The organism is Pseudomonas sp. MS01C9, assembly GCF_058202755.1.
The window spans coordinates 1,916,178-1,973,848 of the sequence record NZ_CM177073.1 but is presented as its reverse complement, the minus strand read 5'-3'; the positions used below and the strand labels follow the sequence as shown (position 1 = coordinate 1,973,848).

Below are 57,671 nucleotides of genomic sequence, written 5' to 3'. Positions count from 1 at the left end.
GCAGCGATGCACAGGGTGCTCATGGCCGGCAGCAGCGGACCGCCACCCTGGGGCTTGAGGTTATCCAGTTGATCCCAGTTCAACGGTGACTTCTGCAGTTGCTCGATGGCCTGGGCGCGGTGCGCTTCGGACGGCGCCACCAGGCTGATGGCGATGCCTTTCTCACCGGCGCGACCTGTGCGACCGACGCGGTGGATGTGGATTTCCGAGTCCCGGGCCAGCTCGACGTTGATCACCATGTCCAGGGCGTCGATGTCCAGGCCACGGGCCGCCACGTCGGTGGCCACCAGCACCGAGGTGCTGCGGTTGGCGAACATCGCGAGCACCTGGTCGCGGTCGCGCTGTTCCAGGTCGCCGTGCAGGCCGACGGCCGAGATACCCTTGGCGGCGAGGTGATCGACGGTTTCCTGGACCTGCTGCTTGGTGAAACAGAACGCCACGCAGGAGGCGGGGCGGAAATGCGCCAGCACCTTGACCACCGCTTCCATGCGCTCTTCGGGAGCGATTTCGTAGAAACGTTGCTCGATCTGCGCATCGGAATGCAGCGCCTCGGCTTTCACCTGCTGCGGGTTGCGCATGAACTTGGACGACAGCTGCTTGATACCTGCCGGATAGGTGGCGGAGAACAGCAGCGTCTGGCGGCGTTCCGGGGTCTGCTGGATGATGTCTTCGATGGCATCGTAGAAACCCATGTCCAGCATGCGGTCGGCTTCGTCGAGGATCAGGGTGTTGAGGCCATCGAGTACCAGCGAGCCCTTGCGCAGGTGCTGCTGGATGCGCCCGGGCGTGCCGACGATGATGTGGGCGCCGTGTTCGAGGGAGGCGATCTGCGGGCCGAAGGACACGCCGCCACACAGGGTCAGGACCTTGATGTTGTCTTCGGCGCGGGCCAGGCGGCGGATTTCCTTGGCCACCTGGTCGGCCAGCTCGCGGGTCGGGCACATCACCAGCGCCTGGCAACCGAAGAAGCGCGGGTTGATCGGGTTCAGCAGGCCGATGCCGAAGGCGGCGGTCTTGCCACTGCCGGTCTTGGCCTGGGCGATCAGGTCCATGCCCTTGAGGATCACCGGCAAGCTTTGCGCCTGGATCGGCGTCATCTGGGCATAACCGAGTGATTCGAGGTTAGCCAGCATGGCGGCGGACAGCGGCAAAGTATCAAAAGCGGTGGCGATGGTGGTCACGGGACAGGCCTGCAAAACAAAATGTCGCGCAGTGTAGCAGTCTCGTGCCACTTTCTTCGAAAGTTCTGGACGAGCGTGGATTTCTCCGGGCGATCACAACGGTGCTGATTGTTCGTGGCAAGGGATTCATGTATGGCGAGGGGATTGATCTGTGGCGAGGGGATTCATCCCCTCGCCACAGGAAGGGGCACGGCTTCAGTGCTCGATATGCTCATCATGACGTTTCTGCCGCCGCCCGTCCTGCTTGGACAGTTGGGAAAAAATCGTCGCCGCCAGCATCGCCATGATGCCCACCGTCAGGAACGTCAGCTGGAACGCGCCCAATACCGTGTCTACCCCGTCGTTACCGATCTGGGCCGTGAAGCCGCCAAGCAGGGCGCCGGCGCAGGCCACGCCCAGGCTCAGGGAGAGTTGCGCCACCACCGACAACAGGCTGTTGCCGCTGCTGGCGCTGGCGTCGTCCAGGTCGATCAGGGTCACGGTGTTCATGGCTGTGAACTGCAGCGAGTTGATCGCTCCCAGCACCGCCAGTTGCGCCAGCAGCAACCAGTACGGGGTCTGCTCGCTGACCAGCCCCATGCTCGCCAGCATCACGCCCAGGGCCACGGTGTTGCCAGTCAGGACGATGCGGTAGCCCAGGCGCTCGATCAGTGGCCGGGCCACGGATTTGGCGACCATGGCCGCCGCCGCCAGGGGCAGCATGCTCATCCCGGCCTGGGACGGTGAGTAACCCAGGGCCACTTGCAGCAGCAACGGCACCAGGAACGGCAGGGCACCGCTGCCCAGGCGCGCGAACAGGTTGCCGAGAATACCCACGGCAAACGTCCGGGTCTTGAACAGCGATGGCGGGAACAGCGCGTTCTCCACATGCCCGGCCCGCAGCCAATAGGCCGCCAGGCAGGCCATGCCGCCGAACAGCAACAGCATCACCCGCAGGTGCGGCAGGTGCAGTTCACCCAGGCCTTCCATGGCGATGGTGATCAGCACCATCGCCGCGCCGAACAGCAGGAACCCCAGGCTGTCGAACCGGGTGCGCTCGCTGCCCCGCAGGTCCGGGATGAATTTCCATACCGCATAACAACCCATCACCCCCACCGGCAGGTTGATGATGAAGATCCAGTGCCAGGACAGGTATTCCACCATCCAGCCGCCCATGGTCGGGCCGATCAGCGGGCCAAGCAGGCCGGGAATGGTGATGAAGCCCATGATCCGCACCAGTTCCGAGCGCGGGTAGGCCCGCAACACTACCAGCCTGCCTACCGGGAGCATCAAGGCGCCGCCCAGGCCCTGGATGACCCGAGCACCGATCAGCATGTTCAACGAGTTGGACAGGGCACACAGCAATGAGCCGAAGCTGAACAGCAGGATGGCACCAAAGAAGATTTTCTTGGTGCCGAAGCGGTCGGCGATCCAGCCGGAGGCCGGAATCAACAGCGCCACGGTGAGCATGTAGGCGATGATCACGCCTTGCATGCGCAACGGGTTTTCCGCCAGGTCGCTGGCCATGGCGGGCAGGGCGGTATTGAGGATGGTCCCGTCCAGGGACTGCATGAAGAAGGCGATGGCCACCACCCATGGAAGCCAGCGGGCGGTGACGGCATCGAGCGGGGCGCGGTTGGGCATGGGACCTCTTGTATGAAGTATTGAAACGGGCGAACACAGCGCCTGTGGCGAGGGGATGAATCCCTGGCCACAGAATAATTCTCCTCACCAATGGCCTGGCGTCTGGTCGAGTGCCTATAACGTCAAGGTCAAGCGCTTGACCAGCGCCCCCGGCAGCAGCATCGAGGCCGTGGCCCGCTGGCTGTAGGTGCTGGCCGAGAGCAGCAGTTCCCGCTCCCGGGTCAGGCCTTCGAGCTGCGAGCCCAGCAGGCTGTAGACGCTGTCGTCGAATCGCATGGTGCTGACCGGCGCCACGATCTGGCCGTTCTCGACCCAGAACGTGGCGAAGCGGGTCATGCCGGTCAGACGCGCGGCCGGCTGGTCCGAGTAGTTCAGGTACCAGAGGTTGCTGATGTACAGCCCGGTGCCGAGTTGCTCGAGGATGTCGCGTTGTTCCAGCAGGCCTTCCTTCATGTCCAGCGCCGTGGGGTATTCATAGCGGCTGGCGCCGTTGGCGGTGAGGCCGTATTCGGCGGCGCTGCGGGAGTTGACCAGGCGAGCGTTCGCCATGCCCTTGGCAATCAGCGCCAGGTCATCCCGTGGATAACCTTCGTCGGAGAATGCCGGGCTCAGGGAGCCGCTGACCTGCTCCGTCAGCCATACGTCGGGGCTGAAATGCGCTTCGTTGGCGTAGAACTTCTGCAGCGGGCTTTGCTTGCTGGCGATAGCCCGTGCCGAGAAACCGCCCCAGCTGAGCATGCCCATGATTTCTTCCAGCGCGGCCGGCGCCAGGTAGGCGCGGTATTCGCCGGGGGCGAGGGTGCGCAGCGGCTGGCCAAGAAACACCAGTTGCTGGCGGGCCTGCTCGAAGCGCCGGGCAAACCCTTCGCTGCTCCATTCGTGGCCGGCGTAGCTGGCTTTGACGGCCTGGCCGTTTTCGTGGAACAGGCTGAAGTCGAAGTTGAAACTGTTGGCCTGGTGCCAGCCAAATGCCCCCGAGGAACTGGCGAAGCCTCGGCTGATGGGCCCGGCGGCGTAGATGCCCACCAGGTCGAGGCCTTCGCCGGCGCGGGCGATTTCAGCCACGGCCTGCTCGGTTTCCGGCAGCGGCAGGTCCTGGACCTTATGGCTCTGCCAGTGGTCATGGTTGAGCAGCAGATAGGGATCAGGGGGCAGTAGCGGCAAGGTCTCGCGCAGCTGTTGCAAGCCTTCGGCCAGCCGTTGCAGGTCTGTCTCGATGTGGCCGGACAAGGTGATCTGCAGGTCGGCATGCCGCCCGTCGTCGATCAGCTTGAGGCTGACATTGGCCTGCTGCACCTGCCCGGCCTGGCGAACCTTGCCATGATTGAAGCGCACGAAGGCCGAGGACTCGGCGGCATAGCCCACGGTGAACCGCTCTGATTCGCGCAATGCACCGCGCAGCCAGTCCACCAGTGTCTTGAAGGCTGCGGCCTGATTGTTGACGGTACTCATCAGGCGTCCCCTCCGAACACATCGACATGGCTGAATACACACGCCGGCGACGCATGGCCGACGCGAATGACCTGGTTCGGCTCGCCCTTGCCACAGTTCGGCGTGCCCAGCACCTGGAGGGTCGAGGCATCGCCCACGGCCCGCAGGCTTTTCCAGAATTGCGCGGAAATCCCCCGGTAGTTGGGGTTCTTCACTACACCCTTGAGCTCACCGTTCTCGATCAACTGACCCCATTCGCAACCGAACTGGAACTTGTTGCGCGCATCGTCGATGGACCATGAGCGGTTGGTGCGCATCAGTACGCCCCGCTCGATGCCCTGGACCAGTTGTTCCAGGGACTGGTTACCCGGTTCGATGTTCAGGTTCGCCATGCGGTCGATAGGAGGACGGTTCCAGCCGCAGGCGCGGCTGTTGGCGACGCCGTCCAGGCCGGCGCGGAACTGCGACAGGGCGCCGCCCAGCGGACGCAGCAACCGGCCTTCGCGAATCAGGAACTGTTTGCTGGCCGCCGTGCCGTCGTCGTCATGGCTGTAGCTGGCCAGCTCTTCGGGAATGTCGGGATCGAAGGTCACGTTCAACAGGCTGGAGCCGTATTGCAAGTGTCCAAAGTCGCTGGCCTTGACGAAACTGGTGCCGGCGTAATTGCGTTCGTCCCCCAGGATGCGATCCAGCTCCAGCGGATGACCGATGGATTCGTGGATCTGCAGCATCATCTGGTCGGGCATCAGCAGCAGGTCCCGGGGTCCTTGGGGAGTATTCGGCGCCATCAGCAACTGCAGGGCCTGATCGGCGATATGCGGGGCGGCACCGATCAGGCCGCAGCGGCCGATCACATCGAAGCCACCCTGCTGGCCGAAGTTCTCGCGGCCCAGGGTGCGGGTCTGGCTGTCGTGGCCATCGAAGGCCGTGACTTCCAGGGACGGGTAGATGAAGCGCTGGGCCTGGCGCAGTTCGGCTCCGGCGCTGTTGAGGTAGATCTGCTCGACCTGGCTCAGGCCGATGCCGACTTGCCAATTCACCAGGCGCTCGTCCCGGGGCACTGCGGCCGACTCGTCGCCCAGCAACTGGTAGCAATCGCTCAGCGAGGGAAACGCCTGGTCGAAGTGGGGCGAGAAGTAATCGGCGCGGTCGCTGGAGACCGCTTGCTCGCGCAAGTCGAGCAGGGCATGGGGCTTGAGCCGCCGGGCCTGCTGCTCGGCCCGCTCCAGGGCAGCTTGCAGGCCGGCCTGGGACAGGTCGTTGGTGGCCGCGTAGGCCTCGACGCCGTTGACCCGGGCGGTGAGCATCGCGCCTTCGTCACGGTCCAGGCTGGGTGGTTCGGCGATGTTCTTGCGCACCGACAGATGCTGGCCGGACTCGCGCACGTAACGCAGGGAAAAGAAATCAGCGCCCGTGCGCAAGGCAGCGAAGCGCTGCTTGAGCTGGGGGTGGAAATCGAACATGGAACCTCCTTGTCTGGAGCGAGGGTGCAGCCAAGTGCGGTGCTTTGACGCGGCGGCCCTAGATTAGGCCCGGGGTGGGGGTGGGATCAAGGTAGAAGGGCATACCGGGGAGTCCAGGCGGACGCTATCGCGGGCAAGCTCGCTCCCACAGGGGGATCTTCAATGGTCACAAAATGTGCGTCCGCTGCGAATCCTTGTGAGAGCGAGCTTGCTCGCGATGGCGGTCCTGGGTCTTACTGAGCCATCGGCCCCACTTCCCGCAGCGGCTTGCCGCGAACTGGCGCGTCGCCGGCCACGTAGTACGGGGCGGTGCTGCGTGGCAATGGCTTGCGGCCACGGATCTTGTCGGCGATTTTCTCGGCGATCATGATCGTCGGCGCGTTCAGGTTGCCGGTGGTGATGATCGGCATGATCGACGCATCCACCACGCGCAACCCTTGCATGCCATGCACCCGGCCTTCGCCGTCCACCACCGCCATCTCGTCGGTGCCCATCTTGCACGAGCAGGACGGGTGGAACGCGGTTTCGGCGTGTTCACGGATGAACTGGTCCAGTTGCTCGTCGGTCTGCACCTCGATGCCCGGGCTGATTTCGCGACCCCGGAACGGATCGAGCGCCGGCTGCTGCATGATCTCGCGGGTCAGGCGAATGCCGTCGCGAAACTCCTGCCAGTCCTGCTCGGTGGCCATGTAGTTGAACAGGATGCTCGGGTGCTGGCGTGGGTCCTTGGACTTGGCCTGGATCCGGCCGCGGCTTGGCGAACGCATGGAGCCCATGTGTGCCTGGAAACCGTGCTCCTTCACACCGTTGCTGCCGTTGTAATTGATCGCCACCGGCAGGAAGTGGTACTGGATGTTAGGCCACTCGAATTCCGGGCGGGTGCGGATGAAGCCGCCGGCTTCGAACTGGTTGCTGGCGCCGATGCCGGTGCCGTTGAACAGCCACTCGGCGCCGATGGCCGGCTGGTTGTACCAGAGCAGCGACGGGTACAGCGAAACCGGTTGGGTGCAGGCATATTGCAGGTACAACTCCAGGTGATCCTGGAGGTTTTCACCGACGCCCGGCAGGTCGTGGACCACCGGGATGTCGAGGCTCTCCAGCAATTTGGCCGGACCCACGCCGGAGCGTTGCAGGATCTGTGGCGAGGCGATGGCGCCGGAGCACAGTAACACTTCCTTGCGCGCCCGGGCTTCGACGCGTTCTTCCGCGGCGCCCACCAGATAACGGACACCCACGGCACGTTTGCCTTCGAACAGGATCTTGTCGGTCAGGGCGTGGGTGACGATGGTCAGGGTCGAGCGCTTCTTGGCGATGTCCAGGTAACCGCGTGCGGTACTGGCGCGGCGGCCGTTGGGCGTGACGGTGCGGTCCATCGGGCCGAAGCCTTCCTGCTGGTAGCCGTTGAGGTCTTCGGTACGGGGATAGCCGGCCTGTACGCCGGCTTCCACCATGGCGTGGAACAGCGGATTGTTGCCGGGCTTGGGCGTGGTCACGCTGACCGGACCGTCGCCACCGTGGTAGTCGTTGGGGCCGATGTCCCGGGTTTCCGCCTTGCGGAAATAGGGCAGGCAGTCAAGGTAGGTCCAGTCTTCCAGGCCGGGCAGCTTGGCCCAGTTGTCGTAGTCCAGGGCGTTGCCACGGATGTAGCACATGCCGTTGATCAGCGAAGAGCCGCCCAGGCCCTTGCCCCGACCGCACTCCATGCGGCGACCGTTCATGTGGGGCTCCGGGTCGGTCTCGTAGGCCCAGTTGTAGCGCCGGCCCTGCAGCGGGAACGCCAGGGCGGCGGGCATCTGCGTGCGAAAGTCCAGGCGATAGTCCGGGCCGCCGGCCTCGAGCAGCAGGACGGTGACGCCTTCGTCTTCGGTCAGGCGGGTGGCCAAGGTGTTGCCGGCCGAGCCCGCGCCGATGATGATGTAGTCGAATTCTTGGGACATGAAATGCACCCTCTTTTTGAATTGGGTTCAGGTCGTGGTTGCCTTGACGCCGCATAACCTGTGGCGAGGGGATTTATCCCCGTTCGGCTGCGCAGCAGTCGTAAATCAGCGACTGGGTTTGTCTGAAGAATGGGGGCCTTGGGGAGGGGCTGCTATGCAGCCCGCGGGGATAAATCCCCTCGCCACAACAGCGTTCACTCAAGGCCTCGTCCGATCAGAACACCGACGCGTAATCGCCCAGCTCGACCTGTACCGATTTGATGCGCGTGAAGTTGTTCAGCGAACTGATGCCGTTCTCGCGGCCCACGCCCGATTGCTTGTAGCCGCCCACCGGCATCTTGGCGTCGGATTCGCCCCAGGCGTTGATCCAGCAGATACCGGCTTCCAGCTGATGGATGATGCGGTGGGCGCGGTTCAGGTCGCGGGTCACGACGCCAGCGGCCAGGCCGAAGTCGGTGTCGTTGGCACGGCGGATCGCTTCTTCTTCGGTCTCGTAGGTGAGGATACTCATCACCGGGCCGAAGATTTCCTCGCGCACGATGGTCATGTCGTCGGTGCAGTCGGTGAACACCGTCGGGGCCACGAAGGCACCCTTGGCGAATTCGCCGTCGGTCAGGCGGCCACCGCCACACAGCAGGCGTGCGCCTTCGGCCTTGCCCTTCTCGATGTAGCCCAGCACGCTTTCCATGTGGGCGAAGCTCACCAGCGGGCCGAAGTTGGTGTTTTCGTCTTCGGGGTTGCCGATGCGGATGCGCGCCACGCGTTCGACGATCTTGGCCTCGAACGCTGCCTTGAGGTGGCTCGGTACGAACACCCGGGTGCCGTTGGTGCAGACCTGGCCGGAGCTGTAGAAGTTGGCCATCATCGCCGTGTCGGCGGCGCGATCCAGGTCGGCATCGTCACAGATGATCAGGGGCGATTTGCCGCCCAGTTCCATGGTCACGTCCTTGAGCGAAGAGCTCGAGGCGCTGGCCATGACCTTCTTGCCGGTGTCGGTGCCGCCGGTGAAGGAGACCTTCTCGATGCGCGGGTGCTCGGTCAGCCAGGTGCCGACTTCACGGCCGCTGCCGGTCAGGACGTTGAAGACTCCAGGCGGAACGCCGGCTTCGGTATAGATTTCAGCCAGTTTCAGGGTGGTCAGCGAGGTGACTTCGCTGGGCTTGAAGATCATCGCGTTACCCGCCGCCAGGGCCGGTGCGGATTTCCACAGGGCGATCTGGATCGGGTAGTTCCACGCACCGATGCCGGCTACGACCCCCAGAGGCTCGCGACGGGTGTAGACGAAGGAAGTGTCGCGCAGCGGGATCTGCTCGCCCTCGATGGCGGGGACCAGCCCGGCGTAGTACTCCAGCACATCGGCACCGGTGACGATGTCGACGTAGCGGGTCTCGGAATAGGCCTTGCCAGTGTCCAGGGTTTCCAGGGCGGCCAGCTCATCGTTGCGCTCGCGCAAGATATCCACGGCGCGGCGCAGAATGCGCGAGCGCTGCATGGCGGTCATCGCCGCCCAGACCTTCTGGCCTTTTTCGGCGCTGACGACGGCACGCTCGACGTCTTCTTTCGTCGCGCGCTGGACCTGGGCGAGCACTTCACCGTTGGCCGGGTTGATGGCTTCGAAGGTGGCGTCGCCGCTGGCGTCGCTGTATGCGCCATCGATGTAGAGTTTTTGCAGTTCGAAACGGGCCATAAATACCTCGCAAGTGCATGTGTGGTTGGCTTGGCCACCGGGTGTGTCGTCTATGGCTGACTACGCCGGGCGGTGACGGTTCAGGAACCGAGCGATTCTGTGTGCTCTGGTGTTCCTGCCTTGGCCAGTTGGAGATCCATGTATTCGTAAGCGATCCGGTGGGCCTGGGCGGTGTCGAACGCGTCTCCCGACAGCGCGCCGCGCAGCCACAGCCCGTCGATCAGGGCGGCCAGGCCCCGTGCCGCGCTGCGTGCCTCATCGATGGGCAGCACGCGGCGGAACTGGCTGCACAGGTTGGAATACAGACGGTGATCGTTGATCCGCTGCAACCTGTGCAAAGACGGGTGGTGCATGCTGGTGGCCCAGAAGGCCAGCCAGGTTTTCATCGCCGGGCCGTTGACCTGGCTGGCGTCGAAGTTGCCTTCGATGATCACCTGCAGGTGCGCCCGTGGACTGTTGTCCTCCAGCGCCTGGCGACGTGCGGTGATGTTCTCGCTCAGCACCTTCATCAGGTGCAGCGCCGTGGCCGCGATCAGGCCGTTCTTGTCCTGGAAGTAATGACTGATGATGCCGTTGGAGACACCGGCCAGGCGGGCAATCAGCGCGATGCTGGCGTCCCCCATGCCGACCTGATCGATTGCCTGCAACGTGGCGTCGATCAACTGCTGGCGGCGGATGGGCTGCATACCGACCTTGGGCATTTGGGTGACTTCTCCTGGGACTTGATGGTGAGGAAGAGTCTATTTTGTTTTGATTGAACGTTCAATCAACAAAAAACAGGTTCCATGACAAGTCGCCGCTTTTTGTCGGGATTACCCCGTGTGAAAACCCCGCAGTACGGCGTGCGAGGACTTTTTGGGATGTCTCCATGACACTCATCGGTTGGTGTGAAGGCCAGCCGCCGATTGATGGCTGGAATACTGTTGTGGCGAGGGGATAAATCCCCTCGCCACAGTTTGTTTGCATTCCAGGTCAAGCTTTTCAGGCAGTCAGCAGTGCACAAACGAAAACGCCTCGATGCTCTCGAGGCGTTTTTGCAGGGTTGAGGCTCAGCCCAGGTTCTTACCGAGCAGGGCGTGGTACAGCTCGCTGTCGCCAAGGATGCCGACCACTTTCTGGTTATCGTGGAGCACCAGCTTGTTGCCGGTCTGGTAGCGGATCTGCAACGCATCGCGCATGCCGATGTTGGAGTCCACCAGGGTCGGACGACGGCCCAGGCCCTCGACCGATTGCCCCGGTGCCCAGTTCTGCAGGTCCAGGACGGCTCCGTTCTGGCGAGCGCCCTTGATGGTGTTGCCTTCGGCCAGGTCGAGCCAGGAATCGCCGCCTGGGTCCAGGCACACCGAACCGTTGATGCGCTTGCAGTTGTCCAGGGTGCGCATCAGGCTGCGGCCGCACAGGACGTTGAGCGGGTTGGTATGGGCGACGAAGGTGCGCACATAGTCGTCCGCCGGGTTCAGCACGATCTCTTCCGGCTTGCTGTACTGGATGATCTTGCCGTCCTTCATGATCGCGATCCGGGTGCCCAGTTTCAGGGCTTCGTCCAGGTCATGGCTGACGAATACGATGGTCTTTTGCAGTTTGCGTTGCAGTTCCAGCAGTTCGTCCTGCAGTCCCTGGCGGATCAGCGGGTCGAGGGCGGAGAACGGTTCGTCCATCAGCAGGATGTCGGCGTCCATCGCCAGGGCGCGGGCCAGGCCGACCCGTTGTTGCATGCCGCCGGACAGCTCGTCGGGTTTCTTGTTGCGCCACTGGGTCAGGCCCACCAGCTCAAGCTTCTCATCCACCAGCTTGCGCCGTTCCTTCTCGGGACGGCCCTGCATTTCCAGGCCGAAGCTGATGTTCTCGCGCACTGTCAGCCAAGGCATCAGGGCGAATTTCTGGAACACCATGGCGATGCGCTTGGTGCGCATCATCTTCAGTTCGGCCGGGGAGCAGGAGGCGATGTCGATCTGGCGCCCTTCGTGCTCGACGAACAACTTGCCACGACTGACGGTGTTCAAGCCGTTGATGCAGCGCAGCAGGCTGGATTTGCCTGAGCCGGAAAGGCCCATCAGGACGCAGATTTCACCCTTCTCGATGGACAGGCTGGCTTTTTCCACGCCCACGATCAGGCCGGTCTGCTGCAGGATCTCCGGGCGCGAAAGCCCCTTGTCCAGCAGGTCCAGCGCGGCCTTGGGGCGGTTGGAGAAAATAACATCGACGTCTTCGAAACGAATGATGCTCATGCGTCACCCCCTACTTTGGCGTCGGGTTGTTTGCAGATTCGGTCAAGCATGATTGCCAGCAGTACGATTGCCAGGCCTGCTTCGAAGCCCAGTGCGATATCGGCGGTGTTCAGTGCGTTGACCACGGGTTTGCCCAGGCCATCGGCGCCTACCAGCGCGGCGATCACCACCATCGACAGCGACAGCATGATGCACTGGGTGACGCCGGCCGCGATGCTTGGCATCGCATGGGGCAGTTCGATGCGCGACAGGAGCTGGCGACGGGAGCAGCCGAAGGCCTTGCCAGCGTCCATCAGTTCTTCCGGAACGTCGCAGATGCCCAGGTAGGTCAGACGGATGGGCGCGGCAATCGCGAACACCACCGTGGAGATCAGACCCGGGACCACACCCAGACCGAACAGGGTCAGAGTAGGAATGAGGTAGACGAAGGTCGGTACGGTCTGCATCAGATCCAGTACCGGACGCATCATGGTGTAGAACATCGGCCTGTGCGCGGCAACAATGCCCAGCGGCACGCCGATCAGTACGCAGACCAGGGTCGCGAACATCACTTGCGCCAAGGTCTCCATGGTTTCCTGCCAGTACCCCAGGTTCAGGATCAGCAGGAAGGACGCAATGACGAATACCGTCAGGCCCCATTTGCGCTGGATGAAATGCGCCAGCAGGGCGATAAGGCCAATCAGCGCCAGGGGGTTGAACCAGGTCAGCGCAAACGTCACGCCGTGGATCATTGCTTCGAGTGACATCGCGATGGCATCGAAGGTATTGGCGCCGTGTTGCGTCAACCATTCGACAAAGCCGGCGATGTACTGGCCCAGGGGAATTTTCTGATCAATCAGCATGGTATGAACGTCCGCATGCAAGGGATAAACAGCCCGGGCGGGCGAACCCGCCCGGCATAACGATTACTGCGCCAGCTTGGCTTTCACGGCTTCCAGGCCAGGTTTACCGTCAATGGTGGTCACGCCAGCGAGCCAGGTATCGAGTACTTGAGGGTTTTTCTGCAGCCAGGCCTTGGCGGCGGCTTCCGGTTTCATCTTGTCGTCCAGCACGTTGCCCATCAGCTTGCTTTCCATGTCGACGGTGAACTCGAGGTTCTTCAACAGTTGGCCGACATTGCTGCATTCCTCGGTGTAGCCCTTGCGGGTGTTGGTCGCCACAGTGGCGGCCCCGAAGTCCGGACCGAAGAAATCATCGCCACCGGTCAGGTACTGGATCTTGAAGCGTGTGTTCATCGGGTGCGGTGCCCAGCCGAGGAAGACCACGTCGGTGCCGCGCTTGGAGGCACGATCGACCTGCGACAGCATGCCGGCTTCGCTGGATTCGACGACCTTGAAGCCGGCGTCCTTCAGGCCGAAGGCGTTCTTGTCGATCATGCTCTGGATCAGACGGTTGCCATCGTTGCCCGGCTCGATGCCGTAGATCTTGCCATCCAGCTCTTTCTTGAATTTGGCGATGTCTTTGAAATCCTTGAGCCCTCTTTCATATAAGGCTTCGGGAACCGCCAGGGTGTACTTGGCGCCTGTGAGGTTGGTCCGCACGGTTTCCACGGTGCCGGCTTCGCGGTAGGCCTTGATGTCGTTCTCCATGGTCGGCATCCAGTTGCCGAGGAATACGTCCATGTTCTTGCCGTCGGCCAGGGACTTGTAGGTCACCGGTACGGAAATCATGGTGGTCTTGGTCTTGTAGCCCAGGGCCTGGAGAATCACGCTGGTGGTGGCGGTGGTCACGGTGATGTCGGTCCAGCCGACGTCGGAGAAGTTGACGGTGCTGCACTGTGGTGGCTCAGCAGCGTTGGCCAGCAATGGAAGACTCAGCATGGCGGCCAACAACAACGGCTTGGAACCTTTCATGAGTGGACTCCTGGTGTTTTATCGGCGGTATCCGGTCGGGGACAACCGCGCTTTGTTTGGATGTTGCGGTTGGTGGCGCGTGAACACTGTCTCGACACGCGGCCTTGAAAACGAGCCGTAACCGATCATGTACCAGTGCAAATCTGTCGCCTACAGGGTGGGTCGTATCCAGTACAGGGATGGTCGCATCCAGTGTCGGTGACGTCGTTTACAGATTTTTTCCACCCTCGGCGGGTCTCTGACACGCAAAAAAACGGCGTAGAACGCTGTCGGGAACAGGGCGACGTTGGTGGGCATGATTGCGTCGGTGTCAGACGTCGAACTCCAAGGCAAAAATCGGATGATGCGACCATCCCGGCGTTGAGCGTAGCAGCTCCGTCACCGGGCGCTCCTGCGCCCGGATGTGCCCGTTCTGGAGGTTCTAGGCAATGGCAATCAGCGTATTCGACTTGTTCAAAATCGGTATCGGCCCGTCCAGTTCCCACACCGTGGGACCCATGCGCGCAGCGGCGCTCTTTGTCGAGGCGCTGCGGGCCGGGTCGCTGCTGGAACAGGTGCGTCGAATCGAGGTGCAGTTGTTTGGCTCACTGTCGGCCACCGGCATTGGCCATGGCAGCGACAACGCGGTGATCATGGGCCTGATGGGGGAGTGGCCGGATGCAATCGATCCGTCCCGGATCGGCCCGCGCATCGAACAACTGCGGGAAACCGAGACGCTGTTGCTGGACAGTCGTTTGCCCGTGCCTTTTATCTGGTCCCGGGACATGCGCCTGCTGGACGAAAACCTGCCATTCCACCCCAATGCCATGACCCTGGTGGCCGAGGGTGACAACGGTGAGCTGCACCGCGACACCTACTATTCGGTAGGCGGTGGCTTCGTCGTCGACCAGGCCCAGGCTTCCAGCGGCGTGGTGGACCTGGACACCACCGAGCTGCCTTACGATTTTTCCAGCGCCCAGGAGCTGCTGGACCTGTGCCGGCGCCACAACCTGCGGGTGGCCGAATTGATGATGGCCAACGAAAAGGTCTGGCGCTCGGAAGAAGACATTCGCAGTGGTCTGATGAAACTCTGGCGAGCCATGCAGGATTGCGTCGAGCACGGGCTCAAGCACGAAGGCATCCTGCCGGGCGGCTTGAATGTGCGCCGGCGGGCGGCCAAGTTGCACCGTAGCCTGCAGGAACTGAACAAGCCGAATGTCATCGGCTCGACCTTGAGCGCCATGGAGTGGGTCAACCTGTATGCCCTGGCGGTCAACGAGGAAAATGCCGCCGGCGGGCGCATGGTCACGGCGCCGACCAACGGCGCGGCGGGGATCATTCCGGCAGTGCTGCATTACTTCATGAGATTCAGCGAAGACGTCACCGACGCCAACGTGGTGGATTATTTCCTCGGGGCGGCGGCGGTGGGCATCCTGTGCAAGAAGAATGCGTCGATCTCCGGTGCCGAAGTCGGTTGCCAGGGCGAAGTGGGCTCCGCCTGCGCCATGGCGGCGGCGGGCCTGGCGGAGATCCTGGGGGCGACACCGGAGCAATTGTGCAACGCGGCGGAAATCGGCCTGGAGCACAACCTTGGCCTGACCTGCGACCCGGTGGGCGGCCTGGTGCAAGTGCCGTGCATCGAGCGCAACGCAATTGCCGCGGTGAAAGCCATCAATGCCGCGCAGATGGCCCTGCGCGGCGACGGCCAGCACTTCATCTCCCTCGACCGGGTGATTCGTACCATGCGCGATACCGGTGCCGACATGCATGACAAATATAAAGAGACATCGCGTGGCGGATTGGCGGTCAGTGCGGTGGAGTGCTGACCCGCAGTATTCACAATCCTGTGGTGAGGGGATTTATCCCCGCTGGGCCGCGAAGCGGCCCTCTATGTTTCTACAGATACACCAAGGTGTATGAATCGAGGGCCGCTTCGCAGCCCTACGGGGATAAATCCCTTCGCCACAAAGAACCGAAACCGCTCATAAAGTGCACACCCGCTCAGAAACACGCCACCTTTTGGCGCGTCGCAAACAGATAAGTGGCTGTTGCGCCGACCCCTGCCGTGGCGGTGCCGACCGTTCGTCATCCGCGCTTGGGGTGACACCGCTTGTGCAAACGGTGCAGCCCAGTTCCCACAAGTGCTACCGAACTGCTCACAGCCCGCAGGGAGCGGTTTCAGCGGCCCCTGATGGCACCGATAAACCATCCTTGACGCGTGCCTTGTGTAGACGGGTTGCGATGTCGTTTTCAGGATTTTATTAAACATACGTTCAGTTTTAGGCACGGCAATTGCTGTATCGCTGTAAAGCCGGTTTTCGCTATGAAAACCTCGGCAACAACCAATAAAAAGAGCCTGCGCCTGAGGCCATTACCCGCTTTGTGTGAGGAGATACCGCGATGACGTCGTCCAACTCCGGGGCCCAACCCCAGAACCGTGCGCCTCAATCCATCGGCTTTTTGCTGCTGGACAATTTCACGCTGATTTCCCTGGCGTCCGCGGTGGAACCGCTACGCATGGCCAACCAGTTATCCGGCCGCGAGCTGTATCGCTGGACCACTCTCACCGTCGACGGCGGGCAGGTCTGGGCCAGTGACGGTCTGCAGATCACCCCGGACGCCTCCATGCACAAAGCCCCGCCGCTGGACACCGTGATTGTCTGCGGCGGCATCGGGATCCAGCGCACCGTGACCCGCGAGCATGTGTCCTGGTTGCAAGGCCAGGCCCGTCAGTCCCGCCGCCTCGGCGCGGTCTGCACCGGCAGTTGGGCCTTGGCCTGCGCCGGCCTGCTGGACGGTTTCGATTGCAGCGTGCACTGGGAATGCCTGGCAGCGATGCAGGAAGCCTTTCCACGGGTGTCGATGAGCACCCGCCTGTTCACCCTCGACCGCAACCGCTTCACCAGTTCCGGCGGCACCGCGCCGCTGGACATGATGCTGCACCTGATCAGTCGCGATCATGGTCGCGAACTGTCGGCGGCGATTTCCGAGATGTTCGTCTACGAGCGCATTCGCAACGAGCAGGATCACCAACGCGTGCCGCTCAAGCACATGCTCGGCACCAACCAGCCGAAGTTGCAGGAAATCGTCGCGCTGATGGAGGCCAATCTCGAAGAGCCGATCGACCTGGACGAGCTGGCGGTCTATGTCTCCGTGTCCCGGCGTCAGCTGGAGCGGTTGTTCCAGAAATACCTGCACTGCTCGCCGTCGCGCTATTACCTCAAGCTGCGGCTGATTCGTGCACGGCAACTGCTCAAGCAGACGCCGATGTCGATCATCGAAGTGGCGTCGGTGTGCGGTTTCGTCTCCACGCCGCACTTCTCCAAGTGCTACCGCGAATATTTCGGTATTCCGCCACGGGACGAGCGCGTAGGCTCCAACACCACGCAACAGGTCGCCATGGTACCGCTGCCGCAGGCCATGGTGCTGTCGCCATTGTCCGGCCCGCTGTCGGCGCTCAGCCAGGCGCGCAATGAGTCGACGTTTGCCAGTGTAAGGCTGTAGACCGCAGCGCCTTCATCGCGAGCAGGCTCGCTCCCACAGCAGAACCCTGTGGAAGCGAGCCTGCTCGCGATTGGTTTTTTTCAGGCGCTGTGGTTCTGCTGGTATTCCATCAATGCTGGCAGAAGTTGCTTGTCGATGGCCTGGCGAACCGCCGGCAGGATGGTGGCGCTGCTGGTGTACATGTCCTTGACCATCCGGCGCAGATCATTGGCGCGAGCCCTGTCCAGGCCACGCACGGCGCACAAGCAGGCCTGTTCGGCGGTGGCTCCGCTGGGTATCTGCAGGCCCAGGGCCTTGAGATGGCCCAGCAAGTCTTCCTGGTCGATCAAATCGGCGTGCATCATGACGCTTTTCCTTGTTCCGGGATTGGGGTCTGCCTCGATTCTGGTAGCCACCCGAAGCGGCGGCAAGGGCAAATCGTCGCGATGACCCGAATGACTATGAGCGTGTCGTTTTCGGCTAACTGACGTCATCCGCGACTGGGCACACTGGCCTCAAGCTGGATCACGATGGTTTGGTCACCCTCGCGGGAAAGCTCCTCCAGTAACGCAACCTGCCCCGATCCTGTCACGGCTTGATCGGGGATTTTTTTGCCCGGTGAATCAGGCGTGGGTGTCGAGCTTGATGGACGGTTATCACCAGCAGGCTTCCCCGCACCGGGTCGCAGGCTCGTCGTGGGAGCGAGCCTGCTCGCGATGGACGAAGACACGGTCTAGCGTTGCAGCACCAGGATCCGCGACAGCAATTCATCCCGATCCACATAGCAGCCCTGGAAGTGCCGTGCCCCGGTGGCCGGGTCGAAGGCGTTGCGGGCGTGAAGGGTGCGGCGGTTGTCGAAGCACCACAACTGACCGGGCTCCAGGCGCTGCACGAGACGAAACGCGGGTTCGCGGGTCAGGGCGATGAAGCGTCGGTAGGCGCGGTAGAGCCTGGGCATCTGTTCGACCGAGGTGTCGAAGGGCCCTCGCAGGAAGTTCGCCATACGGATCTCGGCAACCTGCCCCTGGCTATCGAGCGCGATGATGGGGGCCAGGCAGCGGTAGTCGCTGTGACGGTCCTTGTTGCGAAACTCCACCGGAATCCGGCACAGGGCATCGAAGGCCTCGGGGTCTTCCTGGCGCAGGGCCTCGGCAATGGCGAAGCCGTCGACGAAGATGCTCTCGCCGCCGCTGGCGTCATTGACCAGGCAATGCAGGAACTGCAGGCCGGGCTGCAATTCCCGGGTCGGCAAGTCGCTGTGCAGCGGCAGGTTGAAAGCGGTGTAGGCGTTGCTGTCGGCATCGGCCTTGGACTGCACGTTGAACAGCACGCCGAAGTTGCTTTCGCGAATGAAGGCGATGCGCTGGGCGACCGCCTTCAGCGAACCGGGTTCGGTGGGCACGCCACGGACCTGGGTCAGGCCGACGTCACGCACTGCCAGCAACCACTGCAACAGGGCATCGGCCTCGTTCATCACCGCGTGGTAATCGAATACCGGCAGTTGCAGGTCGTGCCGCCACAGTCGGCTTTTCGGCCTGTTCGCCCGCCTTTCGCTGCGCGACTGCTCATCATAGGCGTGGGCGCGCAGCCAGCCCGGGTCGAAACGGCTCTGGTGGCCGTCCTGCCAATCCACGCACAGGCAGCCCTGGTCATCGAGGCGCAGGGTGGCGGGCTCCAGGTCTTCAGGCACATCGACGATTTCCAGTACCTGTTCACGGGTGACGGTATAGACGCACCGTGGGCAGGGACAGTTGTCCCGCAGCCATTGGTGATGGAACGGGCTGATGCGACCGTCGGCCCAGGTGACCTGCACCTGGTCGTCCAGGGCTCTCGCCGTGACCGGCGCACACACCAGAGGGTAACGACGGAAGTCGGCAACAGTGGCGGCGGTGTTCATGACGTTCTCCGGATCGGGGCTTAGCGGGCGGGTGGCAAGGCGATGACTCGGCCGATGTAGGCCGGGAGCGGCAGCTCGGACTGCTCGTCCAGCAAGGCCTTGAGCCTGGCCAGGGTCGGTTCTGTGAACGGGGCCGAATGCGGGCCGGCCAGGTCGACGTGCAGCAGCATTTGCTCATTGCCCGCCAACGCTTTGTCCCCACCGGCCAGATGCAGGCTGTGATAGAGGTGCAAACGCTTGGCGTCGTGGCCGATGATCTGCGTACGCACCTCCACGTCGACATCGACCTTCACTTCGTGCAGGTAATTGAGGTGCAGTTCGAGGGTGAACAGCGAATGGCCGCTGGTATCGCGGTTCTGGCTGTCCATGCCGAGCAGGTCCATCAGCGCGTCGGTGGCGTAGCTGAAAATCAACAGGTAATAGGCATCGCGCAGATGGCCGTTGTAATCGACCCACTCGGGACGGATATGGGTTTGGTAAGTGGTGAGGGTGGGCATGGTTCAGGTCCGACAATTGGGGTGACTGGGCTGGCGCTATGGCGAGCAGGCTCGCTCCCTCAGGGGATCTGCTGGGTGAAAGCAATCGTGTTCACGCCGCCAGACCTGTGGGAGCGAGCTTGCTCGCGATGGGGCCAGACCTAGACCTGCTGGCCCTGAAACCAGGGTTTACTCTTCGAAAGCCATGCCGTGCTTGGCCTTGGTGGTCTTCACCGCCTCCAGTACGGCCAGGAGGCAATCGTCACGATAGCGCTCCAGGGCCGGGATGCTGTGGTTGCCCAGTTGCTCGCTCGTCCCGTCCACCACGTCGTCGATCAGCTTGTCGGTGAGTTCCGGGGCCGGCAGGTAGGTCCAGGGCAGTTGCAGCGCCGGGCCGAACTGGGCCATGAAGTGGCGCATCCCGGCATCGCCGCCGGCCAGGGTATACGTCAGGAACGTACCCATGAACGACCAGCGCAAACCGGCGCCAAAGCGGATCGCGTCATCGATCTCGCCCGTGGTCGCCACGCCGTCGTTGACCAGGTGCAGCGCCTCGCGCCACAGCGCTTCGAGCAGGCGGTCGGCGATGAACCCAGGCACTTCCTTGCGGACATGCAGCGGCCGCATGCCAAGGGATTCGTACACGCGCATCGCGGCCTGGACGGCCTCGGGAGCGGTATCCTTGCCACCCACCACCTCCACCAGGGGCAACAGGTAGACCGGGTTGAACGGGTGTCCGACCACGCAGCGTTCCGGGTGGGTCGCACCTTCGTAGAACTCGCTGGGCAACAGCCCCGAAGTGCTGGAACCGATCAATGCATTCGGCTTGGCGGCGGCGCTGATCTGGCCGTGCAGTTCGAGCTTCAGTTCCAGGCGCTCGGGGGCGCTTTCCTGGATGAAATCGGCGTCGCGCACGCATTCCTCGATGGTCGCGACGAAGCGCAGCCGATCCTGCGAGGCTCCGGGTGCCAGGCCCTGTTTTTCCAGCGCTCCCCAGGCATTCGCGACGCGCTTGCGCAGGGCCGCCTCGGCGCCCGGCGCCGGATCCCAGGCCACGACGTCCAGGCCATGGGCCAGGGCGCGGCTGACCCAGCCGCTGCCGATCACGCCGCTGCCCAGGGCGGCGAAGGTCTTGATGTTGGTGATAAAGCTCATGGTGGTTTTCCTGAAGTGATTCGCCGATTCCCTGTGGGAGCGAGCTTGCTCGCGATGACGGTGTTCCAGGCGCAGCAAATGCACTGGATGCGCCGACGCTATCGCGAGCAGGCTCGCTCACACACGTGATCTTGGGTGGTCTTGATGTCTGCAGTCACTGCAGATCCACTGTGCATGTCCGGTTTAGCCGCGCTGGACCAGACCCATTTTCTTGCGGCCCTCCGCCGGCGTGAGCACCCGGGCGCCGAGGCGGCTGAGGATCTCGCTGGCGCGTTCCACCAGTTGGCCATTGGTGGCGAGCACGCCTTTGTCCAGCCACAGATTGTCTTCCAGCCCGACCCGTACGTTGCCCCCCAGCAGCACCGCCTGGGCGGCCATCGGCATCTGCATGCGACCGATGCCGAAGCCGGCCCACACCGCGTCCGCCGGCAGGTTGTCGACCATGGCTTTCATGGTGGTGGTGTCGGCCGGCGCACCCCATGGGATACCGAGGCAGAGCTGGAACAGCGGGTTGTCCAGCAGGCCTTCCTTGATCAGTTGCTTGGCGAACCACAGGTGACCGGTGTCGAAGATCTCCAGCTCGGCCTTGACCCCCAGTTCGGTGATGCGCTTGGCCCCGGCCCGCAGTTGCGCCGGGGTGGAGACGTAAATGGTGTCGCCGTCGCCGAAGTTCAGGGTGCCGCAATCCAGGGTGCAGATTTCCGGCAGCAGTTCCTCGACGTGGGCCAGGCGAGTCAACGGGCCCACCAGGTCGGTATTGGGGCCGAACTCCATCGGCCGTTCGCCGGCACCGATCTCCAGGTCACCGCCCATGCCGGCGGTGAGGTTGACGATGATGTCCACGTCCGCCTCGCGGATGCGCTCCATCACCTCGCGATACAGCGCCACGTCACGGCTGAACTTGCCGGTCTGTGGATCGCGGACGTGGCAGTGCACCACCGTGGCCCCGGCTTTGGCAGCCTCGACAGCCGCCTCGGCGATCTGTTTCGGGGTGACCGGTACGTGGGGACTCTTGGCGGTCGTGTCGCCAGCACCGGTGAGTGCGCAGGTGATGATGACGTCATGGTTCATGGTGCGGTTTCCTTCAGGCGTGTTGAGTCACTGCGCAGCCATTGGCAGCCGCGCAGATGGGAAGCGATCGGTCAGTTGCTGGTGAGTTTCAGGTTTTCGGCGGCCGGCTTTCCGTCGAAGGTGGTCACACCTTCCAGCCAGCGTTGCTTGTCCTGTGGATGGTCCTTGAGCCATTGCCGGGCCGACTCCAGCGGATCCTTGTGATCGAGCAGCGGCTGCATCATCCGGCTCTCGTCTTCGGCGCTGAACGTCAGGTTGCTCAGCAGGCGGCTGACGTTCGGACATTGCTGGGCATAGTTCGGCGCGGTCACGGTCCACACGGTGGCCATGCCTTCATTCGGGCCGAGGGCGTCCTCGCTGCCGGTGAGGTAGGTCATCTGCACGTTGACGTTCATCGGGTGCGGCGCCCAGCCGAAGAACACCACGGCCTCCTTGCGCCGCACGGCGCGGTCCACGGCGGCGAGCATACCGGCCTCGCTGGACTCCACCAGCTGGAACTTGCCCAGGCCGAACTGGTTCTTGGCGATCATCGCCTTGATCTGGGTATTGGCGCCGGAGCCGGGCTCGATGCCGTAGATCTTGCCGCCCAACTCTTTTTCGAATCTAGCGATGTCGGCGAAGGTCTTCAGGCCCTTGTCGGCCAGGTAGGTCGGCACGGCCAGGGTGGCGCGGGCGTCCTTGAGGCTGGGCTGCTCCAGCACCTTGACCTGCCTGGCCTCGACGAAGGGGGTAATGGTCTGGGTCATGAGGGGGTTCCAGTAGCCCAGGAACATGTCCAGGCGCTGGTCACGGATGCCGGCGAAGATGATCTGCTGGGAGGCGCTGGTCTGCTTGGTGTTGTAGCCGAGGCCGTCGAGCATCACCTGGGTCAGGGCGCTGGTGGCGATGACGTCGGTCCAGTTGACCACGCCCAGGCGCACGTTCTGGCACGCAGCGGGTTCGGCCGCCAGGGTCGCGGTGCTCAGGAAAGTGGTAGCGCTCAGTGCAAGGACGCAGGTGCTGATCAGTCGTTTCATGGTGGGTTCCTCGGCAGCTTATTGTTATGGGGTCCGGCATCTGCGTACCGGTGATGCCAAGGTACGTAGCCGCGCCTTCGGCAAAACGCACTGCGGCGACGCGCTCTTGCACTACAGCGACTCTTGAATGCCCCTTGCAACTGGCGTATCAAGGTTCGCACGCTACCCGCCAACCGAGTGCGCGTCATGTCCCAGGATTTCTACTTCTTGCTGATGCCGGGTTTTTCGGCCATCGGTTTCATTTCGGCCATCGAGCCGTTGCGGGTCGCCAACCGTTTTCGCGGCGAGCTGTACCGCTGGCACGTCCTGAGTGCCGACGGCGGTGCGGTGCTGGCGAGCAACGGCATGTCGGTCAACGCCGATGCGGCATTGGAGCCGCTGAAAAAGGGCGCGACCCTGTGGGTAGTGGCGGGGTTCGAGCCGCTGAAGTTTGCCACCAAGGCCCTGGAGCGCTGGCTGCACCGGCTGGACAAGGAGGGCGTGACCCTGGGCGGGATCGACACCGGCAGCGTGGTGCTGGCCGAAGCGGGGTTGCTGCAAGGGTACCGGGCAACCCTGCATTGGGAGGCGATCGAGGCATTCAAGGAGTCCTATCCGCAGTTGGACGTGACCCAGGAGCTGTTCGAAATCGACCGTCGGCGCATCACCTGTGCCGGTGGCACTGCCTCCATCGACCTCATGCTCGACCTGATCGGCCAGGCCCATGGTGCTGACCTGGCCATCCAGGTCAGCGAGCAATTCGTGCTCGGGCGCATCCGTCCGCGCAAGGATCACCAGCGCATGGAGATCGCCAGTCGCTACGGCATTCGCAACAAGAAGCTGGTGCACGTCATCGGAGAGATGGAGGCCCACAGCGAACCGCCCCTGAGCACCCTGGCGCTGGCCGAGTCCATCAACGTCACGCGCCGCCAGCTCGAGCGCCTGTTCCGCCTGCATCTGAACGATACGCCGAGCAATTTCTACCTGCGCCTGCGCCTGGAAAAGGCCCGCCAGCTATTGCGCCAGACCGACCTGAGCGTGCTGGAGGTGAGCATCGCCTGCGGGTTCGAATCGCCGTCTTATTTCACTCGCAGTTATCGAGCTCGGTTCGAGCGCTGTCCGCGGGAAGATCGGCGCAAGGTGGTCTGATGGCGCAGACATGCCCTTGCAGGAGCGAGCCGGCTTGCTCTCACAGGCGATCTGCTGCCTGAGGCATTATTGTTTCATCAACGCCGCACAGGCCGCCTTGTAGGCTTCATGCTGGTATTTGTTCAGCGTGGCAGGCAGGGCAAAGTCGTGCTTCTTGTTCTGCGCATTGATGGTCTGCGGGGACAGCAGCGTCGTTTCACAGCCTTCCAGCAACTGGAACACCCCTTCGATCTTGAATGTGGTGGGGCCGCCGGCGAATTCGCCTTTCTTGCTGCGTTTCTTAATGGCGATGCGTTCTATGCCGTTCTCGGTCACGAAGGCCCGTACCTGGGCGGCGAAAGCCTTGACGTTGGCGGCTTCGTCATCGTCGTCCAGGCTGATTTTCCGGGTCTTGAGCTCGACATGGCTCAACCCGTTCTGGTCCAGCGAGGCAACGGCGACAATCGCTTCGCTGCCTTTGATTTCTATGCCGCAGATAATCATGTAAGCCCTTGGGTCTGGAGGTCGGGGGTTCCAGTGTATCGATCCCGGGGCCGGACGCCGCTACGATTTTTGCCGGTCAGTCCATGCTTTTTCGCAGGTCCAGCATGATCTTGTCGAAGTAATCGACCCGGATAATGCCGAAGCGGGGGTATTCGAAGTCCAGGATCACATACAGCACGCACACCATGACCGCCGCATAACCCAGGCTGTGCAGCCATTTGCGATGGGCCGTACCGGCCATGCCGTAGCCGATCAGCAAGGCACTGATCAGGGCCATGGTCAGCAACATGAGATAGATGACCAGCGGCGGGTGGGTTTCGTGGGCCACGGCGCGGGTCGTGGTGATGTCGATCATTTCGTTCTGCGCTTGCAGCGCGCTGGTTCCCAGCGTCGGGGTGGGCATCTTTTGCAGGGCGGCAACGGTGCTTTTCCAGATGGCCTGTTGCAAGGCACTGGCCCGGGCATGGGCGGACTCGTCGATCTGGTCCTCGCGCAAGTCCTGGTAGTACTCGATCCGGGCGTCGACATAGTCCCGGAATGCCTGGCGCAGGCCCGGTTGCTCGCTGGCCGGCAACAGGTCCAGGCGCAGCCAGGCGGTACCCATGGCGTTGGTTTCGGCGACGATCAGCGCGCGACGCTGATCCAGGCGCGTGGCGGCGCCGGAGAAGGTGAAGGCGATCAACAATGCCAACAGGCCGAACACCGCGCCTTCGATGGCCCCGACGCCCTGTCGTGCCCCTTCGGGATCCAGGGCCAGGTGACGGTTGCCGATCCGGCGACCGGCCTCGATGCTCAATACGATGGCGATGAAAATGGCGAATCCGTAGACGGGCAAGGCAGTAAGAGAGTGCATACGAAAATCCCTTGATTATCGTGTTGGACTCGTCTGTACAGCCTGGATCGGACGGGTTGTTCAGCCAGTGTAGACGGCGTTGACGGATAGAGCCTGCGACGCAGAGGAGGTCCCAGTTCCAGCTGGTCAGGGGCCAGGCAACGGGAACAGGCGTTCCCTGGCCTTCAATCCTGCCCAATCGACTCCAGGAATTCCGATCGGTCGTCGCTCACCTGAGCCATGCAGTCGTTTTCGGCGATCTTGTAGGCTTCGCTGCCGGGTTTGGCCGGGAAGGCGGCGATGGCGCAGTCGGCATCCCGCTGTTTCTGCCACAACTGTTGGGCTGCCTTGATCTTGCCGGTGATGTCGTTGAGCTGGGCCTTGTCGCTGGCGTAGCGGGTCTGCAGGCGCTCAAGGAGGCTTTGCAGGTTGTCGTTGAGCAGTTGCTCGGCGGCGGCCTTGCCGTAGGCCGAGCAGGCCAGGGTCTGGACGTCGTTTTCGACGGCGTCGCAGGGGTTCTGTTCGGTGTCTTCGGTGGCGTGTGCCACGGTGCTGATCAATGCCAAAGCCAGGAAGAGTGATTTCATTGCGTTGCCGCTCGAGTCCAGTGGAAGCCAGTGATGCGGCGGATTCTGGCGCAAGCGCCGGGCAAAGAACAGACGGGCAGGGCAGGCCCGTCGCAGCCCTTTGTCGTGGATTGACGCTTTCGGCAATTCCCCTGTCGTTTTTGCACCGGGTCGCCACGGCCCTCAGGCATATGCTGGCCCCAAAGCGCCGGCACACGTTTCGGCGCATGAAATCCGACAAAAGGGGACTGCCTGATGAGCCCAGCCGAATTGCACGCCGACAGCATCGTTATCGACGGGCTGATCATTGCCAAATGGAACCGCGAACTGTTCGAAGACATGCGCAAGGGCGGCCTGACCGCGGCCAACTGCACCGTGTCGGTGTGGGAAGGTTTCCAGGCCACCATCAACAATATCGTCGCGAGCCAGAAGCTGATCCGCGAGAACAGCGACCTGGTGATCCCGGTGAAGACCACCGCCGATATCAAGCGTGCCAAGGAGCAGGGCAAGACCGGCATCATCTTCGGTTTCCAGAACGCCCATGCCTTCGAAGACCAGCTCGGCTACATCGAGATCTTCAAGCAACTGGGCGTCGGCGTGGTGCAGATGTGCTACAACACCCAGAACCTGGTGGGGACCGGCTGCTACGAGCGCGACGGCGGCCTGTCGGGGTTCGGTCGTGAAGTGGTTGCCGAGATGAATCGGGCCGGCATCATGTGCGACCTGTCCCACGTGGGGTCCAAGACCTCCGAAGAAGTCATCCTCGAGTCGAAGAAACCGGTCTGCTATTCCCACTGCCTGCCGTCCGGCCTGAAAGAACACCCGCGCAACAAGTCCGATGAAGAGCTGAAGTTCATCGCCGACCACGGCGGCTTCGTCGGCGTGACCATGTTCGCACCGTTCCTGGCCAAGGGCATCGATTCGACCATCGATGATTACGCCGAGGCCATCGAATACACCATGAACATCGTCGGCGAAGACGCCATCGGCATCGGCACCGATTTCACTCAGGGCCATGGCCAGGATTTCTTCGAAATGCTGACCCACGACAAGGGCTACGCCCGTCGCCTGACCAACTTCGGCAAGATCATCAACCCGCTGGGCATCCGCACCGTGGGCGAGTTCCCGAACCTTACCGAGACACTGCTCAAGCGCGGTCACTCCGAGCGAGTAGTGCGCAAGATCATGGGTGAGAACTGGGTGAACGTTTTGAAAGACGTCTGGGGCGAATAAACGCCGCTGCTGCACCGAATCCTTTACCTGCGGCCATCCGCGCCGCGGGCAACATCACGAATTTCCGGAGTCAAGTTTCAATGGCCAAGATCGCCCCTCAACTGCCTATCGAAGTCGACAGCGAAACCGGTGTCTGGACCTCCGACGCCCTGCCGATGCTCTACGTGCCGCGTCACTTCTTCGTCAACAACCACATGGGCATCGAGGAAGTGCTGGGCGCCGACGCCTACGCCGAAATCCTCTACAAGGCCGGCTACAAGTCCGCCTGGCACTGGTGCGAGAAAGAAGCCGAATGCCACGGCCTGGAAGGCGTCGCGGTGTTCGAGCACTACATGAAGCGTCTGTCGCAGCGTGGCTGGGGCCTGTTCAAGATCCAGGACATCGACCTGGATAAAGGCACCGCCAGCGTCAAGCTCGAACACTCGGCATTCGTCTATGTGTACGGCAAGGTGGGGCGCAAGGTCGACTACATGTTCACCGGCTGGTTCGCCGGTGCCATGGACCAGATCCTCGCCGCCCGCGGCAGTTCGATCCGCACCGTGGCCGAGCAGGTCTATGGCGGTTCCGAAGAAGGCCACGACGACGGCCTGTTCATCGTCAAGCCGTTGTAAGTCGAGGATTGCGCCATGGCTTTTGAAGCAATGTTCCAGCCGATCCAGATCGGCAAGCTGACCATCCGCAACCGCGTGCTCAGCACCGCCCACGCCGAGGTCTATGCCACGGACGGCGGCATGACCACCGATCGGTACGTGAAGTACTACGAAGAGAAGGCCAAGGGTGGCATCGGCCTGGCGATCTGCGGTGGATCGTCCGTGGTCGCCATCGACAGCCCGCAGGAATGGTGGAGTTCGGTGAACCTGTCCACCGACCGCATCATCCCGCATTTCCAGAACCTGGCCGACGCCATGCACAAGCATGGCGCCAAGATCATGATCCAGATTACCCACATGGGGCGTCGCTCGCGTTGGGACGGCTTCAACTGGCCGACCCTGATGTCGCCGTCCGGCGTGCGTGAGCCGGTGCACCGTGCCACCTGCAAGACCATCGAGCCGGAAGAAATCTGGCGGGTGATCGGCAACTACGCCCAGGCGGCGCGCCGTGCCAAGGCCGGCGGCCTGGATGGCGTGGAGCTGTCCGCCGTGCACCAGCACATGATCGACCAGTTCTGGAGCCCGCGGGTCAACAAGCGTACCGACGAATGGGGCGGCAGCTTCGAAGGCCGCATGAAGTTCGGCCTGGAAGTGCTCAAGGCCGTGCGCGCCGAAGTGGGCGACGATTTCTGCGTGGGCATGCGCATCTGCGGTGACGAGTTCCACCCGGACGGCCTGTCCCACGAGGACATGAAGCAGATTGCCAAGTACTACGACGACACGGGCATGCTGGACTTCATCGGCGTGGTGGGGTCGGGTTGCGATACCCACAACACCCTGGCCAACGTCATTCCGAACATGAGTTATCCACCGGAGCCGTTCCTGCACCTGGCCGCCGGTATCAAGGAAGTGGTCAAGGTCCCGGTGCTGCACGCGCAGAACATCAAGGACCCGAACCAGGCCACGCGGATCCTGGAGGGCGGTTACGTCGACATGGTCGGCATGACCCGCGCCCACATCGCCGACCCGCACCTGATCGCCAAGATCAAGATGGGCCAGGTCGACCAGATCAAGCAGTGCGTCGGCGCCAACTACTGCATCGACCGCCAGTACCAGGGCCTGGATGTGCTGTGCATCCAGAACGCCGCGACGTCCCGCGAGTACATGGGCGTGCCGCACATCATCGAGAAATCCACCGGGCCCAAGCGCAAGGTGGTGGTGGTTGGCGCCGGCCCGGCGGGTATGGAAGCGGCTCGCGTGGCAGCCGAACGCGGCCACGACGTGACCCTGTTCGAGAAGAAGGAGTTCATTGGCGGGCAGATCACCACGGCCGCCAAAGCCCCGCAACGGGACCAGATCGCCGGCATCACCCGCTGGTTCCAGCTGGAGCTGGCTCGCTTGAAAGTCGACCTGCGCCTGGGCGTGGCGGCCGACGCGGCGACCATCATGGACCTGCGTCCAGACGTGGTGGTACTGGCCGTGGGCGGGCATCCGAACCTGGAGCAGAACGAGCACTGGGGCGCCGCCGAAGGGCTGGTGGTCAGCAGTTGGGACGTGCTCGATGGCAAGGTCGCCCCGGGCAAGAATGTGCTGGTCTACGACACCATTTGTGAATTCACCGGTATGTCGGTGGCCGACTTCCTCGCCGACAAGGGCAGCCAGGTGGAGATCGTCACCGACGATATCAAGCCGGGCGTTGCCATCGGCGGGACCTCGTTCCCCACTTACTACCGCAGCATGTACCCCAAGGAAGTGATCATGACCGGGGACATGATGCTGGAGAAGGTCTACCGCGAAGGCGACAAGCTGGTGGCGGTGCTGGAGAACGAGTACACCGGCGCCAAGGAAGAACGCGTCGTGGACCAGGTGGTGGTGGAGAACGGCGTGCGGCCGGACGAAGAAATCTACTACGCGCTCAAGGAAGGTTCGCGCAACAAAGGCCAGATCGATGTCGAGGCCCTGTTCGCGATCAAGCCCCAACCGTGCCTGGAACAGAGCGGCGATGGCTACCTGCTGTTCCGCATCGGCGACTGCGTGGCGCAGCGTAACACCCACGCCGCCATCTACGACGCCCTGCGGTTGTGCAAGGATTTCTAACGGCTTGTGGATAACCCGGTGGGAGCGAGCTTGCTCGCGATAGCGGTGGATCAATCGACACTCATGTCGAATTGGAGTCCGTCATCGCGAGCAAGCTCGCTCCCACAGGGGTCGAGCAAGACATCCAGGTTTCTGTGCCTGCAAGACCTGAGGTCTTTGGGAGCTTCACCATGCTGAACACCCTTCTTCCCATCCTGCTGTTCGCTGCCCTGGGCCTTGCGGTCCTCGGCGCCTTGCGGCGGGTGAACATGTGGCGCCGGGGCCGACCGTCCAAGGTCGATCTGGTCGGCGGCCTTTTCGCCATGCCCAAGCGCTACATGGTGGACTTGCACCATGTGGTGGCGCGGGACAAGTACATCGCCAACACCCACGTCGCCACGGCCGGTGGTGCGGTAGCGTCCATCGTGCTGGCTATCCTGGTGCACGGTTTCGGCCTGCATAACCGCTTCCTCGGCTATGCCTTGCTGTTGATGTCGGCGGTGATGTTCGTCGGCGCGATCTTTGTCTACCTGCGTCGGCGCAACCCGCCAGCCCGCCTGTCGAAGGGGCCGTGGATGCGCCTGCCGAAAAGCCTGCTGGCCTTCTCGGCGTCGTTCTTCCTGGTGACCCTGCCGGTGGCGGGCATTCTTCCGGAAGGCTTCGGCGGCTGGCTGCTGGCGGCGATCCTGGGCGTTGGCGTGCTGTGGGGCGTTTCGGAGCTGTTCTTCGGCATGACCTGGGGCGGGCCGATGAAGCATGCCTTTGCCGGTGCCCTGCACCTGGCCTGGCACCGTCGCGCCGAACGCTTTGGCGGTGGTCGCTCCACCGGCCTGAAACCGTTGGACCTCAATGACCCGGCGGCGCCCCTGGGCGTGGAAAAACCCAAGGATTTCACCTGGAACCAGTTGCTCGGCTTCGACGCTTGCGTCCAGTGCGGCAAATGCGAAGCCGCGTGCCCGGCCTTTGCCGCCGGCCAGCCGCTGAACCCGAAAAAGCTCATCCAGGACATGGTGGTCGGCCTCGCCGGTGGTACCGACGCGAAGTTCGCCGGCAGCCCTTACCCGGGCAAGCCGGTGGGCGAACATGGCGGCAATCCGCATCAGCCGATCGTCAATGGCCTGGTGGACGCCGAAACGCTGTGGTCCTGCACCACCTGCCGGGCCTGTGTCGAGGAGTGCCCGATGATGATCGAGCACGTCGATGCCATCGTCGACATGCGCCGTCACCTGACCCTGGAAAAAGGCGCCACCCCGAACAAGGGCGCCGAGGTGCTGGAAAACCTCATCGCCACCGACAACCCTGGCGGCTTCGCCCCGGGCGGACGGATGAACTGGGCTGCGGACCTGAACCTCAATCTGCTCAGCGAGAAAAAATCCACCGACGTGCTGTTCTGGGTCGGCGACGGAGCCTTCGACATGCGCAACCAGCGCACCCTGCGGGCCTTCGTCAAGGTGCTCAAGGCGGCGAAGATCGACTTCGCCGTGCTTGGCCTCGAAGAACGCGACAGCGGCGATGTGGCCCGGCGCCTGGGGGATGAAGCGACGTTCCAGTTGCTGGCCAAGCGCAACATCCAGACCCTGGCCAAGTATCGCTTCAATCGCATCGTCACCTGCGACCCCCATAGCTTCCATGTGCTGAAAAACGAATACGGCGCCTTCGATGGCAACTACCTGGTGCAGCACCACAGCACCTACCTGGCGGAAATCATCGACGCCGGTGCCCTGAATCTCGGCCAGCACAAGGGCGACAGCGTGACCTATCACGACCCTTGCTACCTGGGCCGCTACAACGGTGAGTACGAAGCGCCGCGCCAGGTGCTGCGTGCGCTGGGGATCGAGGTCAAGGAGATGCAGCGTTCCGGGTTCCGCTCCCGCTGCTGCGGCGGTGGCGGCGGTGCGCCGATCACTGACATCCCGGGCAAGCAACGTATCCCCGACATGCGCATGGAAGACATCCGCGAAACCGGCGCCGAGCTGGTGGCCGTGGGTTGCCCACAGTGCACCGCGATGCTCGAAGGCGTGGTCGAACCCCGCCCGATGATCAAGGACATCGCCGAACTGGTGGCTGACGCCCTGCTGGAAGACGCAGCGCCCGGCAAGCCCGTGGCCTCGGCCAAACGTGAACCTGCGGAGGTGCATTAATGAGCGACATCATCCGTCGCGACCCTCGCGCCGAGCGGATCGCCCGTAACCGCCTGCATCCGCTGCACGCGGCCATGCAACCGGTGCAACACAGCTGGATGGGGCCCAACGGCATCATTCGCAAGAACGTCCACGGTGTGGGTTTCATCGGCCCCAACGGCATCAAGCGCATCGACCGCAGCGGTGCCCAGCAGGGCGGCACGACCCGTCGCACCGCCAGCACCGAAGTGCAACTGCCGCTGCATCAGGTGCCGCAACCGGCGTTCTACATCTGTGTGGTTCCAGACATGGTGGGTGGCCGCCTCAGCAGCCACGACCGCGATCTGCTGGGGCTGGCCCATCAGTTGGCGGGGGCGCAAGGCGCGGTATTGGCGGTGGTGTTTGGCGAACACAAGGAAAACGCCTTCGCCACGGCCGGTGTCGACCGCTTGCTGGTGCTCGAAGGCGAAGCGTTCAGCGGTTATGCACCAGAACAGCGAGTCCAGGGCCTGCGGGCTGTGGATAACCAGTTCAACCCACGTCATTGGCTGTTGCCCGACAGCCGCAGCGGTGGCGGTGAATTGGGCCGGCGTTTCGCCGCGGCCCTGGGTGAACGCCCGGCCACACGGGTCTGGCAGGTCAAGGGCGAGGAGTGCATCGGCCGTGCCGGCGCCGGCCTGCAAGACCTGGCCCGCCCTTTGGCGCGGTTGATCCTGGCGGCCGCCGAGTGCGCCGAACCGGTCAGCGAAACCCGTCACGAAGCCTTGCCGGTGGAGTTATCCACAAGCGTGGCCCGCAGCCTTTCGCGCATCGAGGACATGGGGGCGGTGGCGGTGGACCCCGGTGCGATTCCGATGGCCGAAGCCGAATTCATCTTTTCCGGGGGCAACGGGGTCAAGGACTGGGACCTGTTCCACCGCACGGCGGCCGCGCTGGGGGCCACCGAGGGCGCCTCGCGGGTGGCGGTGGACGATGGTTTCATGTCTCGGGACCGTCAGGTCGGCGCCAGCGGCACCTGGGTCACGGCGCGGGTCTACGTGGCGGTAGGGATTTCCGGGGCGATCCAGCACCTGCAGGGCATCGGTGCCTGCGACAAGGTGGTGGCGGTCAACCTCGACCCGGGCTGCGACATGATCAAGCGGGCGGACCTGTCGGTGATAGGCGACAGCGCGGCGATTCTCCAGGCCCTGATCGCGGCGGTAGAGGCTTACCGCAACGAAGCCAGACGCGATGCGGCTTAAGCTAAGGATTCAACCATGACGACTCAAGTGATCAGCCTCGTGTCCATCGGCGCCCACCCTACCTCCGGCCGGCCGAGGCGAGCCGAGCAGGACGCCCGGGCCGTGGAACTGGGCCTGCAACTGGCCGGCAACGACTTGCAAGTGCTGCATGCCGGCGATGTGGCCGAGCCGGCGCTACGCGCTTACCTGGGCATGGGCCTGGACGAGCTTCACGTGCTGGAAAACCCGGCGGGGGCCGACGCACTGCCGGCCCTGACCGATTATCTGCGTGACGCGGCGCCTCAGGTGGTGCTCACCGGCAGCCAGGCGGAAACCGGCGAAGGTTCGGGGATGCTGCCATTCCTGCTGGCTGAGAACCTTGGCTGGCCGCTGGTGGTAGGGCTGGCCCAGGTGGAATCCATCGACAATGGCGTGGCCCTGGTGCTGCAGGCATTGCCCCGTGGCCAGCGACGGCGCCTGAAAGTACGCCTGCCATTCCTGGCCACTGTGGATAACGCGGCGCCCAAGCCCCGCCAGAGTGCCTACGGCCCGGCCCGACGTGGCGCCTTGCATGCCGAGGAAGTCGAGGTGATCGACGACAGCCTGCTCGCGGTGGCAACGCTGCAACCGGCCAAGCCCCGTCCCAAGCGTCTGAAGGTGATCAAGGCCAAGAGCGGCGCCGACCGTATGAAAGCCGCCACGGCCAAGGCCAGTGGCGGAGGCGGGCAGGTACTCAAGGGCGTGAGCCCGGAGGCCGGCGCCGAGGCTATTCTCAAGTTGCTGATAGAGGAAGGGGTTGTTCGCTGAATAAGCGTTCACCCCGACCTGTGGGAGCGAGCCTGCTCGCGATAACGGTCTGTCAGTGAGCGAGGGTGTCCACCGACGGAGCAATATCGCGAGCAGGTTCGCTCACCTGAGTCATACGTTTACTCACAATCCCTGTGCGTGCGCCTGTGGATAACCTGTTCGCCCCTCGCTGAACCCCACGTCAAACAGGCCTTGCGCACCTATGCTCAAAAAATGACCAGTCTAACCTATGGTTTTTATTGGGTTTCCTTGTGCACAGGCGACCCTTATCGTTCATGAGTTGCCCCCAATCTCTGTTGGCGCATTTGTGGATAAGATGTTCGTTATCCTCTGCAAGCCAGGCGCAGCGGTGCTTGCGCGGATTTGATCAATAAATGATCAATTCCTGTTCGACCGTGAAAAACTCTCCGGAAAACCGCGTTTTATCCCCGGTCGATGCGCTTTTCCACAGTTACGTCAAAATTACCCCCAAACGCTGTTGGCGCTTCTGTGGATAAGGTGTTCGTTTCGCCCTGGAGGCCTTGCGCGGCAAGGCGTTCAGGTTATTGCTTAAAAAACGATCAACTGGCCTGAAATCGCTCATCGTTCGTAACCTGCGGATTTTTATTCACTTTTCACTCAAGCAATTTCCGCCATGCGCGAGAGTTGTCCCCATTAGCTGTGGGCGGTCATGTGGATAACTTGTTCGCGAAAGGCTAGATCCCGCGGCTTATATAGTGCGAAACGCGATAGATCAAATTTCATACAGTTCTAAGGGCGTGCCTTGACGTGGGACCGTGGTCTGTCTTCACTCCAATGGCACAAGGACATCGCCTCGTCTTATCCACATCTGGTTCAGGGAGAACACATGATGGATAGCCCGCCCTCGCGCTTCTATTCAATTGCACCCTTGATCCGCGTTCAGATGCCTTGCGCTGTGTCGCCAAGGCGCAGCCGTCGCCGCGTCGTCAACCAGCGTGCCCGCCTATAGCGCCCGGTTTCTTCCCCGTTCCACACCGCTGACTGTCGCTCGACTCCCCCGAGGAGAGTGGCCAGGCGCTCGTGCGCCCGAATGAAATGACAGGCAACCGCAGAGTTGCCCTTCTGCCTGAGAGGACTTTGACATGACACGGATCTCGACCCCCATCAGCGAAATCAAGGAGCATTACGACGTTATCGTCATCGGTTCCGGCTACGGCGGCGGCATTGCCGCGTCGCGCCTGTCCCGGGCCGGGCGCAAGGTGTGCCTGCTGGAGCGGGGCCGGGAAATACAGCCCGGCGAATATCCCAACACCATGCTCGCGGCCACGCAGGAGCTGCAGGTCCATGACCCGGACGGTCACATCGGCTCGCGTACCGGGCTGTTCGACCTGCACGTCAATGCACAGCAGAACGTCGTGGTCGGTTGCGGCCTGGGCGGCACGTCGCTGATCAATGCCAACGTCTCGCTGGAACCGGAGCCTGGCGTCTTCGAGGATCCGCGCTGGCCCCAGGCGGTGCGTGAACACCGCGACACACTGCTCAAGGATGGCTATGCAAGGGCTCGCGAAATGCTCAAGCCCAACGCCTACCCGGCATCGGAGCCGAACCTGCCCAAGCTCGACGCTCACGGCAAATCTGCCGATTACCTCAAGCAAGGGGCCCATTTCTACAAGCCTCCGATCAACGTGACATTCGACAAGCTGCCCAACAACCTCAACCACGTGGGCGTCGAACAGCTTCCATGCAACGGCTGTGGCGATTGCGTTTCCGGTTGTAACAACAAGGCCAAGAACACCACCCTGATGAATTACCTGCCGGACGCCTGGAACCATGGCGCGGAGATTTTCTGCCAGGCCGAGGTGCGACACCTGGAGCGCGACGGCAACGGCTGGATCGTGCATTTCCAGTACCTGGACAGTGGCCGCGAATTGTTTAGCGCACCGACTCTGTTCGTGCGCGCCGACATCGTGGTGGTGTCCGCCGGCACCCTGGGCACCACCGAGATCATGCTGCGTTCCCGGGACAAGGGCTTGTCGATGTCCAATCAGTTGGGCGAGAACATGAGCGGCAACGGCGACATCCTCGGGTTCGGCCACAACTGTGACCAGGCCATCAACGGCATCGGCTTCGGCGCCCACTCGGCCAAGGAGTTGGATCCGGTGGGGCCGTGCATCACCTCGATCATCGACATGCGCACCGAGGGCGACTGGCGCAGCCGCATGGTCATCGAGGAAGGCTCGATCCCTGGCGCCCTCGGCCGGCCCATGGTGCCGAGCATGGCAGCGTTTGCCGGGATGATCGGCGTGCCTACCGACACAGGCTTGGGGGCCGATCTCAAATACAAGGGGCGTGAAGCCGAGAGCTTCCTGCGCGGTCCCTATTACGGCGCGCTGCATAACATGCAGACCTACCTGATCATGAGCCACGACAATGGCAAGGGCCGCATGCTGCTCGACAGCAAGGATCAGTTGCGCATCGACTGGCCCGGTGTCGGCGAGCAGGAAAACGTCACCCTGGGCAACGAGCGCCTGCACCAGTGCACCAAGGCACTGGGCGGGATCTGGGTCGAAAACCCGATCTGGACCAAGCTGCTCAAGCACAGCATTGTCTCGGTCCACCCCTTGGGCGGTTGCGTCATGGGCGAAGATGCCACCCAGGGCGTGGTCAACCACAAGGGCCAGGTGTTCAGTGGCACCAGCGGCACGGATGTCCACCCGGGCCTGTATGTGGCCGATGGCGCGGTGATCCCGACGTCCCTGGCGGTCAACCCGTTGCTGACCATCTCGGCGGTGAGCGAGCGCAACATGGGGTTGCTGGCGGCCGATCATGGCTGGCAGATCGATTACACCCTGTCTTCGGCTCCGCGCAAACCGGTGGCGGCACCGACCCTCGGGGTACAGTTCACCGAAACCATGAAGGGCTACTTTTCCACGGCGTTCACCCAGCCCCAGGGCACGGACCTGACGCTCTACGAAGCGGCGGCCAAGCGCGGCAAGGCGGACAACTCGCCCATCGAGTTCACCCTGACCATCACCGCCGACGATTTAAACCGTCTGATCAAGGAGCCGGAGCACGCCGCGACATTGGTGGGCACCCTGGACGCGCCGCTGCTTTCGCCCCAGCCGCTGGTAGCCAGCAACGGGGTGTTCAACCTGTTCGAGCAATACCAGGAACAGGTGGGCGTGCGCCACATGAACTACGACATGAAGCTGACCGCCGAGGACGGCAGCGATTATTACTTCAGCGCCTTCAAGACCGTACCCGAGGACAACGGGGTGTTGAACATCTGGCATGACACCAGCACGCTCTACGTCACGCTCTACCGCGGGCCGGACAAGACCGGCGCGGTGATCGGCTCGGGAGTGATGCACATCCAGCCGGCCGATTTCGCCAAGCAGATGACCACCATGAAGGTGCTCAATGCCCGCAACGAGCGCGAACGTGTCGAGGCTCTTGCGCGGTTCGGCAAGTTCTTCGCCGGTATCCTGTGGGAAAGCTATGGCGGGGTGTTCGCCGGCGACATCTACTTCAACCCGGACGCGCCGCCGCGCACCAAGCGCCCGCTGGACGCGCCGGCGCCGACGGTGCATTTCTTCCAGACCGAAGACAGCGTCGAGCTGCGCCTGACCCGCTACCAGGCCGGCAGCAAGGGCCCGGTGATGCTGGTTCATGGCCTGGGCGTGGGCTCGAATATCTTCTCCACCGACACCATCCACACCAATTTGCTGGAGTACCTGTGCAAGCACGGGTACGACGTCTGGCTGCTGGACCTGCGGGTAAGCATCCTGCTGCCCGCCAGCAAGCGTGAATGGAACGGCGACCAGGTGGCCCGGTACGACTTCAAGGCCGCCATCGAGCAGATCCAGCAAGCGACCCTGGCTCGGGACGTGCAATGCGTGGTGCATTGCTACGGCGCGACGACCTTCTTCATGTCGATGCTGGCCGGCTTGCAGGGGGTGCGCTCGGTGGTCTGTTCACAGATCGCCGCCGATACGGTGGTCGCCACGGCCACCGGCCTGAAGGCTGGCCTGCATCTGCCTGGCATGCTCGACGCCATCGGCATCAAGTCTCTCACCGCCTACGCCGATACCAAGGAGAACTGGTTCAACAGGCTCTACGACAAGGCACTCAACGGCTATGCCCGGATCGAGGCCCAGGGCTACTGCACCAACCCGGTCTGCCACCGCATCACGTTCATGTATGCGTCGCTGTATCGCCACGACACCCTCAACGAAACCCTGCACGACAACCTGCATGAATTGTTCGGCGAGTCGAACATGCACACCTTCGAGCACCTTGCCCTGATCGTGCGCAAGGGGCACCTGGTGGACTTCAAGGGCAACGACGTCTACATGCCGCATTTCGACCGGCTGAAGCTGCCGATCTGCTTCATCAGCGGTGCCGACAACCAGTGCTACCTGCCACAGAGCACCCTCAAGACCTACCAGCGGTTGTGCGAGATGCACGATCCGCAGCTGTTCAGCCGTCATGAGGTGCCGGGCTACGGTCATATCGACTGCATCTTCGGCAAGGACGCGGTGGTGGATGTGTATCCGATCATTCTTGAGCACCTGGAGAAGACCGCCCTCGGCTGACGCAAGGCCCAGTCGTCTGCATCGCCAGCAAGCTCGCTCCCACAGGGGGCCATGTGCCGCTGATTTTGTGCGCGCCACACATTCAGTGTGGGAGCGAGCTTGCTCGCGATAGCGATCGCTAGAGCGCTGCATATCGTGAGTCAAGAATAAGGAAATGGATGCCATGAACAGTTACATCCGCTGGTTCCAACGCATCATCTGGGTGGGGATCGTCATGAACATGGTGTTCGCGATTCCGGCGCTGTTCGCGCCGGCGTTGCTGACATCCATGCTTGGCTTGCCGCCCGTGCTGTCCGATCCATGGCTGGAGAACACCGGCATGCTGCTGGTGGGGATCAGCCTGTTCTATATGCCCTCGGGGTTCAATGCGCCGCGTTTCGTGGTTCATTCGTGGCTGTGCGTGCTGTCGCGGTTGGTGGCGGTGGTGTTCTGGATCTACCTGATCAACACCAATGACCAGGGGCCATTGTTCGTCCCCATGCTGATGGGCGACCTGAGCATGTTCCTCGTGCTGGGCATCCTGCTGTACCTGGGCAGCCCGGTCGCCAATCGGCCCATGGCCCTGCTCTGCGCCGGCTGGCGAGACTGGCGCGCGGGCTGGGCGCGGCGCTGGCAAAGCCATGGCTTCAAGGTCGGTGCGCTGGTGGTGGTGCTGGTGCTGGGTTTCGTCGGTTACCAGACCTGGTACCAGATGATCCGGGAGGTGCCGCAGCCGGACTTCGCCTCCGACGAAGACCACTACAAATATGCCGCCATCGGCCTGGGGATCGAGGCGCGGATTCCCTACTATCTGTTTGCCGTGCTGCCTCAGATGTGTCCGGAGAAAATGCCCAGGCCCGGTGGCTACGAGGTGTTCGGCTTTCTCTATGAAAACGGCAACGACCTGCCCATCGGCATGGCCAAGCGGCAGTTGGGGTATCCCACCGTGGAACCGAACTGCGCCCTGTGCCACACCGGCTCTTACCGGGCCAATGCCACGGATGTCGCGGTTCCGGTCGCCACTGCGCCGGCCAATACCCTGCAGCTGCAAGCCTTCCAATGGTTCGCCTACGATTGCGCCAGTGACCCGAAATTCACCGCGGATGCGGTGATGGCGGCGATCAATGGCAAGTTCCAACTGGGTTTTTTCGAAAAGCTGTACAACCGCTACCTGATCATTCCGATGGCCAAGAGTGCGTTGCTCAAGCAGAAGCAGGCCTACGCCTGGCAGAAACTGCGCCCGGCCCAGGGGCCGGGCCGGACCGACACTTTCAACCCGACCAAAATGGTGGTGTTCGGCTTCCCGGATGACTCAACCATTGGCACCGTGGACCTGCCGCAGGTCTGGAACCAGAAGCCTCGCGAGTCGCTTTACCTGCACTGGGACGGCAATAACAACAATATCCATGAGCGCAATTACGCCGCGGCCATGGCCGTGGGCGCGACGCCGCAATCGGTACTGCCGCCGAGCTTCAACCGGGTGACCAATTGGCTGCTGGGGCACAAGGCGCCCGCCTGGCCGTTCGCCCTGGACCAGGCGAAAGTCGCCCAAGGTAAGCCGATATGGGAGCAGAACTGCGCCGGTTGCCACGACTTCGGCCGCACCGACACGGGCCAGGTCACCACCAACATCGACCAGTTGGGCACCGACCCTCATCGCCTGAACTCCTTCACCACCGGCCTGGTGGCGGCGTTCCACGGCTTCAAGAAGCCGCCGTTCGACTTCGGCGCCTACCGCAAGACCCAGAGCTACAGCAACACACCCACCGATGGCGTCTGGCTGCGAGCGCCATACCTGCACAACGGTTCGGTGCCGACCCTGTGGGACTTGCTGCAGCCGCCGGAACAGCGTCCGCAAGTGTTCTACACCGGCTCGGACATCTATGACCAGGAGAAAGTGGGCTTCATCACCAGCGGTGAGCAGATGAAGGCAACGGCGGACTTCAAGTACGACACCCGCCTGGAGGGCAACCACAACGGTGGCCACTTGTATGGCACGCAACTGTCGGACGCCGACAAGCGGGCCTTGATCGAATTCATGAAAACCCTGTGATCCAGGGCACTGCGAAGGAGCGTTCACATGTCATTACTGCATCATTGGGAACATGAGTTCGACAAGGTCAAGGTCCGCCTGCACGGGTTGGTCACGCGACTGGAAATGTCCTGGAAAAAACTCGTCAACGACCTGGAACCCGAGGAGTTCCAGGCCATCGTCAAGCTCTTGCAACGCGGCCACGACCAGGCACGGCATGTCATCGAGCATGGTGATCTGGCGGATGACGAGCCTGCCGTGCCGTGGGAGCTGGCCCACGGCCTGTCGATCCTGAAGCTTGGCAATGCCACGCCGTTGCCGCAAAGCGAGGATGAATTGCCGACCCGGGTCCTCAAGGACGGCACGTTGCTGGGCTGCCGTAAATGGGAGCTGCTGGATCTGCTGTGGAGCGAGGCGTTGCTCAAGTGGATCGAAAACCTGCGCCACCATGCGACCTTCGCCACCAACCCGGCGCTGGTGAAAATGGACCGCGACGTGGTGCTGGCCATCGCCGGCGACTGGGGGACCGGTCCCTTCGACAGCCATGCGCCGGCGGTGGCCGTCGCCAACCAGATGCAGCTGGCCCAGGCCGATTTCACCATCCATCTTGGGGATGTCTATTACGCCGGCACCCATTCCCAGGAAGACGTCGACATGGCCGGCTGGCCCCAGGGCAAGCATGGCGCCTTCACCCTCAATTCCAACCACGAGATGTACAGCGGCGCCCACGGTTATTTCAAGGAACTGGCCAAGCGGTTCCCGGTGCAACAGGGCACCAGCTACTTTGCCTTGTACAACGACGACTGGCTGGTGGTCGGCCTGGACACCGCCTACGCTTCCGACGCCATGAACCTGTACATGGATGGCACCCTCAACACCCAGCAGATCGACTGGATGAAAAGCCTGCCCAAGCGCAAGAAACTGATGGTGCTCAGCCATCATCAGGGTTTCGATATCAGCGGGCATCATCAGACCGCGCTTTACCAACCGGTCTGCGACGCCCTTGGGCGCGAGCCCGACTATTGGTATTGGGGGCATCTGCACAACGGCATCTGCTACGCGCCTCAGGGCGGATTGCATGCGCGCTGCGCCGGGCACGGAGCGATTCCCTACGGCACTACCAGCGAACTGAACGGGCATGCCCGGGTGCTGTGGTCGGAGACGGAGCTTGCGGGCGATCCGGCGTATCCGGAGCGGGTGTTGAACGGGTACGTGAAGGTGCGGCTGGTGGGGGAGGAGATCGAAGAGACGTTTTATGGGGAGGATGGGTCGGTGCGGTGGTCTTCGAAGTAATCAGGTGAATGTCGGGCCGCTATCGCGAGCAAGCTCGCTCCCACAGGTTGTGTGAACAACACAGAACCCCTGTGGAGCGAACTTGCTCGCGATGCTCCTGACTCAACCCTGGACCGGAACGCCCTTGAGGTACGGCGCAGGCTCGGCCCCCAGGTTGTTGAGCATACGCTCGCTGTACCAGTCCACGAAGTTCACCACGCCGAACTCATAGGTCTTGGAGTACGGGCCTGGCTGGTAGGCGGTGGAGTTGATGCCGCGCTGGTTCTCTTCGGCCAGGCGACGGTCCTGGTCGTTGGTGGCGTCCCAGACCTGGCGCATGCGCTCCACGTCGTAATCCACGCCTTCGACCGCGTCCTTGTGCACCAGCCACTTGGTGGTGACCATGGTTTCCTGGGCGCTGATGGGCCACACGGTGAACACGATCATGTGGTCGCCCATGCAGTGGTTCCAGGAGTGCGGCAGGTGCAGGATGCGCATCGAGCCCAGGTCCGGGTTCTTGATGCGACCCATCAGCTTGGCGCAGCCTTGCTTGCCGTCCATGGTCATCGACACGGTGCCCTTGAGCAGCGGCATGCGCACGATACGGTTGCGCAGGCCGAAGCTCTTGTGAGCGTAAGGAATCTTCTCGGCTTCCCAGGCCGCGGCGGAATCGGCCACATGGTCCTTGAACGCCTGGTCGGCCCGTGGGTCGGTGACGTCGTCCCATTCCAGCAGGGTCTTGAGCAGTTCAGGATGCGAACCGCCGCAGTGGTAGCACTCGCGGTTGTTTTCCAGTACCAGTTTCCAGTTGGCTTTTTCCATCAAGGTGGTTTGCACCGCCACCTTGGTGTTTTCCATGTCGTAGGGTTCCATGTAGTGGTTCAGGGTCGACAGGAAGTCATCGATGGCCGGTGGGTTCTCCGCCAGGCTGATAAAGATATAGCCGCCGGCGGTCTTCACGTTCACTGGCTTGAGGCCGTACTGCTTCATGTCGAAGTCGGCGCCCATTTCGGTGCCGGCGAACAGCAGGCGGCCGTCGAGCTCGTAGGTCCACTGGTGGTAATGGCAGACCAGTTTGGCGACCTTGCCCTTGTCGCTGGTGCACAGGCGTGAGCCACGGTGGCGGCAGACGTTATGGAAGGCGTGGACTACACCGTCGGCGCCACGAATCACGATGATCGGGTTCTTGCCTACCTGCAGGGTCAGGTAGTTGCCCTTGGTCGGGATCTCGCAGGTCATGCCGGCGATCAACCATTCCTTCTGGAAGATCTCCTGCATGTCGATGTCGAACAGGCGCTCGTCGCAATAGAACGGCTGCGGCAGCGAGAACGTGCGCTCGCGTTCCTGCAGCATCTTCGCGGTAGCCTTGCGTGCGGGTTCCAGCGGATCGCCCAGGCTCAGGGTTGTGGTCACGTCCATCGTTTTATCCTCATGGCCATCTGTGTGGCCGGCGAAATATGGCTAATCGGTTGTGCTACGCAAGGCAGAAAACGTTGTTTGTCTGTTGGGGCGAGTGTGGGGCCGCGCAGGGCCGGAACCTTATCCATGGGCGACATGGCCCAATCTGTTCCCGACGCGCAAGCCCCGGTGGTTGGGGGCTGGTCGCGATAAGTACGTGGATGTCGCGAATAGGTAAACGACGCTTTCGGCGCCTGCGCACAATCGCCACCATGAAGGCCGGCAGTCGGCCGTGGAGATCAGTATGTCCAATAATTTCCTGAACCCGGTCACCACCCAGACCTGGGCCAATGGCCGACATATCGTGCGTTGCGTCAAAGTCATCCAGGAAACCTGGGATGTACGCACCTTCTGCTTCATGGCCGACCAGCCGATCATGTTCTTCTTCAAGCCGGGACAGTTCGTGACCCTGGAGCTGGAGATCGAAGGCCAGCAGGTCATGCGTTCCTACACCATCTCCAGCTCGCCGTCGGTGCCCTACAGCTTTTCGGTGACCATCAAGCGTGTGCCGGGAGGCAAGGTTTCCAACTGGCTGCACGACACCTTGCACGAAGGCCAGGAGCTGGCGGTACACGGGCCGGTGGGACTGTTCAATGCCATCGATTTCTCTGCCCCGAAGGTGCTCTACCTCAGCGGCGGCGTCGGCATTACGCCAGTGATGTCCATGGCGCGCTGGTACTACGACACCAACGGCAACGTCGACATGGTGTTCATCCACAGCGCCCGTTCGCCCAAGGACATCATCTATCACCGCGAGCTGGAGCACATGGCGTCGCGGATCGACAACTTCAGCCTGCACCTGATCTGCGAGAAACACGGTCTGGGCGAGCCGTGGGCGGGTTATCGCGGTTACCTGAACCACAAGATGCTGGAACTGATGGCGCCTGACTTCCTTGAGCGCGAAGTGTTCTGCTGCGGCCCGACGCCGTACATGAACGCGGTCAAGCGCCTGCTGGAAAATGCCGGCTTTGACATGAAGCGTTATCACGAGGAGTCCTTCGGGGCCACGCCGCCGGAAGCCCGTGCCGACGCGGTGGAGCAGGCCGAACAGGCCGCCGAGGCGCCGGAAGTCGATGCGGCGGACCTGCACCTGGTGGAGTTCACCTCCTCGGGCAAGAGCATTCGCGTGGCGCCGGGCGAAACCGTCCACGCCGCTGCTGCCAAGCTCGGCATGATGATCCCCAAGGCCTGTGGCATGGGCATCTGTGGTACCTGCAAAGTGTTGAAACTGGGCGGGGAAGTGGAGATGGATCACAACGGCGGTATCACCGAGGACGACGAAGCCGAAGGTTACATCCTGTCGTGCTGCAGCGTGCCGAAGGGGGATGTGCGGATCGACTTCTGATCCGGGACCGGCGCGGGGGGACGCTCCGCGTGCGAACCTAGATGCTTGGGGATAGGCGAAGAGGGCGCGAGACAGGTGGGAATAGTCGATACATGTGCGTTAATCGTTCCCACGCAGAGCTTGGGAACGATTATAAAGATCACAGCATTTCAAGCGGCCGATTCCCCCAGTTTTTTACTACCGACCGGAGCACGGCGCTCAATTACATAAAAATGAAGATGCCATTCATTTTGGTTGGTGTCGTACCATAATGTTTTCTCTTCTATGGTTCCGAAGCGAAGCCGATTCTCGATCGTGAGGTTAATAAAGTTCCCGATGTCTGCACCCAGAAAGAGCTCACGATTTTTATCGGTGGTGGGTATGGAATAACCGCTGGCATCGTCGAATGCAATTGATATGTATAAATACTGGTCCATGTCGAGTTACCTGTTGTGGAATCAATTCATTAAAGGTTTTTTCTCACCCCTATCGAAACTTCTGAGCGTTTACTGCCTGTCTCATCGTTCAAGGCCAGATGGATCTTATTTCGGAAAACGGAGGGTGTCTGCTGTCAGACTTGACAGTAGAAATGACATGGCTTTTATGATCGTTCCCATGCTCATGCGTGGGAATGAAGCCCGTGACGCTCTGCGTCCCTTCCAAGAGCCGAACGCGGAGCGTCCGTAGAGGGCGTTCCCACACAGAGCGTGGGAACGATCAGCGGTCTTGAGAGTGTTTTTTAGTGGGACATGACGTCGCGAATATCCGCCGCCAATTCCCGCACTCGCGCCTCTTCGGTATCCCAGGAGCACATGAAGCGTGCGCCGCCCTTGCCGATGAAGGTGTAGAAGCGCCAGCCGCGGGCGGTGAGGGCGGCGATGGCAGGTTCCGAGAGTTGCAGGAAGACGCCGTTGGCCTGGACCGGGAACATCAGTTCCACGCCGGGAATGTCGCTCACCAGCTGTGCCAGCAATTGCGCGCAGCGGTTGGCGTGGCGAGCGTGCTTGAGCCAGGCGTCGTCCTGCAGCAGGCCGACCCAGGGGGCGGACAGGAAGCGCATCTTCGAGGCCAGTTGCCCGGCCTGTTTGCAGCGGTAATCGAAGTCTTCGGCCAGGTCGTGATTGAAAAACAGGATCGCTTCGCCCACCGCCATACCGTTTTTCGTGCCGCCGAAGCACAACACGTCCACGCCCGCTTTCCAGGTCAGGTCCGCTGGCGAGCAGCCGAGGAAGGCGCAGGCATTGGAAAAGCGAGCGCCGTCCATGTGCAGGTTCAGCCCCAGCTCCTTGCAGGTGATGCTGATGGCGCGGATTTCCTCCGGTGTATAGACGCTGCCGACTTCCGTAGCCTGGGTCAGGGTCACGACCCGCGGCTTGGGGTAGTGGATGTCCTGGCGCTTGAGGGCGATCTCGCGAATCGAGTCGGGGGTCAGCTTGCCGTTTTCGGTGCGCGCCAGCAGCAGCTTGGATCCGTTGGAAAAGAACTCCGGCGCACCGCATTCGTCGGTTTCGACGTGGGCGGTTTCCGAACAGATCACGCTGTGGTAACTCTGGCACAGCGAGGACAGTGCCAGGGAATTGGCCGCGGTACCGTTGAATGCGAAGAACACTTCGCAGTCGGTTTCGAACAGAGAGCGGAAATCATCCGCCGCGCGATGGGTCCACTCATCGTCGCCGTAGGCGCGCTGGTGACCCTGGTTGGCTTCTTCCATGGCGGCCCAGGCTTCGGGGCAAATGCCGGAATAGTTGTCGCTGGCGAACTGTTGACTCTTGTCGGTCATGGCCTTGCTCCTGAAATAGAGAGTCCTGGATAAAGAGATCCCTGGCAGGACTCCCGGGTGAGGAAGTCCGGTGGTTCGGCGTGCTTTGGTGCGCAGCGCCGTGGTCGATCATGGTGCGCACTTTACCCAAGAATGATGGGGGAACACACCGGATGTTTCGGTCTGGAAATCACAATGCGGCCGTGGCGTGGCGCGGATGAGTCGGCGTGATACGGCGCTGGATCTGCTCAAGTGGCTGGCACTGTTGGCGATGGTGCTCGATCATCTGCGATATGTCGGTTACTCCGCCGATTGGCTCTACGTGCCCGGGCGCCTGGCTTTTCCCTGGTTCTGCCTGGCGATGGCGGCGAACCTGGCGCGCAGGGGTGCCAGCGCTGCTCCATGGCGGTACCTGGGCTGGCTGCTGCTATTCAGTGCCGTCAGCGAAATCCCCTACCGCTTGTTCATTCCTGATCCCGCCACCCTGAATGTGATGCCAACCCTGGTGCTGGGATTGTTGGTGGCGCGCTGTTGGCAAACGCCGAGCCTGGAGGCGCGAGGCCTGGCAGTGATGGCGCTGCTGTTGGCGGCGCTGTTTTCGTCGCAGTTGATGTTCGGTTTCTTTGGTGTGCTGCTGCCGCTGGCAATGTTGCTGGTATTCAAGCGTCCCTTGTACATGGCGTTGTTGCCGGGGCTGGTATGTCTGGCGGCCAACCAATGGCGGGTGCTGTATGGCGCGGCGTGGCTGGGGGATGCGGTGGCCATCTGGGGGCTGGTGGCTTGCCTGATCGCGCCATGGCTTGGACAGGTACTTTTGCGACATGCCGGTCGTTTTCATCCGCCGGCGATGCGGCGTTGGGCCTATGGTCTGTATCCCGCGCATTTCCTGGTTTTGCTCGCGGTTCGCCACCTGTCGGCCTGAACAGAACCCTGCGGCCAGGGATTTATCTGTGGCGAGGGGATATATCCCCTCGCCACAAGGATCCTGTCTCCAGTCCAAACAGGACCGTGTCTGTTCCTATGTCGTAAACGCACCTTTGCGTGGCGTCCATAGGCATTTGACCTGCCTGCGCCAGCCATACCATCGCATCCAAAGGGCACTGTCGAACGGACGGTGCCTCACCAAGACAACAAGGCGCACCACCGCCGCTGGGAGAGACGCGATGTTCAGCAAGCAAGACCAGATCCAGGGTTACGACGATGCACTGCTGGCGGCGATGAACGCCGAGGAGCAACGCCAGGAAGATCACATCGAACTGATCGCGTCGGAGAACTACACCAGCAAGCGTGTGATGCAGGCCCAGGGCAGTGGCCTGACCAACAAGTACGCCGAAGGCTATCCGGGCAAGCGCTACTACGGTGGCTGCGAGCACGTCGACAAGGTCGAGGCCCTGGCCATCGAACGCGCCAAGCAACTGTTCGGCGCCGATTACGCCAACGTCCAGCCGCACTCCGGCTCGTCGGCCAACAGCGCCGTCTACCTGGCCCTGCTGCAGGCCGGCGACACTATCCTGGGCATGAGCCTGGCCCATGGCGGTCACCTGACCCACGGCGCCAAGGTGTCGTCCTCGGGCAAGCTCTACAACGCAGTGCAGTACGGCATCGACACCACCACCGGCCTGATCGACTACGACGAAGTCGAGCGCCTGGCGGTCGAGCACAAGCCGAAAATGATCGTCGCCGGTTTCTCGGCCTACTCCAAGACCCTGGACTTCCCGCGTTTCCGTCAGATCGCCGACAAGGTCGGTGCCCTGTTGTTCGTCGACATGGCCCACGTCGCCGGCCTGGTGGCCGCCGGTCTGTACCCCAATCCGCTGCCTTATGCCGACGTGGTCACGACCACCACCCACAAGACCCTGCGTGGTCCGCGTGGCGGCCTGATCCTGGCCAAGGCCAACGAAGAGATCGAGAAGAAGCTCAACGCCGCGGTGTTCCCGGGCGCCCAGGGCGGCCCGCTGATGCATGTGATCGCCGGCAAGGCGGTGTGCTTCAAGGAAGCGCTGGAGCCAGGCTTCAAGGCTTACCAGCAGCAAGTGATCGAGAACGCCCAGGCCATGGCTGGCGTGTTCATCAAGCGCGGCTACGATGTAGTGTCCGGTGGTACCGATAACCACCTGTTCCTGGTCAGCCTGATCCGCCAGGGCCTGACCGGCAAGGACGCCGATGCCGCCCTGGGCCGTGCCCATATCACCGTCAACAAGAATGCCGTGCCGAACGACCCGCAGTCGCCCTTCGTGACCTCGGGCCTGCGCATCGGCACCCCGGCGGTGACCACGCGCGGCTTCAAGGTCTCCCAATGCGTGACGCTGGCCGGCTGGATCTGCGACATCCTCGATAACCTCGGCGATGCCGATGTCGAGGCCAACGTGGCCCAGCAAGTGGCGGCGCTGTGCGCGGACTTCCCGGTTTATCGCTGAGTCGGTTTTGGAGTAATGACTATGCAACGCTATTCGGGCTTCGGCCTCTTCAAACACTCTCTCAGCCATCACGAGAACTGGCAGCGGATGTGGCGCACGCCGACGCCGAAAAAGGTCTACGACGTGGTCATCGTCGGCGGTGGCGGGCATGGTCTGGCGACGGCTTACTACCTGGCCAAGGAGCACGGCATCACCAACGTGGCCGTGGTCGAGAAGGGCTGGCTGGGCGGCGGTAACACCGCGCGCAACACCACCATCGTGCGTTCCAATTACCTGTGGGACGAGTCGGCCCACCTGTACGAGCATGCCATGAAGCTCTGGGAAGGCCTGTCCCAGGACCTGAACTACAACGTGATGTTCTCCCAGCGTGGCGTGTACAACCTGTGCCACACCCTGCAGGACATCCGCGATTCCGAGCGCCGTGTCAGCGCCAACCGCCTCAACGGCGTGGACGGCGAATTGCTCAATGCCAAGCAGGTGGCCGAGGAGATCCCGTACCTGGACTGCTCGAAGAACACCCGCTACCCGGTCATGGGCGCGACTGTCCAGCGTCGCGGCGGCGTGGCCCGTCACGATGCCGTGGCCTGGGGCTTTGCCCGGGCCGCCGATGCCTTGGGCGTGGACCTGATCCAGCAGACCGAAGTGATCGGCTTCCGCAAGGAAAACGGCGTGTGCATCGGTGTGGAAACCAACAAGGGCTTCATCGGCGCCAAGCGCGTCGGCGTGGTGACCGCAGGTAACTCGGGGCACATGGCCAAGCTGGCCGGCTTCCGCCTGCCGGTCGAGTCCCATCCGCTGCAAGCACTGGTGTCAGAACCGATCAAGCCGATCATCGACAGCGTGATCATGTCCAACGCCGTACACGGCTACATCAGCCAGTCCGACAAGGGCGACCTGGTGATCGGTGCCGGTATCGACGGCTGGGTCGGCTACGGCCAGCGCGGCTCGTACCCGGTGATCGAGCACACCATCCAGGCCATCGTCGAGATGTTCCCGGTGCTCTCGCGGGTGCGCATGAACCGTCAGTGGGGCGGCATCGTCGATACCACGCCGGACGCGTGCCCGATCATCTCCAAGACGCCAGTGCCGAACATGTTCTTCAACTGCGGTTGGGGCACCGGCGGCTTCAAGGCCACCCCGGGCTCGGGCAACGTATTCGCTGCCAGCCTGGCCAAGGGTGAGATGCACCCGCTGGCCGCGCCGTTTTCCATCGACCGTTTCCACAACGGTGCATTGATCGACGAACACGGCGCTGCTGCCGTCGCCCACTAACAGGAGAAATCCCACATGTTGCACATCTTCTGTCCTCACTGCGGCGAACTGCGCTCCGAAGAGGAATTCCACTCGTCCGGCCAGGCACACATCCCGCGTCCCCTGGACCCGAACAGCTGCACCGACGAGGAGTGGGGCGACTACATGTTCTTCCGCGACAACCCTCGCGGCCTGCATCACGAGTTGTGGATCCATGCCGCCGGTTGCCGCCAGTACTTCAACGCGACCCGCGACACCGTGACCTACGAGATTCTCGAAACCTACAAGATCGGCCAAAAGCCGCAATTCACCGATAAGGCTGACAGTCCGAAAGCGGCCGCACAGGCTCTGGGAGAGAAGGTATGAGCCAGATCAATCGCCTGTCCAACGGCGGACGGATCGACCGCAACAAAGTGCTGAGCTTCACCTTCAACGGCCAGACCTACAAGGGCTTCGAAGGCGACACCCTGGCGGCCGCGCTGCTGGCCAATGGTGTCGACATCATCGGCCGCAGCTTCAAGTACTCCCGCCCGCGCGGCATCTTCGCCGCCGGTGCCGAAGAGCCGAACGCGGTGCTGCAGATCGGTGCCACCGAAGCCACGCAGATCCCCAACGTGCGCGCCACGCAACAGGCGCTGTACCAGGGCCTGGTCGCCACCAGCACCAATGGCTGGCCGAGCGTGAACAACGACATGATGGGAATTCTCGGCAAGGTCGGCGGCAAGCTGATGCCGCCGGGCTTCTACTACAAGACCTTCATGTATCCACAGTCGTTCTGGATGACCTACGAGAAGTACATCCGCAAGGCCGCAGGCCTGGGTCGCTCGCCGACCGAGAACGACCCGGACACATACGACTACATGAACCGTCATTGTGACGTGCTGGTGGTCGGTGCCGGCCCCGCTGGCCTGGCTGCCGCATTGGCCGCCGGCCGCAGCGGCGCGCGGGTGATCCTGGCCGATGAGCAGGAAGAGTTCGGCGGCAGCCTGCTCGACTCCCGTGAAAGCCTGGACGGCAAGCCGGCGGCCGAGTGGGTCGCAGCAGCCGTGGCTGAACTGCGCTCGATGCCGGAGGTGGTGCTGCTGCCTCGTGCCACCGTCAACGGCTATCACGACCACAACTTCCTGACCATCCATGAGCGCCTCACCGATCACCTCGGTGACCGCGCACCGATCGGCCAGGTGCGCCAACGCATCAACCGGGTCCGCGCCAAGCGCGTCGTGCTGGCGACCGGTACCTGCGAGCGTCCGTTGGTCTACGGCAACAACGACGTGCCGGGCAACATGCTGGCCGGTGCGGTCTCCACCTATGTACGTCGCTATGGCGTGGCGCCAGGCAAGAAGCTGGTGCTGACCACCAACAACGACCATGCCTATCGCGTGGCCCTGGACTGGTTCGACGCCAGCCTGCAAGTGGTGGCCATCGCCGATGCCCGCAGCAATCCTCGTGGTGCGCTGGTGGAAGAGGCGCGCGCCAAAGGCATTCGCATTCTCACCGGCAGTGCCGTGATCGAGGTCCGCGGCAGCAAGCGCGTGACCGCGGCGCGTATCGCCGCGATCGATGTCCGCGCCCACAAGGTCACCAGCCCCGGCGAATGGCTGGACTGCGACCTGGTGGCCAGCTCCGGCGGCTACAGCCCGGTGGTCCACCTGGCATCGCACCTGGGCGGCAAGCCGATCTGGCGTGAAGACATCCTCGGTTTCGTACCGGGCGAAGCACCACAGAAGCGCGTCTGCGTGGGCGGCGTGAATGGTGTCTACAGCCTTGGCGATGCCCTGGCCGATGGCTTCGAAGGTGGCGTGCGCGCGGCCAGCGAGGCCGGCTTCCAAGCGGTGGAGGGCGTTCTGCCCAAAGCCCTGAGCCGCCATGAAGAGCCGACCCTGGCGTTGTTCCAGGTGCCTCATGAAAAATCCACCGCACGGGCGCCGAAGCAGTTCGTCGACCTGCAGAACGACGTCACCGCCGCCGCCATCGAGCTCGCCACCCGCGAAGGCTTCGAGTCGGTGGAACACGTCAAGCGCTACACCGCACTGGGCTTCGGCACCGACCAGGGCAAGCTGGGCAACGTCAACGGCCTGGCCATCGCGGCCCGTTCGCTGAACGTGAGCATCCCGCAGATGGGCACTACGATGTTCCGTCCGAACTACACGCCGGTGACATTCGGCGCAGTGGCCGGCCGGCATTGCGGGCACATCTTCGAGCCGGTGCGTTTCACTGCGCTGCATGCCTGGCACGTGAAGAACGGCGCCGAGTTCGAAGACGTCGGCCAGTGGAAACGCCCTTGGTATTTCCCGAAGAACGGCGAGGACATGCATGCCGCGGTCAAGCGCGAATGCAAGGCCGTGCGCGACAGCGTGGGCCTGCTGGACGCCTCGACCCTGGGCAAGATCGACATCCAGGGCCCGGATGCACGCGAGTTTCTCAACCGCATCTATACCAACGCCTGGACCAAGCTGGACGTGGGCAAGGCTCGTTATGGCCTGATGTGCAAGGAAGACGGCATGGTGTTCGACGACGGCGTGACAGCCTGTCTGGCGGACAACCACTTCCTGATGACCACCACCACTGGCGGCGCTGCGCGCGTGCTGCAATGGCTGGAGATCTATCAGCAGACCGAATGGCCGGACCTCAAGGTGTATTTCACTTCCGTCACCGACCACTGGGCGACCATGACCCTGTCGGGACCCAACAGCCGCAAGCTGCTGAGCGAAGTCACCGACATCGACCTGGACAAGGACGGCTTCCCGTTCATGACCTGGAAAGAAGGCCTGGTGGGTGGCGTGCCGGCGCGGGTGTTCCGTATCTCGTTCACCGGTGAACTGTCCTATGAGATCAACGTGCAGGCCGACTACGCCATGGGCGTGCTCGAGCAGATCGTCGAAGCGGGCAAGAAGTACAACCTGACCCCGTACGGCACCGAGACGATGCACGTGCTGCGGGCCGAGAAGGGCTTCATTATCGTTGGCCAGGACACCGATGGCTCGATGACTCCGGACGACCTGAACATGGGCTGGTGCGTGGGCCGCACCAAACCGTTCTCGTGGATCGGCTGGCGGGGCATGAACCGGGAGGACTGCGTGCGCGAGGACCGCAAGCAACTGGTGGGCCTCAAGCCGATCGATCCGAATGTCTGGCTGCCGGAAGGCGCGCAGCTGGTGTTCAACCCCAAGCAGGCGATCCCGATGTCGATGGTCGGCCACGTGACCTCCAGCTATGCGCATAACTCCCTGGGTTATTCGTTTGCCATGGGTGTGGTCAAGGGCGGTCTCAAGCGCATGGGCGAGCGGGTGTTCGCACCGCTGGCCGATGGCCGCGTGATCGAGGCAGAGATCGTTTCTTCGGTGTTCTTCGATCCGAAGGGGGATCGGCAGAATATCTAGTGGCTTGAGGTCCTGTGGGAGACCGGCGTGAGCAAGCTCGCTCCCACAGTTGATCGCGTAACCCTTTTGGGAGCGAGCTTGCTCGCGATGACGGCCTGACAGCCACCATAACCATAAGGGTCTGACCCAACAGCATTCAGACAGGTGCTCCATATGACCGCAGTCAACGTGTACCAACAACGCCCCACCACCGGGGCCAAGGCCGAGTCGTCGCTGCACCATGCCGACCTCGCCAGCCTGGTGGGCAAGGGTCGCAAGAACGCCGGTGTGACCGTGCGCGAGAAAAAACTCCTGGGTCACCTGACCATCCGTGGCGATGGCCACGATCCGGCGTTCGCCGCGGGCGTGCACAAGGCCCTGGGCCTGGAACTGCCCGGGGCGCTGACCGTCATCGTCAAGGGTGAAACCAGCCTGCAATGGCTCGGCCCTGACGAATGGCTACTGGTCGTGCCCACTGGCGAAGAGTTCGCCGCCGAGCAGAAACTGCGTGAAGCCCTGGGCGACCTGCACATCCAGATCGTCAATGTCAGCGGCGGCCAGCAGATCCTCGAGCTGTCCGGCCCGAACGTGCGCGACGTGCTGATGAAATCCACCAGCTATGACGTGCATCCGAGCAACTTCCCGGTGGGCAAGGCCGTAGGCACCGTGTTCGCCAAGTCGCAACTGGTGATCCGCCACACCGCCGAAGACACCTGGGAACTGGTGATTCGTCGCAGCTTCTCCGATTACTGGTGGCTGTGGCTGCAGGATGCATCGGCCGAATATGGGTTGAGTGTGCAGGCCTGAGACATCACAGGCTAAAGCCCCTCGCCGCAGGGTTCTGCACTGGGCGGGGGCCTACCCACAACAACAGGAGTCACCGCAATGAGCCGTGCCCCGGATACATGGATTCTCACCGCCGACTGCCCCAGCGTGCTCGGCACGGTGGACGCGGTGACCCGCTTTCTGTTCGAGCAGGGCTGCTACGTCACCGAGCACCACTCCTTCGACGACCGGCTCTCGGCGCGTTTCTTCATTCGCGTGGAGTTCCGCCAGCCTGACGGGTTCGACGAACAGAGCTTCCGTGCCGGACTGGCCGAGCGGGCGCAAGCCTTCGGCATGGTCTTCGAGCTGACGCCACCCAATTACCGACCCAAAGTGGTGATCATGGTCTCCAAGGCCGATCACTGCCTCAACGACTTGCTCTATCGCCAGCGCATCGGCCAGTTATCCATGGATGTGGTGGCCGTGGTGTCCAATCATCCGGACCTCAAGCCGCTGGCCGACTGGCACCAGATTCCCTACTACCATTTCCCCCTGGACCCGAACGACAAGCCGGCCCAGGAGCGCCAGGTATGGCAGGTGATCGAAGACACCGGTGCCGAGCTGGTGATTCTCGCCCGCTACATGCAGGTGCTGTCTCCGGAGTTGTGCCGCAAGCTCGATGGCAAGGCGATCAACATCCACCACTCCCTGCTGCCGGGCTTCAAGGGTGCCAAGCCGTACCACCAGGCCTACAACAAAGGCGTGAAACTGGTGGGCGCCACGGCGCACTACATCAACAACGACCTGGACGAAGGCCCGATCATCGCCCAGGGCGTGGAAGTGGTGGACCACAGCCACTATCCCGAGGACCTGATCGCCAAGGGCCGGGACATCGAAGGGCTCACCCTGGCCCGGGCAGTGGGGTATCACATTGAAAGGCGAGTATTTCTGAACGCCAATCGTACGGTCGTCCTGTAGCGCCTCTGGTCGAGCAGGCTCGACGACAACAAAGAGATCCAATAGGGGAGCGAGCCTGATCACGATGAGGCCCTCCCAAAGAAGACAGAAACAAGACACAAGCATTAACCCGAGCAATCAACGCGCTGCCTGCCTGGGCGACGCAGTTTCATAAAAACAACAGCGAGGTGAAAGCATGTCCGGTAATCGTGGTGTCGTGTATCTCGGCCAAGGCAAGGTCGAAGTACAGAAAATCGACTATCCAAAAATGCAGGACCCGCGTGGCAGGAAGATCGAGCACGGCGTCATCCTGCGCGTGGTATCCACCAACATCTGCGGCTCCGACCAGCACATGGTTCGCGGCCGCACCACTGCCCAGACCGGCCTGGTCCTGGGGCATGAAATCACCGGTGAAGTGATCGAGAAGGGCAGCGACGTCGAGAACCTGAAGATCGGCGATCTGGTTTCGGTGCCATTCAACGTGGCTTGCGGGCGCTGCCGTTCCTGCAAGGAGCAACACACCGGCGTCTGCCTGACCGTCAACCCGGCCCGTGCCGGCGGTGCCTACGGTTACGTCGACATGGGCGACTGGACCGGTGGCCAGGCTGAGTACGTGTTGGTGCCCTACGCCGACTTCAACCTGTTGAAGCTGCCGAACCGCGACAAGGCCATGGAGAAGATCCGTGACCTGACCTGCCTGTCCGACATCCTGCCGACCGGCTACCACGGCGCTGTCACCGCCGGTGTCGGCCCAGGGAGCACTGTGTACATCGCGGGCGCCGGTCCGGTGGGCCTGGCGGCAGCGGCTTCTGCGCGCCTGCTGGGTGCGGCGGTCGTCATCGTCGGTGACGTCAACCCGGTTCGCCTGGCGCATGCCAAGGCGCAGGGCTTCGAAATCGCCGACCTGTCCAAGGACACGCCACTGCACGAGCAGATCGCCGACCTGCTGGGCGAGCCGGAAGTCGACTGTGCCGTCGATGCCGTGGGCTTCGAAGCCCGTGGTCATGGCCATGAAGGCGTCAAGCACGAGGCCCCGGCCACCGTGCTCAACTCCCTGATGCAGGTGACCCGCGTTGCCGGCAAGATCGGTATTCCAGGCCTGTACGTGACCGAAGATCCGGGCGCGGTCGATGCCGCCGCCAAGATCGGTGCCTTGAGCATCCGCTTCGGCCTGGGTTGGGCCAAGTCCCACAGCTTCCACACCGGCCAGACCCCGGTCATGAAGTACAACCGTCAACTGATGCAAGCCATCATGTGGGATCGCATCAACATCGCGGAAATCGTCGGCGTACAGGTCATCAGCCTGGACGACGCGCCAAAAGGCTACGGCGAGTTCGATGCCGGTGTGCCGAAGAAATTCGTGATCGATCCGCACAAGCTGTTCAGCGCCGCATAAGGCGAAAAAAAGGGCGACAGAGATGTCGCCCTTTTCTTTGGACTCTGCGGTCACTGATGCCCATTGAGTGGATGGGCTGTTGCTGCGTCGCGAAGTTTATTCCAGTGTCACTCTCGCGGCCTGGACGCCCTTGCTTCCCTGTTCAACTTCAAAAGAGACGGTCTGTCGTTCCTTCAAGGTCTTGTAGCCCTCCCCATCGATGGCTGAAAAGTGCACGAACAGTTCCTTGCCGCTGTCGCCACAGGTAATGAAGCCGTAGCCCTTTGCATCGTTAAACCATTTGACGGTTCCTTTGAGTCGATCGCTCATGTCTTTCGTCCTGCCTGCCCGAGTGGATAAAGACTGGGGGCCCAGAGTCTTGTTTTGTTGACGCATTGGGAGCTTAGGATCGGGGCCGGTCGTTGCCTACTGTCAGAGTTGACAGCGGATAATACCGAGAGGGAATAAGAATGCGCCTGGGTAAGGTTCCAGAGAGATCGCCTCTTCAGCAGGATTGCTATCAAAGGTGAGGCTGTATTCAGTGCCGGATCACCGTGACTGTGAAGCCGCTCGCAGAAACCGCGGTAGAACGCCTGGGCATTCATGCTTCGACATTCGCTGTAGGGTCCATGCCGGGGCGTCGCTGTTCAATGCAGCGCTGCAAGATGCTCTGGCACAGAGGAAGCCAGGTCACCCACGGCTGCAGAGAGGGGCGGGAAGTGCCGACGGAGTTTCGGGATGTCTGGAGTGAGCGGCTGGAGTCCGGACTAAGTGTGGGTCAAGTTACAAAGCGTCATATTAGAAGGTCACATTGAAATAGTCCGCGTTTATCAGTCTGCACACCGACGGATCCAAACTTTCACAACGATTGTCCGCCCACTCTGAAAAGAAGGGCTCCTGTACTTGCAGATGCTCCAATGTCAGATTCAGCTGGCCATACCGGCAGATAATGGTGGCCCTCGTCGGAGTCTGTTCGTCACCATCGGGTTCATGAAGTACATATTCGGCGCCGCTGAATTCCAGCAACGCCGGATTGACTTCCTCTACCAATTGCTGGCTCGCCCATTCGCGATCATCCCGTACTTCCACCGAGTAGGTGTCGTCTGCGGTCTCCATGTTTCTATGAATATCGGTAACAGCAGGGCAGATTATTTCACCTGCATGCAGGTATCCGTTCAATGACAGGAATAACCCCGCGCACCCAGCCAGTATCCTTTGCATCTTTCAGGGCTCCAAATAACTCGATCAAGCCTATGGTCGCAACTACGGCGGGGCGGGCTACTGTCAAGGTTGACAGTTGATTATGTCAATTCTGAATTATGAGCAGGTGTTTTAGAGTTTTTGGGCTAATTCAGTTCTGGTTTTTTAAAAGCCAGTTGTTTCTGATTGTTCTGAAGGAATTTTCCATTAGTGTTATCTGATTTTTAATCCGGCCCGGAACAATCGCCGTCAACCTTCGTCCAACCCACGGTTTGCGCTACTTCCTTACCGGGTGGCTTGTCAGGGTTTCAGAGGATGTTGGGATGAAGGTTCCACGCGGTTTTGCACTGTCTTGCCTGCTGTCACTGGCCGCCAGTCCAGCCTTCGCGCAGTTCAGCCTCAGTGATGCAGTCGATGCAGTGGCGGCAATGC

The 57,671-nt window shown here is 62.3% G+C and carries 46 protein-coding genes (2 of these 46 cut by a window edge); 22 read left to right on the top strand and 24 right to left on the bottom strand.

Going from position 1 to position 57,671, the window contains the following annotated elements; all coding sequences use genetic code 11:
• The 10 genes from dbpA to AC1M7R_RS09085 form a co-directional block, all read right to left on the bottom strand.
• A protein-coding gene (gene dbpA / locus AC1M7R_RS09130; RefSeq protein ID WP_231991124.1) for an ATP-dependent RNA helicase DbpA crosses the window boundary here: on the bottom strand, positions 1–1,133 show its 5' portion. Its footprint begins 205 nt before the window's first position; only the first 1,133 of its 1,338 coding nucleotides appear in the window; the start codon lies at positions 1,131–1,133; the stop codon falls past the left edge of the window.
• Between the two features lie 243 nt (positions 1,134–1,376).
• Positions 1,377–2,804, bottom strand: a complete 1,428-nt coding sequence (gene mdtD / locus AC1M7R_RS09125; protein ID WP_072390010.1) for a multidrug transporter subunit MdtD — start codon at positions 2,802–2,804, stop codon at positions 1,377–1,379.
• Positions 2,805–2,918: 114 nt separating this feature from the next.
• Positions 2,919–4,256 (bottom strand): TldD/PmbA family protein, encoded by a 1,338-nt coding sequence (locus AC1M7R_RS09120; RefSeq protein WP_072390006.1) that lies wholly within the window; start codon positions 4,254–4,256, stop codon positions 2,919–2,921.
• Entirely contained in the window at positions 4,256–5,698 is a 1,443-nt protein-coding gene (locus tag AC1M7R_RS09115; RefSeq protein WP_076406050.1) for a TldD/PmbA family protein, read from the bottom strand. The genes AC1M7R_RS09120 and AC1M7R_RS09115 overlap by 1 nt, the downstream gene beginning before the upstream one ends.
• A 233-nt stretch (positions 5,699–5,931) precedes the next feature.
• Positions 5,932–7,635, bottom strand: coding sequence for a choline dehydrogenase (gene betA / locus AC1M7R_RS09110; protein WP_072389998.1), 1,704 nt, complete (start codon positions 7,633–7,635; stop codon positions 5,932–5,934).
• A gap of 214 nt (positions 7,636–7,849) precedes the next feature.
• Positions 7,850–9,322: a betaine-aldehyde dehydrogenase gene (gene betB / locus AC1M7R_RS09105; protein ID WP_072389995.1), complete on the bottom strand. Its 1,473-nt coding sequence runs from the start codon at positions 9,320–9,322 to the stop codon at positions 7,850–7,852.
• An 80-nt stretch (positions 9,323–9,402) separates the two neighbouring features.
• Positions 9,403–10,023: a transcriptional regulator BetI gene (gene betI, locus AC1M7R_RS09100; protein WP_072389992.1), complete on the bottom strand. Its 621-nt coding sequence runs from the start codon at positions 10,021–10,023 to the stop codon at positions 9,403–9,405.
• A 348-nt stretch (positions 10,024–10,371) separates the two neighbouring features.
• On the bottom strand, positions 10,372–11,550 hold the full coding sequence (choV, locus tag AC1M7R_RS09095; protein WP_072389989.1) for a choline ABC transporter ATP-binding protein: 1,179 nt from the start codon (positions 11,548–11,550) through the stop codon (positions 10,372–10,374).
• Positions 11,547–12,392, bottom strand: a complete 846-nt coding sequence (gene choW / locus AC1M7R_RS09090; protein WP_072389986.1) for a choline ABC transporter permease subunit — start codon at positions 12,390–12,392, stop codon at positions 11,547–11,549. The genes choV and choW overlap by 4 nt, the downstream gene beginning before the upstream one ends.
• Positions 12,393–12,455: 63 nt before the next feature.
• A complete protein-coding gene (locus AC1M7R_RS09085; RefSeq protein ID WP_072389983.1) occupies positions 12,456–13,403 on the bottom strand; it encodes a choline ABC transporter substrate-binding protein in 948 nt (315 codons plus the stop codon).
• A 428-nt stretch (positions 13,404–13,831) separates the two neighbouring features.
• On the opposite strand from AC1M7R_RS09085, the gene AC1M7R_RS09080 reads away from it, so the two are divergent.
• The gene (locus tag AC1M7R_RS09080) at positions 13,832–15,208 is read left to right on the top strand and encodes an L-serine ammonia-lyase (protein ID WP_072389980.1); all 1,377 of its coding nucleotides are present in this window, start codon (positions 13,832–13,834) and stop codon (positions 15,206–15,208) included.
• 574 nt (positions 15,209–15,782) lie between these two features.
• Positions 15,783–16,886, top strand: a complete 1,104-nt coding sequence (gene gbdR, locus AC1M7R_RS09075) for a choline metabolism transcriptional regulator GbdR (protein ID WP_072389977.1) — start codon at positions 15,783–15,785, stop codon at positions 16,884–16,886.
• Positions 16,887–16,966: 80 nt separating this feature from the next.
• Here the strand turns inward: gbdR and AC1M7R_RS09070 are convergent, their stop codons facing one another.
• The 6 genes from AC1M7R_RS09070 to AC1M7R_RS09045 all read right to left on the bottom strand — a co-directional run bounded on the left by AC1M7R_RS09070 (position 16,967) and on the right by AC1M7R_RS09045 (position 22,480).
• Entirely contained in the window at positions 16,967–17,230 is a 264-nt protein-coding gene (locus AC1M7R_RS09070; RefSeq protein WP_072389975.1) for a hypothetical protein, read from the bottom strand.
• 368 nt (positions 17,231–17,598) lie between these two features.
• Positions 17,599–18,762, bottom strand: coding sequence for a gamma-butyrobetaine dioxygenase (locus AC1M7R_RS09065; protein ID WP_072389973.1), 1,164 nt, complete (start codon positions 18,760–18,762; stop codon positions 17,599–17,601).
• 20 nt (positions 18,763–18,782) lie between these two features.
• On the bottom strand, positions 18,783–19,259 hold the full coding sequence (locus AC1M7R_RS09060; protein ID WP_072389971.1) for a thioesterase family protein: 477 nt from the start codon (positions 19,257–19,259) through the stop codon (positions 18,783–18,785).
• Positions 19,260–19,427: 168 nt separating this feature from the next.
• Complete coding sequence (locus AC1M7R_RS09055; RefSeq protein ID WP_072389969.1) at positions 19,428–20,393, bottom strand: L-carnitine dehydrogenase; 966 nt, start codon at positions 20,391–20,393, stop codon at positions 19,428–19,430.
• Between the two features lie 183 nt (positions 20,394–20,576).
• Positions 20,577–21,464, bottom strand: coding sequence for a 3-dehydrocarnitine:acetyl-CoA trimethylamine transferase CdhC (cdhC, locus tag AC1M7R_RS09050; RefSeq protein ID WP_076406052.1), 888 nt, complete (start codon positions 21,462–21,464; stop codon positions 20,577–20,579).
• A gap of 71 nt (positions 21,465–21,535) precedes the next feature.
• Positions 21,536–22,480, bottom strand: a complete 945-nt coding sequence (locus tag AC1M7R_RS09045; RefSeq protein WP_072389963.1) for a choline ABC transporter substrate-binding protein — start codon at positions 22,478–22,480, stop codon at positions 21,536–21,538.
• 186 nt (positions 22,481–22,666) lie between these two features.
• Between AC1M7R_RS09045 and AC1M7R_RS09040 the strand changes: the two genes are divergently transcribed.
• On the top strand, positions 22,667–23,608 hold the full coding sequence (locus tag AC1M7R_RS09040) for a GlxA family transcriptional regulator (RefSeq protein ID WP_072389959.1): 942 nt from the start codon (positions 22,667–22,669) through the stop codon (positions 23,606–23,608).
• 66 nt (positions 23,609–23,674) lie between these two features.
• Here AC1M7R_RS09040 and AC1M7R_RS09035 read toward each other — a convergent pair whose 3' ends face one another.
• The 3 genes from AC1M7R_RS09035 to AC1M7R_RS09025 form a co-directional block, all read right to left on the bottom strand.
• Positions 23,675–24,091 (bottom strand): DUF3010 family protein, encoded by a 417-nt coding sequence (locus AC1M7R_RS09035; RefSeq protein WP_072389956.1) that lies wholly within the window; start codon positions 24,089–24,091, stop codon positions 23,675–23,677.
• A gap of 76 nt (positions 24,092–24,167) precedes the next feature.
• The gene (locus AC1M7R_RS09030) at positions 24,168–24,944 is read right to left on the bottom strand and encodes a bestrophin-like domain (RefSeq protein WP_072389953.1); all 777 of its coding nucleotides are present in this window, start codon (positions 24,942–24,944) and stop codon (positions 24,168–24,170) included.
• A gap of 164 nt (positions 24,945–25,108) precedes the next feature.
• Positions 25,109–25,510 (bottom strand): lysozyme inhibitor LprI family protein, encoded by a 402-nt coding sequence (locus AC1M7R_RS09025; protein ID WP_072389951.1) that lies wholly within the window; start codon positions 25,508–25,510, stop codon positions 25,109–25,111.
• 234 nt (positions 25,511–25,744) lie between these two features.
• Between AC1M7R_RS09025 and AC1M7R_RS09020 the strand changes: the two genes are divergently transcribed.
• The 9 genes from AC1M7R_RS09020 (at position 25,745) to AC1M7R_RS08980 (ending at position 41,395) form a co-directional block, all read left to right on the top strand.
• On the top strand, positions 25,745–26,722 hold the full coding sequence (locus AC1M7R_RS09020; protein WP_072389948.1) for a dipeptidase: 978 nt from the start codon (positions 25,745–25,747) through the stop codon (positions 26,720–26,722).
• 80 nt (positions 26,723–26,802) lie between these two features.
• A complete protein-coding gene (locus AC1M7R_RS09015; RefSeq protein WP_030139308.1) occupies positions 26,803–27,333 on the top strand; it encodes a DUF5943 domain-containing protein in 531 nt (176 codons plus the stop codon).
• Between the two features lie 15 nt (positions 27,334–27,348).
• Positions 27,349–29,409 carry a dimethylglycine demethylation protein DgcA gene (gene dgcA / locus AC1M7R_RS09010; RefSeq protein ID WP_053156152.1) on the top strand — a complete coding sequence of 687 codons (2,061 nt, stop codon included), beginning with the start codon at positions 27,349–27,351 and terminating at the stop codon, positions 29,407–29,409.
• A gap of 170 nt (positions 29,410–29,579) precedes the next feature.
• Positions 29,580–31,529: a dimethylglycine demethylation protein DgcB gene (gene dgcB, locus AC1M7R_RS09005; RefSeq protein WP_072389945.1), complete on the top strand. Its 1,950-nt coding sequence runs from the start codon at positions 29,580–29,582 to the stop codon at positions 31,527–31,529.
• Positions 31,529–32,749, top strand: a complete 1,221-nt coding sequence (gene etfA / locus AC1M7R_RS09000; RefSeq protein ID WP_072459113.1) for an electron transfer flavoprotein subunit alpha — start codon at positions 31,529–31,531, stop codon at positions 32,747–32,749. Before dgcB ends, etfA begins: the two co-directional genes overlap by 1 nt.
• A gap of 15 nt (positions 32,750–32,764) precedes the next feature.
• On the top strand, positions 32,765–33,535 hold the full coding sequence (etfB, locus tag AC1M7R_RS08995; RefSeq protein ID WP_072430868.1) for an electron transfer flavoprotein subunit beta: 771 nt from the start codon (positions 32,765–32,767) through the stop codon (positions 33,533–33,535).
• 1,103 nt (positions 33,536–34,638) lie between these two features.
• Positions 34,639–38,091 carry a GMC oxidoreductase gene (locus AC1M7R_RS08990; RefSeq protein ID WP_490610366.1) on the top strand — a complete coding sequence of 1,151 codons (3,453 nt, stop codon included), beginning with the start codon at positions 34,639–34,641 and terminating at the stop codon, positions 38,089–38,091.
• Positions 38,092–38,254: 163 nt separating this feature from the next.
• A complete protein-coding gene (locus AC1M7R_RS08985; RefSeq protein ID WP_072390862.1) occupies positions 38,255–40,123 on the top strand; it encodes a c-type cytochrome in 1,869 nt (622 codons plus the stop codon).
• Between the two features lie 27 nt (positions 40,124–40,150).
• On the top strand, positions 40,151–41,395 hold the full coding sequence (locus tag AC1M7R_RS08980; RefSeq protein ID WP_072389931.1) for a metallophosphoesterase: 1,245 nt from the start codon (positions 40,151–40,153) through the stop codon (positions 41,393–41,395).
• A gap of 102 nt (positions 41,396–41,497) precedes the next feature.
• On the opposite strand, the gene gbca is transcribed toward AC1M7R_RS08980, so the two are convergent.
• Positions 41,498–42,793 (bottom strand): glycine betaine monooxygenase oxygenase subunit, encoded by a 1,296-nt coding sequence (gbca, locus tag AC1M7R_RS08975; protein WP_072389928.1) that lies wholly within the window; start codon positions 42,791–42,793, stop codon positions 41,498–41,500.
• 283 nt (positions 42,794–43,076) lie between these two features.
• On the opposite strand from gbca, the gene gbcB reads away from it, so the two are divergent.
• Entirely contained in the window at positions 43,077–44,177 is a 1,101-nt protein-coding gene (gene gbcB / locus AC1M7R_RS08970; RefSeq protein ID WP_072389922.1) for a glycine betaine monooxygenase reductase subunit, read from the top strand.
• A gap of 149 nt (positions 44,178–44,326) precedes the next feature.
• Here the strand turns inward: gbcB and AC1M7R_RS08965 are convergent, their stop codons facing one another.
• Complete coding sequence (locus AC1M7R_RS08965) at positions 44,327–44,593, bottom strand: hypothetical protein (protein ID WP_072389917.1); 267 nt, start codon at positions 44,591–44,593, stop codon at positions 44,327–44,329.
• A gap of 302 nt (positions 44,594–44,895) precedes the next feature.
• Positions 44,896–45,936 (bottom strand): threonine aldolase family protein, encoded by a 1,041-nt coding sequence (locus AC1M7R_RS08960; RefSeq protein ID WP_072389913.1) that lies wholly within the window; start codon positions 45,934–45,936, stop codon positions 44,896–44,898.
• A gap of 196 nt (positions 45,937–46,132) precedes the next feature.
• Between AC1M7R_RS08960 and AC1M7R_RS08955 the strand changes: the two genes are divergently transcribed.
• The 8 genes from AC1M7R_RS08955 to fdhA all read left to right on the top strand — a co-directional run bounded on the left by AC1M7R_RS08955 (position 46,133) and on the right by fdhA (position 56,060).
• The gene (locus AC1M7R_RS08955; protein WP_072389910.1) at positions 46,133–46,837 is read left to right on the top strand and encodes a TraX family protein; all 705 of its coding nucleotides are present in this window, start codon (positions 46,133–46,135) and stop codon (positions 46,835–46,837) included.
• A 241-nt stretch (positions 46,838–47,078) separates the two neighbouring features.
• Positions 47,079–48,332, top strand: a complete 1,254-nt coding sequence (gene glyA / locus AC1M7R_RS08950) for a serine hydroxymethyltransferase (protein ID WP_072389907.1) — start codon at positions 47,079–47,081, stop codon at positions 48,330–48,332.
• 21 nt (positions 48,333–48,353) lie between these two features.
• Positions 48,354–49,604, top strand: a complete 1,251-nt coding sequence (locus AC1M7R_RS08945; RefSeq protein WP_072389904.1) for a sarcosine oxidase subunit beta family protein — start codon at positions 48,354–48,356, stop codon at positions 49,602–49,604.
• Positions 49,605–49,619: 15 nt separating this feature from the next.
• Complete coding sequence (locus AC1M7R_RS08940; protein ID WP_024779445.1) at positions 49,620–49,949, top strand: sarcosine oxidase subunit delta; 330 nt, start codon at positions 49,620–49,622, stop codon at positions 49,947–49,949.
• Positions 49,946–52,963 (top strand): sarcosine oxidase subunit alpha, encoded by a 3,018-nt coding sequence (locus AC1M7R_RS08935; RefSeq protein ID WP_072389901.1) that lies wholly within the window; start codon positions 49,946–49,948, stop codon positions 52,961–52,963. Before AC1M7R_RS08940 ends, AC1M7R_RS08935 begins: the two co-directional genes overlap by 4 nt.
• A 153-nt stretch (positions 52,964–53,116) precedes the next feature.
• Positions 53,117–53,749, top strand: coding sequence for a sarcosine oxidase subunit gamma (locus AC1M7R_RS08930; RefSeq protein WP_072389898.1), 633 nt, complete (start codon positions 53,117–53,119; stop codon positions 53,747–53,749).
• Positions 53,750–53,827: 78 nt separating this feature from the next.
• Complete coding sequence (gene purU, locus AC1M7R_RS08925; protein WP_072389895.1) at positions 53,828–54,685, top strand: formyltetrahydrofolate deformylase; 858 nt, start codon at positions 53,828–53,830, stop codon at positions 54,683–54,685.
• Positions 54,686–54,860: 175 nt separating this feature from the next.
• Positions 54,861–56,060: a formaldehyde dehydrogenase, glutathione-independent gene (fdhA, locus tag AC1M7R_RS08920; protein WP_072389892.1), complete on the top strand. Its 1,200-nt coding sequence runs from the start codon at positions 54,861–54,863 to the stop codon at positions 56,058–56,060.
• 96 nt (positions 56,061–56,156) lie between these two features.
• Here the strand turns inward: fdhA and AC1M7R_RS08915 are convergent, their stop codons facing one another.
• Both AC1M7R_RS08915 and AC1M7R_RS08910 read right to left on the bottom strand, forming a co-directional pair.
• Positions 56,157–56,369, bottom strand: a complete 213-nt coding sequence (locus AC1M7R_RS08915) for a cold-shock protein (protein ID WP_072389889.1) — start codon at positions 56,367–56,369, stop codon at positions 56,157–56,159.
• 468 nt (positions 56,370–56,837) lie between these two features.
• Positions 56,838–57,260 (bottom strand): DUF3757 domain-containing protein, encoded by a 423-nt coding sequence (locus AC1M7R_RS08910; protein ID WP_076406061.1) that lies wholly within the window; start codon positions 57,258–57,260, stop codon positions 56,838–56,840.
• Positions 57,261–57,562: 302 nt separating this feature from the next.
• On the opposite strand from AC1M7R_RS08910, the gene AC1M7R_RS08905 reads away from it, so the two are divergent.
• Positions 57,563–57,671, top strand: the beginning of a protein-coding gene (locus tag AC1M7R_RS08905; protein ID WP_490610365.1) for a DUF2780 domain-containing protein. 470 nt of this gene lie beyond the right edge of the window; only the first 109 of its 579 coding nucleotides appear in the window; it begins with the start codon at positions 57,563–57,565; its stop codon lies off the right edge, out of view.

Excerpts from the sequence above, each read along its gene's own strand:
- AC1M7R_RS08985 (WP_072390862.1), top strand. The coding sequence starts at position 38,255 with ATGAACAGTTACATCCGCTGGTTCCAACGCATCATCTGGGTGGGGATC.
- AC1M7R_RS09080 (WP_072389980.1), top strand. The coding sequence starts at position 13,832 with ATGGCAATCAGCGTATTCGACTTGTTCAAAATCGGTATCGGCCCGTCC.
- AC1M7R_RS08980 (WP_072389931.1), top strand. The coding sequence starts at position 40,151 with ATGTCATTACTGCATCATTGGGAACATGAGTTCGACAAGGTCAAGGTC.
- AC1M7R_RS09025 (WP_072389951.1), bottom strand. The coding sequence starts at position 25,510 with ATGAAATCACTCTTCCTGGCTTTGGCATTGATCAGCACCGTGGCACAC.
- gbdR (WP_072389977.1), top strand. The coding sequence starts at position 15,783 with ATGACGTCGTCCAACTCCGGGGCCCAACCCCAGAACCGTGCGCCTCAA.
- choW (WP_072389986.1), bottom strand. The coding sequence starts at position 12,392 with ATGCTGATTGATCAGAAAATTCCCCTGGGCCAGTACATCGCCGGCTTT.
- purU (WP_072389895.1), top strand. The coding sequence starts at position 53,828 with ATGAGCCGTGCCCCGGATACATGGATTCTCACCGCCGACTGCCCCAGC.
- AC1M7R_RS09085 (WP_072389983.1), bottom strand. The coding sequence starts at position 13,403 with ATGAAAGGTTCCAAGCCGTTGTTGTTGGCCGCCATGCTGAGTCTTCCA.
- gbca (WP_072389928.1), bottom strand. The coding sequence starts at position 42,793 with ATGGACGTGACCACAACCCTGAGCCTGGGCGATCCGCTGGAACCCGCA.
- dgcB (WP_072389945.1), top strand. The coding sequence starts at position 29,580 with ATGCTGAACACCCTTCTTCCCATCCTGCTGTTCGCTGCCCTGGGCCTT.
- AC1M7R_RS08960 (WP_072389913.1), bottom strand. The coding sequence starts at position 45,936 with ATGACCGACAAGAGTCAACAGTTCGCCAGCGACAACTATTCCGGCATT.
- AC1M7R_RS08910 (WP_076406061.1), bottom strand. The coding sequence starts at position 57,260 with ATGCAAAGGATACTGGCTGGGTGCGCGGGGTTATTCCTGTCATTGAAC.
- AC1M7R_RS08965 (WP_072389917.1), bottom strand. The coding sequence starts at position 44,593 with ATGGACCAGTATTTATACATATCAATTGCATTCGACGATGCCAGCGGT.
- gbcB (WP_072389922.1), top strand. The coding sequence starts at position 43,077 with ATGTCCAATAATTTCCTGAACCCGGTCACCACCCAGACCTGGGCCAAT.
- AC1M7R_RS08955 (WP_072389910.1), top strand. The coding sequence starts at position 46,133 with ATGAGTCGGCGTGATACGGCGCTGGATCTGCTCAAGTGGCTGGCACTG.
- AC1M7R_RS09045 (WP_072389963.1), bottom strand. The coding sequence starts at position 22,480 with ATGAAACGACTGATCAGCACCTGCGTCCTTGCACTGAGCGCTACCACT.
- etfA (WP_072459113.1), top strand. The coding sequence starts at position 31,529 with ATGAGCGACATCATCCGTCGCGACCCTCGCGCCGAGCGGATCGCCCGT.
- AC1M7R_RS09060 (WP_072389971.1), bottom strand. The coding sequence starts at position 19,259 with ATGCCCACCCTCACCACTTACCAAACCCATATCCGTCCCGAGTGGGTC.
- mdtD (WP_072390010.1), bottom strand. The coding sequence starts at position 2,804 with ATGCCCAACCGCGCCCCGCTCGATGCCGTCACCGCCCGCTGGCTTCCA.
- dgcA (WP_053156152.1), top strand. The coding sequence starts at position 27,349 with ATGGCTTTTGAAGCAATGTTCCAGCCGATCCAGATCGGCAAGCTGACC.
- AC1M7R_RS09030 (WP_072389953.1), bottom strand. The coding sequence starts at position 24,944 with ATGCACTCTCTTACTGCCTTGCCCGTCTACGGATTCGCCATTTTCATC.
- AC1M7R_RS09115 (WP_076406050.1), bottom strand. The coding sequence starts at position 5,698 with ATGTTCGATTTCCACCCCCAGCTCAAGCAGCGCTTCGCTGCCTTGCGC.
- betI (WP_072389992.1), bottom strand. The coding sequence starts at position 10,023 with ATGCCCAAGGTCGGTATGCAGCCCATCCGCCGCCAGCAGTTGATCGAC.
- AC1M7R_RS08945 (WP_072389904.1), top strand. The coding sequence starts at position 48,354 with ATGCAACGCTATTCGGGCTTCGGCCTCTTCAAACACTCTCTCAGCCAT.
- AC1M7R_RS09070 (WP_072389975.1), bottom strand. The coding sequence starts at position 17,230 with ATGATGCACGCCGATTTGATCGACCAGGAAGACTTGCTGGGCCATCTC.
- AC1M7R_RS08915 (WP_072389889.1), bottom strand. The coding sequence starts at position 56,369 with ATGAGCGATCGACTCAAAGGAACCGTCAAATGGTTTAACGATGCAAAG.
- AC1M7R_RS09035 (WP_072389956.1), bottom strand. The coding sequence starts at position 24,091 with ATGATTATCTGCGGCATAGAAATCAAAGGCAGCGAAGCGATTGTCGCC.
- AC1M7R_RS09040 (WP_072389959.1), top strand. The coding sequence starts at position 22,667 with ATGTCCCAGGATTTCTACTTCTTGCTGATGCCGGGTTTTTCGGCCATC.
- AC1M7R_RS09020 (WP_072389948.1), top strand. The coding sequence starts at position 25,745 with ATGAGCCCAGCCGAATTGCACGCCGACAGCATCGTTATCGACGGGCTG.
- AC1M7R_RS08990 (WP_490610366.1), top strand. The coding sequence starts at position 34,639 with ATGACACGGATCTCGACCCCCATCAGCGAAATCAAGGAGCATTACGAC.
- AC1M7R_RS09055 (WP_072389969.1), bottom strand. The coding sequence starts at position 20,393 with ATGAGCTTTATCACCAACATCAAGACCTTCGCCGCCCTGGGCAGCGGC.
- AC1M7R_RS08930 (WP_072389898.1), top strand. The coding sequence starts at position 53,117 with ATGACCGCAGTCAACGTGTACCAACAACGCCCCACCACCGGGGCCAAG.
- AC1M7R_RS09015 (WP_030139308.1), top strand. The coding sequence starts at position 26,803 with ATGGCCAAGATCGCCCCTCAACTGCCTATCGAAGTCGACAGCGAAACC.
- betB (WP_072389995.1), bottom strand. The coding sequence starts at position 9,322 with ATGGCCCGTTTCGAACTGCAAAAACTCTACATCGATGGCGCATACAGC.
- cdhC (WP_076406052.1), bottom strand. The coding sequence starts at position 21,464 with ATGAACCATGACGTCATCATCACCTGCGCACTCACCGGTGCTGGCGAC.
- AC1M7R_RS08940 (WP_024779445.1), top strand. The coding sequence starts at position 49,620 with ATGTTGCACATCTTCTGTCCTCACTGCGGCGAACTGCGCTCCGAAGAG.
- etfB (WP_072430868.1), top strand. The coding sequence starts at position 32,765 with ATGACGACTCAAGTGATCAGCCTCGTGTCCATCGGCGCCCACCCTACC.
- betA (WP_072389998.1), bottom strand. The coding sequence starts at position 7,635 with ATGTCCCAAGAATTCGACTACATCATCATCGGCGCGGGCTCGGCCGGC.
- glyA (WP_072389907.1), top strand. The coding sequence starts at position 47,079 with ATGTTCAGCAAGCAAGACCAGATCCAGGGTTACGACGATGCACTGCTG.
- AC1M7R_RS09120 (WP_072390006.1), bottom strand. The coding sequence starts at position 4,256 with ATGAGTACCGTCAACAATCAGGCCGCAGCCTTCAAGACACTGGTGGAC.
- choV (WP_072389989.1), bottom strand. The coding sequence starts at position 11,550 with ATGAGCATCATTCGTTTCGAAGACGTCGATGTTATTTTCTCCAACCGC.
- AC1M7R_RS09065 (WP_072389973.1), bottom strand. The coding sequence starts at position 18,762 with ATGAACACCGCCGCCACTGTTGCCGACTTCCGTCGTTACCCTCTGGTG.
- AC1M7R_RS08935 (WP_072389901.1), top strand. The coding sequence starts at position 49,946 with ATGAGCCAGATCAATCGCCTGTCCAACGGCGGACGGATCGACCGCAAC.
- fdhA (WP_072389892.1), top strand. The coding sequence starts at position 54,861 with ATGTCCGGTAATCGTGGTGTCGTGTATCTCGGCCAAGGCAAGGTCGAA.